We start from the raw sequence: 57,671 nt of genomic DNA on the forward strand, positions 1-57,671 counted from the left end.
TCATGAGCACATCTTCACGCATCGTTTCATACGGGACTGCCCGCCCAAGGTCAGGATGATGATCATGGCGGTTCACGCCGTTGAGGCGAATCGCTTTACCGTTAACGAAGAAGTTGTTTCCTCTTACTTCGATACGTCGGAAGCCCACGCGAATCGGGATGACTTCTGTCTTTTCGCCCGACTCCTGCTCAATCGCAAGCAGCAGATGATACAGGTTTGGCTCCTCCGCCGACCATTTTTTCGGCTCCTGCACCGGAAGCTCCAAGATTACGACCTTTTCTTGTCCGGCTGCCAGCTCGCCTGCCCCCCTGTCGGTCAGCGAAGCAATAAGCTTGTAGGATTGATCCAGCAGCTTTGCGGTCACGCTCACCCCGTCACAGACAGCAGCGGAACTGTTTTCTACATGGACACGTACGCGCAGCACACCATGGCGGAATTCTTCATCCAGATCAGTCACGACTGCCAAATCTCTCACGTGCAGCTTCGGTCTGGCAATCAGGGAAACATCCCGAAAAATCCCACTCAAGTACCACATATCCTGATCCTCGACATACGTACCGTCCGACCATTGGTACACTTGAACAGCCAAGCGATTCCTGCCTTCCTGCAACAGCTCCGTCACATCAAACTCAGATGGCAAGCGGCTTCCTTGACTATAGCCGACTTCCTTCCCGTTCAGCCACACATGAAAAGCGCTGTCGACCCCTTCAAATCGCAGGATCACCTGCTGATTTTTCCAGCCAGGCGCAACCGTAAACTCTCGCAAATAGCAGCCTGTCGGGTTATCTGACGGAACATGCGGCGGATCGACCGGAAACGGATAGTACAAGTCCGTGTAATGCGGTTTACCGTACCCTTGGAGCTGCCAATGCCCCGGTACCTGAATTCGAGCCCACTCCGTCGCATCATAATCGGCGGCAAAAAAGTTTTCTGGCACACGCAGTGGAGATTCTGCGTAAGCAAACTGCCAATGCCCATTTAACAATTGAAACCACGGTGTCGCGCCTCTTTCATATGTCAGTGCTCCCGATTCTTCCGGGTAAGACAAAAAGTAAGCCCGCGCCGCCAAGCGATTTCGCTCTAGCAACTGATGATTTGCCCAGTCATACCGTTGATGCATCGATGTACACTCCTCTTTTTACGATTTCACGGTTCCTTGTTCCCTGTTCGTTGCTTGCAGGGCCAAGGCGCCAGCACCGAGCATGCCTGCATCTGCACCGAGCTCGGCCAAGACGATCTTTGTCTGTTGATGTACGACTTCCATGGCGTGCCGTTGTACACTCGCTTGTACGGGGGCCAGCAATAGCTCCCCAGCTCGGCAAACGCCACCGCCAATCACTACGAGCTGCGGGTTGCACACGTTCACCAGTACAGACAAAGCCCAGCCAGTTACTTCACAAGCTTCGTTCCATGCGCAGGTCGCCACCGCATCACCTTGTTCCACGGCCGTAGCCACCTGCTCAGCCGTAATCTGCTCAATCTGTCCATCACACAGAGTAAACAGAGGAGAGGCCTTTGCTTGCCGCGGATTTGCATCGAGCTCCTTGTCCAAGCGTTCACGGGCCAATCTGGCAATACCTGTGGCAGATGCGACCGTCTCTACACAACCGAGCTTGCCGCAATTGCATGGAGCAGTCAGCCCTGGGTAACGCACATGGCCAATCTCTCCCGCAAAACCGTGACTGCCGCGAACGAGCTTGCCTTCGTTTACAATCCCTGCCCCCACCCCCGTACCAAGTGGCACGAAAACGAGGTGACTTACCTCCCGACCCGCACCGAATATGGCTTCTCCGAGCGCAGCCGTCCGTAAATCGTTTTCAAAAAAAAGCGGCAGCTCCACCAGCTTCGCAAGTGGTGTCCGCAAGTCTGCCTGATGCAATTGAAAGTTGGGCGAGTGAACTGATATCCCATTTTCCGCATCAAAAGGACCAGGAAATCCGATCCCTACTGACTCTATTGGAACGGGTGATTGATCCCGCAGTTCTTTAATCAAAGCAGCCATTCGCTCGATCAAGATGGGCAAGTTGTTATGAACTTTTGTCTCCTTGGCAGCCCGGAGGAGAATTCGCCCATTCTCGTCCATGACCGCCCCTTTCATTGTCGTACCACCGACATCGAGGCCAATTACATGGCGCATGCTGCTCCTCCCTTCTGAACCAGTTATTCTACTCGACTCGCTCCACATGCATCGGCTGACTCATCAACCGCTGCACATCGTCGGGCGCGATCATGCCCGCTCCAAACGACCGTGTATTCGCGGCCCCGCATGCCATCCCTAGCCAAATCGCATCTGGCCAAGCCAAGCCCCGCAGCTTTCCGACAAGGACACCCGCAAGCATGGAATCACCGCAGCCCACCGTATTTTTCAATTCGGTATCTGCTAATGAGATCGCGGAAATACGCCACATCTCCTGGCTATCGCCAAACCACGCGCCCTCCTCCCCCAACGAGAGAAGGACTCGTTGGGCACCGCGCTCACGCAGCTCGCGTATCGCTCTGCATCGGGCCTCGTCGCTATCCAGCGAAAATCCGAGAATCGCTTCTGCTTCCGGTCGATTGGGCTTGATGAGCGAAGGTGTTGCTTTTATTCCTTCCAGCAGGGCCTGACCGCTCGTATCGAGCACGCATGCGATTCCTTTCCCTGCGACACTTCGGATGAGCGCAGCGTAAGTTTGGGCTGGAACGCCACCTGGCAAGCTTCCGGAAAAAACCATGTACTGTGCCTGACCCGCCAACTCAATCAAACGCGTTTGCAAGCGACTGATCTCTTCTTCACTGGGCGATGGACCTTGCTCTAGCACTTCTGTCACCGTTTTTTCCTGTTCGTCGAGAAACGTGAGGCACAGTCGGGATTCTCCGCTCGTTTCGATAAAGGAGGACGCAATCCCCTCACGTTCGCAGCCTTCCACAATGAACCTCCCGTTGTGACCGGCGACAAAACCGCTAGCGACTACATCCTGACCCAATGCTTTTGCTACACGGGCCACATTTAGCCCTTTTCCGCCGGGCAAGCTCAGTACATCAGCCGTGCGATGCAGCTCTCCAGAACGAAAATGCGAGAGTCGATACGTCTTATCGATGGCCGCGTTCAGTGTTACCGTGACGAGCATGCTATCTCACCTGCACAGTAACGAGCGGCTGCCCCATTTTTTGTTTGAACAAATTGATCACTTCTACAGGGGTTGGATCGACACCGCGAATCAGAGCAGCGTACAGCGACACGAAGTCAGCCAAGTACACGATAGAAAACAACCGAGCCATTCGGGACACGCCGTGGGAGTGAACCACCCTTACCCCACCAGCACGCTCGCGCAAAATGTCGGCGCTTATCTCTACACGTTGGGTTGTCTTCTCGCTGTCCTCCAGATCGCGAATGAGTGTAAAATGAACACCCTTCAGCAGCGCAGACGGCGAATCCCACCCCACAGCCTCGTCGTGGTGAAGGCTCGGAATGGCGTTCCAAAATGCCATCAGCTTGCTGTTTTCCCCGAGCTGGTTTTTCCAACGCCATGCAGGAGCATCGAAAAACGGTAGTGTTCCGTACACGACAGGTATCAGCCCATCCATCTCGATGGCGATTTGCTTGGCTGCATTTTTCTCGATCGGAGAGTCCGTTCCGTAGATGTGCTTCCACTCCTCGAACAGGGCAATCGTCTCCTCTACCTCCGCACGCTTGTCGGAAATCAGCCCGAGCTTCGTCAGGATGGAGAGAATCGGCAAGAAAATGTAACCGAGTACGATCCGCGGCATCATTCCGCCCGGCACGAGCAAGCATGCATGATTGTGTTCGCGAGCCATCTCCAATACTTTTCCGCCCGCCGTAATGACAGCGATCTGTGCTCCTTTGGCGATCGCTGCTTCGTAGCCGCTGACGACTTCTTCTGTATTGCCGGAGTGGCTAACGACGATGACGAGCGTCTTCTCATCCACAAAAGCCGGGATGGTGTAGCCTTGATTTAACTGAAGCGGCACTTGCAGCTCGTCAAACAAATACGATTTGATCAAATTGACGCTCGCAGCCGAACCGCCACCCGTGCCAAGCACCACAATATTTTCAATTTTAACAGAAATATTAGATACATCTAAACTATCAGATAATTTAAGACCTGTTTTAAATTGTTCATCGTAGCTTTCCGTATCTTGCAGGGCAGAAATCGTGTCCAGCTCACGCAACGCTTTGGCATCATCGAGGTTTATACGCATGTAAAATCGTCCCTTCCTGTCTTTTTTCGTTAACGTACATTCGCTTTTCCAACACAACCGCACATCTCCATCTTGGCGAGAGCGACTTCTTTGACTGCTTGCTTGGCCTGCTTCATATAGGTGCGCGGGTCGTTTTCCTGCGGGTTGTTGTCAAATACGCCCTTGATCGCTTGTGAAAACGCGATACGCAGCTCTGTCGCTACGTTCATTTTTGCCATACCGAGCTGAACCGCCCGCTTCACCTGCTCCACGGGAATTCCCGAGCCGCCGTGCAACACAAGCGGTACAGAAACACGACGGGCAATCTCTTCAATGCGGGCAAAATCAATGCGCGGCTCCCCCTTGTAAATCCCGTGAGCCGTACCAATGGCCGGAGCCAACGTATCCACGCCGGTCAATTCGATAAATCTCTCGCACTCGATCGGGTCAGCCAGCGCAGCATCTGCATCATCGACGACGAGATCGTCCTCCACGCCCCCGACCTTGCCGAGCTCAGCCTCCACATTGACACCGCGCTCCCTAGCCAGCTCCACTACACGCCTCGTCATCGACGCATTTTCCGCGAAAGGATGCATCGACGCATCGATCATGACCGATGTGTAACCCGCTTCGATACATCGCATAATCAGTTCCTCTTCATGACAATGATCCAAATGCAGGGCAATCGGCACCTGGGCCTCTTCTGAGGCTACCCGGGCGATTGCTGCTACATACTCCGGTCCGAGATGCCGGACCGTTCCGACTGTGGTCTGTAAAATGAGCGGTGCGTTTGCTTCGCAAGCCGCCTCCACTACCGCTTGGAGCATTTCCATCGTGTGCACGTTGAATGCCCCCACACAATATCCTTGTTCTCTTGCTGTGCGCAGCATCTGTGTCGATGATACCAACGCCATATCGATCCCCCCGTTTCCTTTTTGATCTGGCAGTTTACCTGCTCACACCCTGCAAGCTCGCCAGCTCCAGGTTGATGCCCAGCTCCGCATACTTGCTGACAAGATGCTGTGCCGCCGCATCTGTAATAATCCGATCGACATCGGACACCCCGGCGAACTTCGCCAAATGCGTCTCTCCGAACTTGCTATGGTCGGCCAGCACGTAGACTTTTCTGGCGCGTTCCATCATGACCTGGTTGATTTGCGCTTCGGCCAGATTGAGCGTCGTCAGCCCATTTTCCGGATGAACCCCATCTGCCCCGATAAAGCATTTGAAGACAGAAAGTCCTCGCAAATTGTCCGCTGCGACAGAACCAACGAGCGCAAAGGATTTGTGGCGCATCTCTCCACCGATCAAGATGACGTGATGCTTGCCTTGACTGTTCAGCTCCATCGCGATGTTGACCGCATTGGTCACGACCGTCAGATCATTCAAGCCGCGCAGCAGCTTGGCGAGCTCCATCATCGTTGTCCCTGCCCCGAGAATAACCGTGTCCCCCGGCTGTATGTGCGATAGCGCCTGATGGGCAATCGCTTGCTTTTCTTCGCTTCTCTCTTCCAGCTTTTCCGTAAAACTGCGCTCCAATGGCAAGAAATTCGTAATCGTCGCTCCTCCGTGAATGCGGGTCAGCAGGCCATCGTTTTCGAGCTTGATCAAATCTTTTCGGATCGTTACTTCAGACACATCCAGCGCCAGACTCAATTGGCTGACGGTTACGCTCTGTTCTGCCTTCAATTGTTCGAGAATCTTGCTGTGCCGTTCGGCTGCCAGCATATGACTTCACTTCCTTACGATCATAAATGATATTGTTTCGTTTTATTTCTATTTCCCTTTCGTTTACTTTCACTTTGATCTTAGCATTGCGGAAAAACGAATGTCAAACAAGATATGAAATTTTCCGAAAATAAAACCAGCCTGCTCTGGTTCTCGACCAAAACAGACTGGTTGGTTGCCTATTTACCCGATATCCCGACTTTCCATCATGAAATCAATAAACTTCTTATGCGCCCGTGAGAGCCACTTGTTTTTATGGTAGGCAATTTGCGCATAGAACAACAGCTCTTCCTCGCACGCGATCATTTTCACTTTTTGCTCATTCAACAAGGCTTCGACGCTAATATACGGCATCAAGCTCACGCCTAGCCCGTTCGCTACACTCTGCTTGATCGCTTCCATACTGGAGAACTCCAGGTGGTGCATCGGCCTGATCTCCCTTTTTTCCAAGAATCGTTGAAAAAACCGCCGCAGAGCACAATGCTCTCCACTGAAAATCATGCATTCCTCGCCAGCATCCTCTATTTTTTCAAACGAATGATCGCGCCCTCCTATAAAAACCAGGTGCTCGGTCGAGAACGGCTCCACGACCAGATTCGGATCATTGAGCTTTGGCTCCAGCGTGATCACGATATCCAATAGACCTTCATGCAGCTTTTCCCGCAAGCGACTACAATCATCCATCACAAATGAAATATTTACGCCCGGGTAGCTCCCTCTGTACTTGGACAAAATGTCCCCCAACCGATAGATCGTAATCGTCTCCGAGGCTCCGATGCGCAGCTCGCCTTGCAGTGATTGCTCATTCGCCGATATATCCTTGATCTTCGCGTACGAAACCAGCAGCTCCTCGACATACGTGTACAGCTCACGGCCATAGGCGGTTAACTGAATTTTCTTTCCCAGTCGATCAAACAGAGGAACTCCCATGCCTTCCTCCAACTGCTGAATATGGGACGTAATCGTCGCCTGTGAATATTGCAGTGCTTGTGCGGCCTTCGTAAAGCTGTTGAAATCAACGACTGCCTTAAAGGTTTGAAATTGGCGAATCTCCATGCCGCTCCCCCTTGCCCGCATGTTTTATTATCAGAAATCCTGAAGATCATCTTCAGAACTTTCATTTTTACTAATAACTAATGATAGCATATCATTCTTGGTAAGTACCGGTACGGCTTGAACGATTCGAACAGAGGAGCTGATTTTCGATGAAAAAAGTGTGTTTGTTATTACCGAATGGCTTTGAAGCAGTAGAGGCTAGCGTATTTACAGACGTAATCGGCTGGAACAAGGAAGAGGGCGACGGGACAACGGAGCTGGTGACGGTGGGAACGCGCAAAGAGTTGAAATGCACATGGAATTTTACCGTAATCCCCGAAATGGTGATCGACGATGCGGATGTAAATGACTTCGATGCACTGGCACTGCCTGGCGGTTTTGAGCAGGCGGGCTTTTATGAAGATGCTTATCGCGAAGACGTTCTCGCTTTCATACGTGAATTTGAAAAGCAAGGCAAAGTGATCGCCTCCATCTGTGTCGGCGCACTACCGCTCGGGAAAAGCGGGATTTTGCAAGGACGGAAAGCAACGACCTACAACCTGAACAACCAGTTACGGCAAAAACAACTAGCTGCGATGGGTGCCAATGTCATCCCTGACCAATCCATCGTCATCGACAACAACATCATCACCTCATACAATCCATCGACCGCTTTTGATGTGGCATTTACTCTTCTAGAGTCGCTGACATCCCGCGAAAACACCGACAATGTGAAGCGCTTGATGGGGTTTCTTGTATAATAAAACCGGCATTTTGCCCAATGCTCTTGGGTAAATGCCGGTTTCTTTCTGCTATTTAACGAACAAGCTCGCCAGCGCTCACTGTGTCTAAATGAATGAGAATATCAAACGCTTGCCCAAGCGAAGTTGTTATCGTGTTTGGTTTGCTTGGGTCAGCAGAACCGAATCCGATTAAAAACGGCTGTTCTTCCTCTAACCATTTTTGGGTGAGACCTGTAGCATTCCGTAAATCAACAAAGTATTGATCCTTTGAGACTTGATCCAGAGTATGATTGAATGTTTTTGGATCATTCAATTGAATGGTAGCTGGAACAATTTTATTTTCAAGGTTAAACGCGTTATAATCGCCTTTCCCGAATGAAGTTCCAATCGTTACATATTCCTTTCCATAATGCTCCAGTAAATGCTGACCGGCGAGCTTCGGGTATACCTCTTGCAACATATTGTTCTTTGCGATGTGGCCATTGTGACCCCATACGATTGTTTTTCCCATCTGTTCATGAGCCCACTTCGCATTCTCAAACATCGCGATATCATGCTTCAAAAATAATTCAGATGGATTCTCCGAGTAGCCGAAATAAATGCCAGTAAATTGCTCAATGACCTTGGCGTGTTGCTTAATCCTTGCGAACTCCTTGGATTGGCCGTTCAGACTGCTTTTGTTTTGTTCCAATATTTCCGTGATTTCTTTCGCTTGCTCCTGATGTTTTTCCTGAATGGCCTGTGGCAAAGCTGAATAGGTTTCCAGGTCCTTCGTAACTTCGGCAAGTTCCTTCATTTTATTATTCACACGGGGTAGCAGGTCAGGCTTATATTTTTTTATATACTGTCTGATCTCATCGTATACATTTTCGCTGACATTTTGTACATCCATTCCGACCACCCGCAGTTTCTCTTCGTTCTCGGGATCGGCATTGTACTCACGCATCCATTCCAGCATGTCTACGATTTCTTTTGTTTGAAATATAGGCATTAGGAATTTACTCGGATTCCCTTCTCCTGTGAGAACGTAATGATCAAGTTTCAATGCGTTGCCCCAGTTTTCTTCTAATACAAGGGTGGTAAAGCCCATTTCCATGACGAGAAATTCAACAAACCGGTGTTTCATCGTATAAATTTCACGACTTCCATGATTTGCCTCACCTAAACCTACGATTGAAGCAGAACCGATCATTTGGCGCAGCGGTTCAATATCTTTAAGATCAGTCCCAGGCTCAGCGCTATTCAATTGGAAAGAGTTCAGCTCTAACCATTCTTTTGGACTTAGATTTTCTGCCTTCTTCCCTTGTTGTTCGCTGTCCATCTCGGTTAATGGAGCTGTATTCGTGCATCCTGTTATGAGTAGTAGACCACAAATCGATACCGCGACGATGCTACTTCTGTAAAAGTTCATTTCTCTTTCCTCCTAAAAACTTCGTTGGCGCAAAGTATGGCACGGGCACTGCCTGTACAACAAGTAGCGTTTTGTCATAAGTTTGAGACGCCCTGTTACCAACAGTTTCTCCCTACCCCATATGACAATTTGTCATCAAAAAAAGCACCGGATCTTGAAGATCGGTACTTTTGAAATAGCATTTCCAATGTCATATGCTGCAATCGGGGATAAGAATAAGCCATCCATCACACCCTACCTTCTAAAGGAGTGGTGAATCATGGATAATAAAAAGCGTTCCTCTGAGCACGATCCAACGATTGCGCCAAGTATGTACGGTCATGATCCATTAGAAGAAAAAGCGACAGAAGAAGAAGTGGAAAAAGGGGATTACACAAAGGTAACGCGGCTGTTCCTGGATCGAACGCCGGAAGAGTAAAGACGGGATTTCTCCCGTCTTTTTGTCATCTATAGAATACTCTCGGTTCGCGCCAGCTCAATTGCTTCTTCCCGGTTGCTGACACCGAGCTTCGAGTAAAGAGTGGAACAGTAATTCCGTACCGTTCCCTCCGATAAATATAGTTTGGTGGCAATCGATTTGTAGCGAAGCCCATCCGATAAAAGCTGTAAAATCTCTCTTTCCCGTTTCGTCAATCCATACGGATCATTCGGGCTGTACTTCTCTAACTGCTCACGTTGGCGCTTCATCTCTTCGAATACGCGCGTGGCGATCGACTGATCAAGCCACGTTCCCCCGCTATTGATAAGCTTCATCGCTTCCATCATCTCTTTTGGACGAGTAGACTTCAGCATATATCCTTCCGCCCCGTGCTCCAATGCTGTTGCCGCCTGTACCGAATCCTCAAACGTTGTCATGACCACAACCTTCATGTTCGGCCAGCGTTTTTTCATTTGAAGGAAGGTCTCCAGTCCATTCATCCCTTGCATGTGCACATCCATTAGCACGATATCCGGCTGATGTCGCTCACACTGTTCTAATGCTTCATGCCCATCACTCGCTGTACCCACAACGATAAAGTTGTCCTGCTGGCTTAAAATTTGCTGTAAGCTGTCGGCAATCATCACCTGATCATCAACAATAAGCAGGCGGATACTTCCCTGTCCAGCTTCTGCCTGTATGGGAACATTACAAATGACAACGGTTCCTTGCCCTGATTGTGAATGAACGGACAGCGTACCTTGCTGTTGCTCAAGCCGTTCTTTTATTCCCTTTAGTTCTAAGCCGAATTCGATAGACTCTAGTCCGTTTCCATTATCTTCAATTTGTAAACGGAGTTGCTGACTTTCGAAATACAGATCAACAGCTATCACGCTTGCTTGGCCGTGACGAACCGTATTTGTAAGCAATTCTTGCAGGCAACGATATAAAGAAATGCTCATTTTTTGCATAACGAGCGTCTCACTGCCGATCACACGGAAGTTGACCGTTACACCTGTTGACTTCATAAATTCTTCCGTCAGTTCCAGGAGCGACTCACTTAACGACTGGTTGAACCGGGCATGAGCATGAGAGAGCTGATGCAAATGCTTTCTGATATCATCCAGGCTGCCCTGTGCTATGGAGACAAGTTTATCGATTCGTTCGATCTGTGAATCAGCAACCGAGGACCGGAGCGACTCAACACCAACAATCAGAGAGGTTAACGAATGGCCAATCGTGTCATGCAATTCATGTGACAACCGATTACGTTCCTCGATCAGTGTCAGCTCCTCGATTTGCTTAATATGCTGCTCCAATAATTGCTTCTGTTCTTGAATGATACGACCTTGCTTATGAGACTCAATTAATATGCTAAATGCCATCCCAATCGCAAAACCAAAGCTGCAACTAAACATGAACTCGTACGGGAGACGATTGGTAATCAACCCGTTTAAAGCCGGAAAAATAATCCCACTAGAGATTCCCGTCCACATATACGTTCTGCGACTACTGGCCACACCAATAATGATTACTAGTAGAACGAAAGGCCAAGTCCATCCTGGTGCTACAAAGGCCACAAATAGATAAAAAAAGCCTGTCATTACGACTTCGACTGCCAGATACCAATTTTTTTTTCTATATTGAACGATCAATGGAATGGCATAAACCAAAAGGGCAATTAGGATGATGACTCCGAACGGAACGGCTATCATTGCCGGATACATAACATCTGCGATGACGATGATACCTAGCCAAATCGTTCGCAAGGCAAAAATCACCCAATTGTACCAGAACCATTTTTTTATGTTGAATAACATTTTTCATGTACTCCTGCTCATTTGAATGGTAAGGAATTTCCCGAATGTTTCTGACTCATCATGCCTCACCAATTCCTGATCCGTCAAGCAAAATGCGCCGTGTCATATAGCCTTTATGACATTTTATCATGCCGCAAATATGATCAGTTAGCACGATGTCATACATAGATCGAACGGTATTGTCACTATGTGATTTTACAGCCCTGAGAATAAGGTGGATGTGTAAAGACGACACATATCAACTTACAGGAGCGATGAGAAATGAAACCATTCCCTATGCAAAAAGGAGCGTCCCTTACGTTATCTGCCTTATTGATAGGAACGCTGATACTTCCTACTTACGGTTGTGCGGAAGCAGGTGTGGACCTGACAATCACGCAACAACAGAAAACGGATCATGCCAAAATAAAAGAAGCGATTGATAAAGCTGCTGCCAGCGAAAACATTCCAGGTGTCCTCTTTGCAGTAAAGAAGGGAAATGATTTCTGGTCGTATGCTTCCGGCGAAGCGAATATAGAAAGTAAGAAACCGATGGAAGCTGACTTTTCATTTCGAATCGGGAGTATAACGAAATCGTTCGTCGGTGTAGTGACCCTGCAACTAGCTGAGGAAAAGAAGCTAAGCCTCGATGACTCGGTAGAAAAATGGCTCCCAGGTGTCGTCCAAGGAAACGGATATGACGGTAACAAAATTACGATTCGTCAGTTATTAAATCATTCGAGTGGAGTGGCAGACTACTTAGATGATGAACTCAAGGAAAGTATAATCCAGAACTCCACTCAAACGTTTACAGCAGAACAACTCATTTCTCGCGCATTAAAGCATACACCGACTAACGGTGGCTATTCGAATACGAATACAGTGCTGATGAAACTCGTTATCCAAAAGGTCACAGGAGAAACGGTTGCCGAACAAATCAAGAAACGAGTGATTGAGCCGCTTCAACTAACAGAAACGTTTTTCCCGGATCACTCACAATCCATTCCGAAAAACAGTCCGAATGGATACTTTAACAATGCCGGTACATTAATGGATATAACTGACCTTAACCCTTCGTTTGCAGACGCAGCAGGGGCTATGATCTCGACTACGAAAGATTTAACAACGTTCTTTAGCGCTTTATTGGGCGGAAAATTGTTAACACCTGAGATGCAGAAAGAAATGTTAACCACTGTTTCTAATCCATACGGGAAATTCGGACTCGGTATTCAGGAAGTAACATTGCCGGATGGCACTACCATATGGGGTCATCAAGGCGGCATTCCTGGATTCACCAACTTCGCAGGTGGAACAAAAGACGGCGAGCACGTGATCGCGATGAGTATCAATGCATTAGGAGATACTGTTTCTCATATGGAGAACATCCAGATGACTGAATTCTCGGGACAAGCCAAGCAACCATCCACCCCGGATCAAGCAGCTCAAAAACATGGGGAAGAAATGAAGGACTTCATTGATCAGAAAGCAAAAGTCGAGGGAGTCCCTGGAATCATTGCTGCTGGGTTAAGAGACGGAGAATACTGGTCTTATGCAGCGGGTGTAGCCAACCTCGATCATAAAAATCCGATGGAACCAGACTTTACTTTCCGTATTGGCAGTGTCACAAAGGCGTTTGTTGCTACCCTTGTCTTACAGTTGGCTCAGGAGAAAAAGCTGAATTTGGATGACTCGGTAGAAAAATGGCTCCCAGGTGTGGTAAAGGGCAATGGGTATGACGGCAACAAAATCACGATTCGTATGTTATTGAACCAAACGAGCGGGATTGCAAGCTATACGAGTACAGAAATGCGGTACGCTACCTCATTCCCTCAATATACCGTTAATGACCTTGTACGTATGGGACTGGCTAAGCCGCCAGTATTTCAACCAGGGGCAGGCTGGGACTATTCGAATACAAATACCGTACTAGCTGGTCTTGTTATTCAAAAGGTGACAGGAGAAACGTACGATGTGCAGATGAAGAAACGGATCCTCGACCCGCTTCAGATGACAAATACATCCTTTAGTGGTAGTAATCCAAAAATCCCGGGCCAGCATGCCACAGGCTATAGCCTGAATCGGGAAGGGAAACTGTTTGATTTCACAGAGTATAATCCTTCATTCGCGAATGCTGCGGGGGAACTGATCTCGACAGGGAAAGATTTGACCACCTTTTTTAGTGCCCTTTTGAGTGGGAAACTATTAAGTGACGAGATGATGAAGCAGATGACAACAGGTGTGGACTCACCTATTGGCAAATATGGACTGGGAATTTTTGGGGTGACGCTGCCGAACGGAAAGACCTATTGGGGTCATGGAGGCGGCATTCATGGGTTTGAAACGTTAGCGGGTGGTCCCTTAGGCGGGAAGGATATTTTGGTGACGAACATCAATGCGGTCGGTCCAGAACCTGTCGTCGCTAATCAAGCCATGTTCGAAAAGGAATTTAGCCGTTAAGTTAAAATGGAAAAATGATAGAAGGCTTTTGACTTGGGAACTCCAAGAGCAATAAGCCTTTTTCCTTTTTGTCTTTCTTCCATAAATTTATTTATAGATACACCAATAAAACATAATTTGTTTTATCGATAACTCGACCTTAGAATAGCAACTGTACCCCAATCAAAAAATACAGGAGGCAATATAGATGGCAAAACAAATCTTGATGGTAGTCACCAATCATACAGACATGCAGGAAGGCAAAAAGACAGGAATCTGGCTGTCCGAGTTTGCGGAGGCTTATCTGGCCTTCGAAAACAAGGGCTATGAAATCACCGTAGCAAGTCCATTGGGTGGGCGTGGTCCGATTGACCCCGGCAGCGTAGACGACCAAACCGCGCAAGAAATCTTGGACGCCGCCAAGCATCTGGAAAACACCAAAAAGCTGGATGATGTAACAGCAAATGGCTTCGAGGCCATTTTCCTCCCAGGCGGTCATGGCACGATGTTTGACCTGCCAGATAACCAAAAGCTCCAGCAATTACTGCGAGATTTTTATGAAGCAGGAAAAATCGTAGCCGCCGTTTGCCACGGTCCTGCTGGTCTCGTGGGTGCGACCTTGTCAAATGGTCAGCCGCTTGTCGCAGGCAAGCGCGTGAATGCTTTCACAGACAGAGAAGAAGCAGCGACAGGCTTGGGGTCCTACCTGCCTTTCCTTCTGGAGAGCAAAATCCGTGATCTCGGTGCCATTTTTGTGGCAGCACCAAACTGGAGCACCCATGTAGAAGTCGACGGCAACCTGATTACTGGGCAAAATCCCCAATCTACACTCGCTGTCACAGAAGCAGTAATAAGCAAATTAGGTGAATAATACACGTGAGGCTGATAGACGAAACACATATCAGCCTTTTCTTTCAACGAAAGGAGGGCTACTCACTACCGTGGCAACAGAAAATATGGCCCGTCACTATGAACAGGCACAGGCTACTCGCAAAGGATCGACTCTCGCCTTGTACGCTCTGACACTCGGGGCATTTGCGATCGGGATGACAGAGTTTATCATTATGGGGCTACTCTCTGAAGTGGCCACCAGTCTGAATGTTTCCATACCGCTGGCTGGATTCCTTATCACCGGATATGCATTGGGTGTCGCTATCGGCGCTCCCATCATTACGCTTGCTACCCACAGAATGCCGCGCAAAGCACTTTTGCTGTTTCTTATGATTCTATTTATCGCGGGAAATGCGCTAGCCGCTCTCGCACCGAACTATACAGTTTTGATGCTGGCTCGCATCTTGGCTGCTCTTACCCACGGATCGTTCTTCGGTGTGGGTTCGGTCATTGCCGCTGAGCTGGTTCCCAAGGAAAAACGCGCGGGTGCCATCGCGATCATGTTTACCGGACTGACACTGGCCAATATTTTGGGTGTACCGATTGGAACATTTCTGGGGCAAGCGTATGGGTGGCGCTCTACCTTCTGGGCGATCACGATGATTGGGATCATTGCGTTGATCGGAATTGTTATGCTCGTCCCGAAGGTTGCTAATGCAGCATCCAGTCTGCGTCAGGAGCTCGGCGTACTCAAACGCCCGGCCGTCCATATCGCGCTTTTAATGACCGTTTTCGGATTTGGTGGCGTATTTACTGCGTTTACGTATATTTCGCCAATCCTGGTGGATATCACAGGCTTTTCACCCAGCTCTGTTTCGTACATCCTCGTCTTGTTCGGCGTAGGGATTACGATCGGGAATATTTACGGAGGAAAATTGGCAGACCGCAAGCTGTTTCCTTCCTTGCTCGGGATACTTGTCGCACTGGCGCTCGTTCTCGCCGTGTTCAGCTTAACCGATCAAAATAAGCTCCTCACCTTAATAACGGTATTCCTTTTGGGGATTGCCGCATTTGGTACAGTTCCTGGCTTGCAGCTCCACATGCTGAACACAGCCAAGGAAGCTCCTACGCTCGCCTCGACACTGAACATCGCAGCCTTCAACTTGGGAAATGCGCTTGGTGCCTATATCGGGGGCGTTGTTATCGATCTTAACTTTGCTGGCGGTCTTTCTGCCGTGCCTTGGGTCGCTTCGCTCGTGACGGTCATCGGAATTTTGTTTACGATATGGGGAGCACAGCACCAGAAACGTCTCAGTTAAGAAAGGATAGCCAACATGGTGGACTTTGAATGGTACCGTAGCTTTATCAGCATCTATAAGCATAGTTCCGTATCGGAAGCTGCCAGAACGAGAATGATGACCCAACCAGCGATGAGCCAGCATCTAGCCTCTCTGGAAGCAGAGGTGGGAGAGCCATTATTTACACGAGCTCCCCGCAAAATGATTCCTACCGAAAGAGGCAAAGCTCTCTACACACAGGTGGTTCCGCTCATCGAAGCTTTGGAAGAAACCACGCAAACCCTCAAAACGAGCGCGGCTACATCTTTACCCGTGATTCGGATCGGGTCGGCGCATGAGTTTTTCCGTGAGAAATTAGCTCCCCATATCGGAAGCTTCCAAATGCGCGTCATCGCCTATCTCGGTGTCGCTTCCAAGATACTCGAATTCCTGCTGGAGGAAAAAGTAGACCTTATCGTCATGTCGCAAAAGCTTACCGCGCCCGGCGTCGAATATATTCCGTACATGCAAGAGGAATTTGCTTTGGTGGCACCTCCCGAATACAGTGAACCAACGTTTGACGACAAAGAGTCTTTTGAATCGTGGCTATGCTCCCAGCCGTGGATCAGCTATGATTTGGATTTACCGATTATCCGCCGTTTTTGGCGTGAGCATTTCCAGAAGCGCCCACAAACGCATCCGACACACGTCGTACCGGATTTGCACAGTGTGCTGAAGGCCATCGAGCACGGCGCTGGCATCAGCCTGTTGCCCACGTTCATGCTGGATGACCATTTGTCCAGAAACAAAGTAAAGATTATGTACCCGTCCTATACAGTTCATAACGATCTTTATCTGGCGTATCAGGTGAAAAACCGGAATCTGCCTCATCTGAAGACATTGATTGAAACGTTGAAAAAGACGGTTTAACCTATACTTTTGTCCAGGCTAAGAAAGGGCTGTCATCCTATAATGGATAACAGCCTTCTTTTCATTTCTTATTTCTAAAAACAAAACCCTTGCCTTTTTATCAATTGAGTAGTAAAGTGATAATAAGCTCAGCGAAGGGAGGCAAACTAACATGCGTAACAACACCATAGGCTCGTTAATCTGGTTACGCTTGATGCGGTTTACCACCCAAAGCAACCAGCTTTCAAATGAGTTTCTCAAACGTTTCGATTTAACAACAGCTCAATTCGATGTCCTGATGCAAATAAGCGTCTATCAGCCTCTCACCCAGTCGGAGTTAGCTGAGAAGGTAACCGTTACACAAGGTGGTATTTCTCGGATGCTCGTCAGACTTGAAAAAGAGGGCTACATTGTACGCAAGCAGGATTGGAAAACCAAAACGATCAGCTTAACCGAAAAAGGGGAAGCCGTACTGGAACAAGCCTTTCCTGAACAACTAGCGTTTCAGTCTTCATTCTTTGATGAGGTACTAAGTGAAGAAGAACAAAAAATGCTTTACACTCTAATGACACGCGTTCATAAAAATAGCCAAAAAAAAGAATTACCGCCTGTGTAATTTTTTTTACACCATCACTTGATTAGTCAAGTTAAACAAGGAGTGACTACCATGTACACCATTCCAGGCCATCACCATGTATCTATGTTAACCAAACATGCTCCATCAAATAATCACTTTTATCAAAACGTATTGGGACTGCGCAGAGTGAAAAAAACCGTTAACCAAGACGATCCGTCGATGTATCACTTGTTTTATGGAGATTTGACAGGCAGTGCCGGAACAGAGTTGTCATTTTTTGAAATGCCGATGGTAGGAAAAACCGTACGCGGCACAAACGCGATCACTCGAATCGGACTGCTCGTTCCATCACAGGAGAGCTTGACCTTTTGGAAAAAGCGCTTTGAACAATTGAATGTTCACCATGGCGAGATTACCAAGTACGCTGGCCGCGACGCCTTGCATTTCGAAGACTCGGAAGGCCTGCGAATGATCCTGATCAATAACAACGGCGAAGAAATTCCGTCGAATTGGAGTGCATGGGGCGAATCCGTGATCGAAGAAAAGCATCGCATCTTGGGAATTGGCACGGTTGAGATTACCGTCCGCTCCTTGGACAAAATAGCCAGTCTGTTAACAGACACATTCGGCTACACAGAAGTATCACGCTCGGAGCAAGAAGCCATTTATCAATCCATCCCTGGGAAATCCTTTGGTGAAATTGTCATCAAGCAGGAAGAGGGAACCCCTGAAAAACCAGGTCGAGGAAGTGTTCATCACTTGGCGATTCGTGTGAACAACGATGAGGAGCTGCAATACTGGGATGACGCCGTTCGAAAACGCGGTTTCCGCTCAACGGGGATTGTGGATCGATTCTACTTCAAAAGCTTGTATTTCCGTGAGTCAAACGGGATTTTGTTCGAAATTGCAACAGACGGTCCTGGCTTCACAGCAGATTCAACCGTCGAGGAGCTCGGAAAAGCTTTGGACTTACCTCCATTCCTCGAGGAACGCCGGGCAGAAATTGAAGCGAAACTGACACCTATAGACTAAAAGGAGTGAATCAACATGGAACAATATCGTATCGACACTAAAAAGGGACTTGAATTCGGCTTGTATTCGATTGGTGACCATGTCCCGAATCCACACACCGGCTCCAAGATTTCTTCTGAACAGCGCATCAAGGAATTAATCGAGGCAAGTAAGCTGGCAGATGAAGCAGGACTTGATGTATTCGCTGTCGGCGAAAGCCACCAGACGTATTTTACGACACAGGCGCATACCGTCATTCTGGGTGCAATCGCACAAGCTACGAAAAACATTAAAATCGCCAGCTCCGCCACTGTATTAAGCACATCTGATCCGGTCCGCGTGTATGAGGATTTTGCTACCTTGGATCTGATCTCCAATGGTCGGGCAGAAATTGTTGCCGGACGCGGTTCCCGAGTAGGAGCGTATAGCCTCCTCGGCTACGATGTGCGCGACTATGAGGAATTGTTTGAAGAGAAAATGGACCTTCTTCTCAAGCTAAATAACGAGGATCGCGTTACGTGGGAAGGGCAGTTCCGTGCACCGCTAGAAAATGCTACGATCCTGCCTCAGCCTTTACATGGACGTCTTCCTATCTGGCGTGCAGTAGGGGGACCACCTGCAAGCGCGATTAAAGCTGGTCAAGCTGGCGTGCCTATGATGCTGACCACACTCGGAGGTCCAGCCATCAACTTCAAAGGCTCCGTCGATGCTTACCGGGAGGCTGCTAAGCAAAATGGTTTTGACCCAGCGACCTTGCCAGTAGCGACAACGAGTTTGTTTTATACAGCCGACAAAACTTCGGATGCGCTACGTGAGTTCTATCCGCATCTAAACGGTGGGTTTATCGCATTGCGTGGCGGTGGCTATCCAAAGCAACAGTTTGCACAGTCTGTCGATTATCGTGATGCATTAATGATAGGCAGCCCTGACGTCATCATCGAAAAAATGCTTTATCAATACGAAATGTACGGACAACAACGCTTCATGGCGCAAATCGACTTTGGCGGCGTTCCTTTTGATAAAATCGCGAAAAACATTGAACTGATTGCAACGAAAATCTTGCCAGAAGTGAAAAAGCATACAACCAAATCGTAACAAAAAAGGAGTGGCACCTATGAAAATCGTCGGAATTGCAGGCTCTAACGTAGGCACGAAAACAAGAACAGCAATGGATTTGACACTCAAAAAAGCAAGGGAAAAATACCCCGATGCAGAAATTACACTGCTTGACCTGGCCGAGTACAATCTCGTCTTCAGTGACGGTCGGAATTACACGGATTACGAAGGCGACACCAAGTTCGTGACCGAAACCATCATAGGAGCCGATGCCCTTATCATTGGAACACCTACATTCCAAGCATCCATCCCCGCGACATTGAAGAACATTTTTGACCTGTTGCCCGTCAATGCATTCCGGGATAAAGTGGTCAGCGTATTGGTCACAGCAGGAACATCCAAGCACTATCTCATGGCGGAACAACAGTTGAAGCCGATCCTGTCTTATATGAAGGCACATATCGTACCCACCTATGTCTTTATCGAAGAGAAGGACTTCAACCGCAAAGAAATCATCAATGATGATATTCACTTCCGTCTGGAGCGTCTCGTCGAGGATACCGTACTGCTCGTCGATGCCTATACACGGATTCGGGAGCAAAAAGACGCGGAGTACGATTTTTAATCGAATGGCATTATCTCAAATTAAAGAAACTTGATTCAGAGACATCATCCCAAAGAGTTAGGAGGTGATTGTCATGTAGCAGACACCTGAAGGCCTATACATGACACCATCTAATTCAAAAACAAAAATTTTAGGAGGAATTATCCATGACAACGAAAAACCACAATGTAATTGATGTAAACGATGCTGCTCTGTTGTTGATCGACCACCAAAGCGGTTTGTTCCAAACAGTAGGGGACATGGATGTGCCAACACTCCGCCGAAACGTGATTGCCCTTGCTAAAGTGGCAAAGCTGCTGAATATCCCGACACTCACAACTGACTCTGTACCAACTGGCCCGAATGGCCCATTGATCCCAGAAATCGCCGAAATCCTGCCAAATAACGTGTATGTACCGCGTAATGGTGAGATCAATGCTTGGGATAACCCTAATTTTGTAAAAGCAGTTGAAGCCACTGGAAAGAAAACCTTGATTATTGCAGGTACACTCACTAGCGTTTGCATGGCGTTCCCTACCTTGTCTGCACTGGCAGAAGGCTACAAAGTCTTCACTGTTATTGACGCATCCGGTAACTGGAGCAAAATGGCGACAGATATTACACTGGCTCGCGTCGTGCAAGCAGGAGCAGTTCCTATTGATACACTCGCTGTCATGTCCGAATTGCAAAAAACATGGAACCGCCCAGATGCCCAAGAGTTCGCAGAAATCTATGCGGAAGTAATGCCAAACTACGGCCTGCTGATCGAAAGCTTCCAAAGAGCGTTTAAAGAAGGCCAGGCAGCTAAGTAACCTGCCGTCCAACAACCATCATAATTAAAAGACGCGGATCTTCTTCTCACAAGGAAAGAAGGTCTGCGTCTTTTTTATTTTCCCATGAGGACTTTTCCAATCTCCAGTAACAAAGAGAAAACCATGTTACAATTATTGTAAGAAATACGCAAAGCAAAGAAAGCGAGTTGATCTTATGAAAAAGAAAGTCGTCCTGGCCGGCGGCACTGGCTTTATCGGCAAGTATCTGGCAGACAAATTCAATCAACTTGGCTATGAAGTAAGGATCATCGCGAGAACTTCTCCTCATATAACGTGGGACAATCACGCAAAAATCGTGGAAGCTTTGGAAAATTCCGAGCTGCTCATCAACCTGGCGGGCAAATCCGTCAACTGTCGTTACCATGACAAGAACAAGGAAGAAATCCTGAAATCTCGGACAGAGACCACTTACATACTCGGCAATGCTGTTTTGGCTTGCGAAAATCCGCCTTCGCTCTGGCTCAATTCCAGCACAGCCACCATCTATAGGCATGCGGAGGATCGTCCCATGACGGAAGCAGGCGGGGAGATTGGAACAGGCTTTTCCGTCGATGTCGCCAAGCAATGGGAATCTGCCTTCTTTTCCTTTGATTTGCCGCATACGAGACAAGTAGCCTTACGCATGGCAATCGTGCTGGGTGAAAACGGCGGGGTTATCGATCCATACAAAAATCTCGTTCGCTTTGGACTCGGGGGTGTACAAGGTTCTGGCAACCAGCGCTTTAGCTGGATTCATGTCGAAGATATCTTTCAGATCATTCTCTTTTTGAAGGAGAGAACTGATTTAAGCGGCGTATTCAATTGTTCTTCTCCATATCCCGTCACAAACCGTGAATTCATGCAGCATTTTCGCAGCGTGATGAATCGGAGCTTCGGACTACCTTCTCCCAAATGGATGCTGGAGATGGGGGCCATGATGATCGGAACAGAAACAGAGCTGGTGCTGAAAAGCCGCTGGGTCATTCCAGAAAGGCTTGAGCGTGAAGGGTACCAGTTTCGTTTTGCCCATATTGATAAGACGTTGCAGGATATCTTGAAATGACCGAAAAACCTTCCAGGAACTATATTCTCCATGCAAAAAGCAAGCAATTTTACTGGGAAGGCGATGGGCAGCTTTCCATTAAAACATTCCGTAATGGAAGGGCACATTACAAGACGAGTAAAGGCTTTTTTGCTGTGGAAGAGGGCAGGTATCTCTTGCTAAACGAAGGGGAGTATACCATTTCCATCGAGGAAGCTGAGGATGTGGAATCGTTTTGTATTTTCTTCAAGCATGGTTTTGGCGAGGAGATCTTAAGCACGCTCGTGGATTCAACAGACCGCCTTCTCAGTGATCCTTATAAGGAAACGGCTCCGATCGGTTTTTTTGAAAAAACCTATCATATGAGCCATACACTGGCTTTTCAGTTAGCGACTTTGAAAGAGCGCCTCACCTTTCTTGAGCGGGACTCCATCGGTTATGAAGAGCAATTTCACCAGATTATGCGAACCATATTGCTCGGACATCTCGATGTCAGAAAAGAAATAGATGCTTTGCACGCGCTTCGACAATCGACACGAGAAGAACTATATCGAAGAATCAGTACCGCCCATGATTATATACGAGCTTTTTATGATCAACCTATCCGGCTCGATGAGATCGCACAGATTGCTTGTCTATCTCCCAACCATTTGTTGCGAGTGTACGCCCAAGTGTATGGCAAAACGCCCCACCAGCATATTTCTAAATACCGGATACAACGAGCCAAACAGCTATTAGCCAAGCTGGATTTCAGTATGACAGACATCGCCTTTGAGCTTGGATTCAATAACCCCGTTTCCTTTAGCAAAATGTTTAAGCAGCATGTCGGCATTTCACCCCTGTCATTCAGAAAAAAAGTGATTTTGGATAAGAAATAATCATTTGATTTGTTTATGCTGATGAGGAGACGCGAACTGAAGGGGGACTTTATCATGAAAACGAACCTAATTCAAAAAGTAGGGCAAATCGGCATCCCTGTCAAAAACCTAGAAAAAGCCGTCCATTTTTACAAAGAGCAGCTCGGGCTCCCTCTTTTGTTTCAGACAGGCAATATGGCGTTCTTTGAATGTGACGGACTTCGCCTTATGCTGAGCCTACCGGAAAAAGAGCAATTTGCACACGCCAGCTCCGTCATTTACTTTCAAGTGGATGACATTCAAGCCGCTTTTGAAGAATTAAAAAATAGGGACGTCACGTTTATCGACGAGCCACATCTCGTAGCCAAAATGGGGCAAACGGAAACATGGATGACCTTCTTCAAGGACACAGAAGGGAATACACATGCCTTCGTGAGTGAAGTACAAGGAGAGACCGTTTGATTCTGAACGGTCTCTCTTTTATCTTCCCAAAAAATCTCACTCCCCAACATACTGAAAAGCACTTATGCTAATATCCCCTTTGGTCCGTTTCGTGACCATTCTAGTCAAGAATGCGAGCAGATTTTTCTGATCAGTGAAACTAACGTTGAATGCATTGTCGATATTGCCATATCCGTGTGAATCGAAAACGATAAATGAATGATTAATCTTCACTACCGCAATCGTATAACTGCCGATGACAATCGCATATCCAATTTTAGGAGCATCAGAGTTTGCGAGGATATTTTCAAAGAAAGTAGCAAATTCCGTTGCCTTCAGAGTCCGATTTTCGAGAAAAGCGATTTCAATCTGATCTCTGATCTGTACGTGATGCGCTTCGTATGGATTCAAGTAGCTTCCTTTGTGTAGCATGCCTTCGCTTCCTCTGATTGTTTCTTTGTACAACTCTGCACCGCTGTTCAGTACTTGATCGATTTCCTTAGTGGATAGCATCCGACCTTCCCTCATGATCGTGGTAATCGCCATGAGTGAATGAGCGGAGCAAGCTGAGCTTTCCCCCACTCGTTTAAATTGATTGCGCGTTCCTTCAACACGGACTGGTGGCTGAACTTCTAAATCCATGGCTACTTCCTTCTCTTCCGGCACCGATTTACTCTCGAATAAAAACTCGTCTTCCAATTGAAGCTCCTGGTCCATATCCCCTGTAACGTGGACAAATGGCTTATCTGCGGCAACATAAGGGGACCCTGATTTTTTGAGCTGTTCTATTTGTTCGTTCACTTCTTTTAAATCCTTCTCATACTGCTTCCAAAGCGCATGTTTTATCTTCCACTTTTGCTCGTAATCCGAAACCCTGGAACGATACGTCTCGATATCACTCTTTTTTTGGGTTTTTTCAGCTTCCTTCAGTTTGTTCTTGTTAATTTGAATATGTCTGGCGTAAGCAGCAGTATTTTTGCGGGCCAATGGCATTGCTTCTTCGAGAAACTTTTTTCGCTGGATGATTTTAATTTGCTGCATGACTGGCTCATTCGCTGTACCGTCGGCATTCCATCTCTTGTCCCCATCAGGGTTTAGTACCCTCATTTCAGAGATCGGGTGTTCATTAAATCGCAATGCGACAGGATACTTCCCTTCCGGCCGGAATGTTTTGCCGATCAGTTCCTTAAGAAAATGAACACGTTCCTCACCTGTTTTGTTATGGAATGCTTCAAGAAGGTGATCACGGTAACCGCTTCTTTCAAAATACCGAAGCTCATGTATAAGCGAGAGCGCAATGCCCTCCCGAATCTCTGGCCCGTAAAATACGTAATCCATAAAATTGGTCTCTCTGTCCAAATCCTCGTGTCGCTCTGAACCTTTTGCCTTTAGGTTCGTCTTGGAGAAGGTTGTTTTAGGTTTTTCCCCGGTCTGTGGAATATATCCGTACTTATAAATTTGCTTGTATTGGTTTGTATTGTCTTTTCGCGGTATCTCTGCTTGCCGAATGAGTGCACCCTCGTGGTCATAGTAGCTAATCATTGTTTTAGAGGATAGGGGCTTGAGCTGGTCGAACATCGATACCCAGCCATCATACTCAATAAGTGACATATCACCGGAAATTTGCGTTCCGCCGTAACGTGTTTCAATTTTTTCGTCGCCGACGTCTACACGGAAAAAAACAAATCCATGATTACCTAACTTTTCCACATTCCCTGGCGTACTGAATTCCGATTTCCAATTGGGATTTTTCTTCGAGTACTCGGCAAAGGAGTCCAAGCTGCCGTGCTATGGGATGAAAGTTGGGTGTGGCGTGCTTAACGGTAAAGGGTAGCCCGTATACGGCCAAGAACAGCTCCTTCTCGTCTGCCATTAAACAGCCCACCCCTCTATTGAAATACGACTCCAGGTCTTCAGGCTTCGCTTCAAAATACCTCTGTGCATTGTCGATGAGTTGCTCGTGCAGCTTGTGGATATTGCGCTCCGAAAGCAGCTTGATTGGATTGGCTTTGTCCTTATCTTTCTTTTTGGGGTGGGTAAAGTACGGATCATGTGGATAGAGGTAATGCTTTTTCTTTTTCTTAGCATATTTCTCGAGCTGTTCGGCTACTTCGTCAGGATCATCACTTACTTTGCTCAAAGCGTCCCGCAATAAGAGCTCATACTCCTCCCATTTCTCCTTCGTATCGATGTTAAACCCGCGTGAACGGGGATTAGGAATCCCAAGCTCGTGCTCCAAATACGGCTCGACAACCGTATAATCCATCCATGTAAAACTGTTAAACGTTTCCACTAAGTCGTCATACGCTCGCAAGGCCTTCATTTTTATCAACGTTTTCCGACGGTATGCCGCCAACTCGTCTTTGAGCTTCGCCGATTTCCACTTGGCACCTTTCCTAATGCTGGCGTAGGCATGGTGCTTTTTCCAAACTTTGATGATGGTTTGCCCTGCCTTTGCCTTCTCACTCATTTCCTTGTCATGGGGTTCGTCCAGCGGCGGTGAGATATCGTCGTCCTTCATAGCTTCCAGTGTTTGTTCTGCCTGCATGAACACAAAAGAGGCTTTTAGTAACATCGGATTATAATCATCGATAATCCCATACATTCCCTGATAGTTCCGGTAGTTTTTCGCATCCTTTAGCTTGGAAGAGCCATTCAGAGTAGTCAAAATAAAGGTACGCAGCTCAGATGCTTTTTTCAGATACGATTGCAACTCTTCTTTATTCAGACCGCCATGGATGAGTGTATGAATGTATTCATTTAACAGCAAAATTTCTTGAATAAACTCATCGAAATGAATCTTCTCCTCGTCCTCCGCTCCGGACATACCTACCGATTGAAGCTTGCCCGTCGTTATGTTGGTAGCTTCCTCATTCGAATCGTCGATGCTTTCTGTAGCATTTTGATTCTCTAAACCGATATCGTCCTGTTGTTCATTCTGCTTAACCTTCTTTTTGGACTGGCCGGACTCTTCTTCCATTTTCTTGGAATCAGAGCTTTTTGTATCAGTATGCTTCCTTTTTTCTCTGGAACCTTTTTCCTTGCCCTCACGCATGAGTTGCAGGACAGCCTGGTTGCCGTATACGCTTTGCAATTGTAGAATCGATCGTTGACTGGATCTAGACTGTTTGGACAATAAGGGTATGATTGAGGAAGCATTGATTTTACCTGTCTCCTCATGTTGATTCGCATGGGGGTGTTGGTTGTTTACTGGAGTCGATTGCCGCGTGAACATGAACTTCCTCCTGACCACGAGTGAATTCTCACTTGCTGTCTACTCATGTTGCTCCTGTCTACAAATAATGGCTTCCTTGTCTTACCCTTTCACTGTGGCAATCGGCGCCACTTCGGCTACAATCTCAGCCATCCCATGATCCACATGCGACTGAATCACCGGGGTAATATCCTTGTACGCATACGGTGCCTCTTTTTTCAGCTCTTCTTCCCATTTCTTCAAAATATCGCTCCGTCCCCGCAGGTCGGCCCGCTTCGGGTCAATCGGATTGATCACACGGAAGTTGGCAAGAAACTCCCGAAACCTGGCATCGTCCACTTTCACAGCATCGCCGCGAGAAAGTGCACGACCAGCTCCATGGCTTGCGCTAAACAAGCTATCCCGATTACCCAGCCCTGCCAAAATAAAGCTGTGCGAGCCCATAGAACCGGGGATAAACACAGGTTCACCCGTATACTGAAACGGCGTGCCCATCATTTGCTCGGCCGATTTCGCTGTACACGATCCTTTTCGATGCAAAAATCCGCCCACCTGCTCCAACTGCTCCTCCCACAAATAATTATGAGGCGCATCGTACAACAGCCGGTGTTCAAAATCGCCCAACACATCGGAAATCGATTTGTACATCATCAGACCGAGCATCAATCGATTGGCAAATGCAAAGTTCGCCGCATTGTGCAGGAGACTCCAAAACATTCTCCACTGCGATTCGAAACGCTCCGAAAGAGGCAGTGGATACATCCCGTTATCCGGGTGCTTCAAGGAGGCCGGGTACATCTTTTTCAGCATCTCTTTGATCCATGCACCGCTGTTATAACCAATGGATACGGAGCCGGTATGAATCATGAGGACGACTTGCCCTTCCTTCAGCCCCCACTGACTGGCGATTGAGCCCTGATGCACTTTTCGGACCACCTGAATCTCAAAAAAGTGATTCCCACCGCCAAGTGAGCCGATTTGTGCATCCCGGGAAAGCTCGGCAGGACCGAGGAAATCATCGAGGCCAATCGTCGATTCCGCGATAAAGGAGCCCATTTTATTGACATGGCTCAAATCGAGCTCCTGCTGCTTCTCGTTGTAATAACGCCAAATCCCCTCGCCATTCGCTTCCTTGTGGCTGTCCAGTATGCCGATCAGGCCTTCCTTGAACATTTTTTCGCGCATCTGCCGCGTCATGGGAATATTGCGGCCCCCTTCGAAAAAAACATGGCGCACATTCCGCTCAATCGCATCCAGATTTGTGCGAATCTGCTCCTCGCGCAAATCCGTGACATACAGACGCATCCCGCAGTTAATATCGTTGCCAATCGCTTGCGGCAGCACAAACCCACGCGTAAACAGCGTCGTGCCTACAGGAATACCGCTTCCTTTGTGAAAGTCGGGTGTAATGGCTACCTCTAAAACCTCAGCATCTGGATCGTCAAAATAATCGGGGGAATGCTTTTGCAGCGTTGCAATGGTTTCATTCACCTCTAAAAGTCGATGAAGCTCCTCTACCGCATTGTTTTCTATTTTTACTTCGGGATTGATGAAATATTTAATCGGAGTGTTGCTCAATGTAAAACCACCTTTATCCGTTTTTAGGAACATATGTTCTTTATTTCTAAATAGAAAAAGCCGCTTTCATGCTCATTTCTTCCTTCCTGGATGAAAAAATGCAGCATGGTATCGCAGCCTTTACGCTTGAAACTATTGTGTTATCACAGGAGCATTATCCGCAGTCTATGGGAAACGGAGCTGGCTCACCCTTAAACAACGCAATTGCGTAAAAGGCATACCTATGGAGTTGGATCTTTTGCTTGGTTACGTATGCGAACATGTTTAAATCCCCCTCCTTTCGTTTCTTGCTCACGATCTTATCATTGGATAAATTTTACTGTCAAGCCCCCGAATTATCGAGGGCCCGCGTGATCTTTCCCTTTTACATCGAATCTAATTCGCCTTCCATAAACTTGATCAGGTACACTTCCGGCTGCTCAAGGAACTCTGTAAAACTGCACAAGTCCGCATACTCCTTATGCTCCTCATCATAGCAGCCGATGCTACCTTTTTTCTTCGGATTCCACACAAGGTGCAGATGGGAGTAGTTGTCGATTTCAGCAGACAAACGCAGCAGCTTTTGCCGACCGATTTTCATTTCAATCGTATCGGTCAATGTGAAAAAGTCGATGTACCCAATGTCATACTCATTTTCCGCCAGCTCAAGACGCAGCTCTTCTCCGGTAAGGAAGCCAATCAGTTCTTCGGTCAGTTTATATTTTTGCAGCTCGTACTTCCTGTTCTCCACATCATGCAGCTCGGCAGGTTCCAGCGATTTCAAATACGCAGCCAACTCCGCATTTTTATTACTGACCGCGATGGTATAAGGCCGCTCGCCACCCCTTTCCGCTACCATAACGTCCGCACCGCGTTCAACCAAATACTTGACCATGGCGGCATTCCCCATGCGCGTGGCAACTGTTAATGGAGTCGCTTGATACGGATACACCATATCCGGTTTGTTATAATTGATGTCCACCCCATGATCGAGTAAATAAGCCGTGGTCGCAAGGTCATGATCCGACACGGCTTTACGCAATACATCGCCGCCATGCAGTCTTATATCCAGTCCCAGCTCTTGAATGAGCGGGATGTTCTTTTTGTTGCCATAGTAAGCCTGCGAATAAGCGCCTGAGCGCACCTGATTGAGCATGTCCAGCTTGGCGCCTTGCGCTGCAACATAACGAACGATCTCTTCCTTGCAATAACGTACGGCCATCAAAAAAGCGGGATTATTTTTCACATTCAAATTGACACCGTGCTCAACCAGCAGCTTAACAACCTCTAGCTTCTCCGATACAAGTGCCAGATCCAACGGGCTTATCGTCGTATATTTACTAAGCACGAAGCTCTCTTCTATATTCCAACCTGCTGCAATAGCATCTTGCAAAGCAGGAACATTTCCTTGATAAATATGCATCGCGATCTCTGGCAGCTCTTCGAACGCTCCGATATCTTTCAACTTGATCATTGATTACCCTCTCCTCGCTTATGTCTTATGAAAAATATAGAAAATAAATTGGCAAAAAACAACAAATTCCTACGTTATTCTCCTTTTTTTGATTGTAAATACAGATAATTATGTCTATTTTTGCCGAATCTGCTCGATAAAAAGTTTTTTCCCAATAAAAGGAGTAATTTTACGAGAAGAGAAATACTTATGCAAATCGTCTTATACATAATTTTTTAAGGAGAGTGGACTGATGAAGAAGATGCGTACTCTCGCTTCTCTTACGCTTGCAGCATCACTCATGCTGAGTGGCCTTCCTTACAATGCACTGGCAGCGGCGGAGTTTAGCGAACGAGATTGGGAGAAAGTAAACGAATATACCAACGCGGAAGTAGAGATTGGCTCCGAAATCTCGAAAATCTCCCCTCTGCTGAACACCAGTTCCAGCAAAAACGTCAGTGTCATTATTGAGCTGCAAAGTGAGCCTTCGATCACAGCAAAACACAGTGAAGGTTCAGAATCTTCCGTTAGATCATTACGAGCAAAAGTAGAGGAGGAGCAAGAATCCTTCCTTGATGAGGCAAAAGACAACAAGGTCAAACTGAAGGTTAAGCGCAAGTTTGAGCATGTATTCAACGGGATGGAAGTAACCGTGTCAGCCGACGAGTTGGAAGAGCTGGCTGAACTGCCACAGGTGAAGCGCATTTATCAAAATACGTATTATGAGCTTCCCGAAATTGATGCCGTCAGCGAGAAAGCATCGTCCACCAAATGGGATCAAGCCCCTCTCCAACAAATTGGCGTTCTCGATATGTGGAAGGATGGTCTGACAGGGAAAGGATTGAAGGTCGGCGTCATCGATACGGGTGTCGATTACAAGCACCCTGATCTCAAGGATGCCTATAAAGGCGGATATGACTCCTTCGACAATGACAAAGACCCTTATGAAGAAGCGCCAATTCCTGTGGAAGATGACCGCGATGGAAAAGGATATGAGGGCTCCAGCCATGGAACTCACGTCTCCGGCACCATCGTAGGACGGGCCAAAAACAGGACTTCAGATGTGCAGGTAAAAGGGGTTGCCTACGGTGCAGACCTCTACGTCTACCGCGTATTGGGCCGAGGCGGCGGTAGCTCCGCTCAGGTCATCGACGGTATCGAAAAAGCCGTGAAAGACGGCATGGACGTCATTAACCTGTCGCTTGGCGCCGCTATGGAGAAGAACTCTGACTCCCCAGATGCCATCGCTGTGAATAACGCGGTACTGTCTGGTGTGATCACGGTTGTCTCGGGCGGGAACTCCGCCGACGATGAACGCGGCAGACATTATTACACCGCGGGATCACCTTCTGGAGCGAGGCTGCCGATCACAGTTGCAGCGGTAGACTCTCCTACCGTGCAATATGACAGCTCAGCTACCTCGTCCTTCGGAGCCAATTACGAATTCCCTGTGATGGCATGGCAGGTCAGAAAGGATAACTTCTCCTCCATCATCGGAACCAAACCGCTGCCAGTCGTCTATGCCAACCTTGGCTCTCGCAGCGATTTTGAAAAGGCAAATGTAAAAGGCAAAGTCGCTCTCGTTTCTCGTGGTACCCTTGGCTTCACGGAAAAAATCGAAAACGCCCGAAAAGCTGGTGCTGTCGCTATCGTGGTCTTTAACGGTAACGACGTCGACGGGGATGGCGTAGCTGACCTGGATATCGCCGATCGTGAGGGCTATGTCAACACGATCCTGGGTGACCAGATCGAAGCGATCCCTACCTTTGATATGAAGGGTCTGGAAGGCCGGACACTGGCGAAAGAGTTGCTGGCTGACCCTGAGAAAGCGAAAACATTGACGTTTACGTTCTCCGGAAACTACCCAAGCACAAATGATCCTGGCGACCGCATTGCCGGATTTAGCTCACGTGGTCCAATCATGGGTGACGATTACAGCATCAAGCCGAATCTGGCTGCGCCAGGTGTGGCCGTTCTGTCCAGCTATCCATCTTGGAGCAAGCTGATCCCTGACGCCAAGTACGACAAGGCGTACGCTCGTCTAAACGGTACAAGTATGGCGGCTCCACACGTTTCCGGTCTCGCCCTGCTGTTGAAACAGGCACATCCAGATTGGACGCCTGCCGATATCAAGGCAGCACTCGCGAACACGTCAAAACCGCTGTATAGCCCAGACGGCACACTATACGATGTGTACTCCCAAGGTGCAGGCCGCGTAAACGGCTACGCCGCATCGAAAACACCTGCTGTTCTGACAACGGTAGAGCAGCTCACCATTTTGGGCGAAGATTTTGAGCCGAAGACCATTCCGTATTATGCGGACAACGTTTCCTTTGGCTTGCTGAAGGCTGGCAGCAATACTGTCACGAAAACGCTCCAACTGAAAAACCTGTCCAAGAAAGAAGTTTCTTATGAGGCAGAAGTGATCATGCATCCGTCGGTCACGACAGATCCGTACAAGCCAGGCTCCAAAACGCCAGATGTCGATGACATCGATGTGGAAATCTCCGACGATTCCATCTCCGCTAAAAAAGGCGATGCGACCACATTTGAGCTCAACCTGTCCGTTGACTCCGATGCAAAAGACGGCGTGTATGAAGGGGAAGTCCTGCTGAAAGCGAAAGGCAACCCTGACCTGCGCCTGCCGTTTGCTGTACACGTGGGAGACAAGCGTGAGGATACCAACTTCGGTTTCGATAACCTGAAGCTGTCCGATACGACAATCACGCCTGATGGCGATGGCAAGGAAGATTCGTTCACACTCGAAGCCGAGCTGCAAGCTAAAGACGTGAACCAGATCTCTGTTGAAGCATGGGACATGGACGATAAATACGTCGGTACGCTTGCATCCGTGTTCAACAATTACGCGCTGATTGCACCTGGCCCTATCACCTTCTCTAATCTCGATGGTACTTACTACGATGGTAGCCAAGTAGCGAAGAAGCTCGATCCAGGCAAATACAAGCTGAAGCTTGTCGGTCGAAGCGTTGACCAAAGCAAGCCGAAGGGCGAACAGATTGTAAAAGAATACGAAGCTTGGAAATCCTTCATGATTAAGGCATCGAACAAAAACGCGGTCTTGTCCAAGGTAGTTGAGGAAGCCGTAGAGCAATTCGAGATTGAGATTGCGAATACCACAGAGCTGGATCAGCCAGTGCTTGCCCTGCCGGAAGAAAGCGATGGTGTGACTTATCAGGTGACAAAGAGCTCTGATGAGGCGCTTATCGATGACGAGGGCATTTTGAAGGAGCTGCCTGCCGAAGGGGAAGAGACCGTTACGCTGTATGTGACGATTACTTCTAAGGAAGATCAGTCGGTGACGGAGACTGTAAAGGTGAAAGTGACGTTGGAAGCGGAAGTAGAGTAGTTTGGTATGACGCCTCATAGATAAAGGAAGGCTCCGCCATGGTGTGTGGCGGGGCCTTCTTCCTTCATCTCCCCCACTTCTACTCTGCGAAATCAAAAAGAACCTTCAATCCAAAAACGGATCAAAGGTTCCAAAAGATTGCTATTAACTAATTAACTATAAGCCAGTTCTTTTTCAACGAGACCAAGCGCCTCGTCTGTCGAACGTTGAATCTCTTGAAGAAGCTCTTGGTTTTGCAAGAGTGACACGCCATAAGAAGGAATCATTTCTTTGATTTTCGGTTCCCACTCTGCCATACGTTGTGGGAAGCATTTTTCTAATACCTCAAGCATAACCTGAACGGCTGTAGAAGCACCTGGAGATGCGCCGAGCAATGCAGCTACGGAGCCATCAGCAGCACTAACCACTTCTGTACCAAATTGAAGGGTACCTTTTCCTGCTGGTGTATCCTTGATAACTTGCACGCGTTGACCGGCTACCACGATATCCCACTCTTCGCTTTTCGCATTCGGAATGAACTCCCGTAGTTCTTCCATGCGCTTTTCATGCGATAACATAACTTGCTCGATCAAGTATTTGGTCAATGCCATTTCTTTTACGCCTGCTGCCAACATCGTGATGACGTTGTTCGGTTTTACGGAAGTGATCAAATCCATATTGGAACCTGTTTTTAAGAACTTTGGCGAGAATCCCGCAAAAGGTCCAAACAGCAAGGATTTTTTGTTGTCGATGTATCTGGTATCCAGATGCGGTACCGACATTGGAGGAGCGCCGACCTTTGCTTTACCGTACACTTTTGCATGGTGCCGCTCTACCACTTCCTGATTTTTACAAACCATGAACAATCCGCTTACCGGGAAACCGCCAATATGTTTGGACTCTGGAATACCGGTTTTTTGGAGCAAGTGCAAGCTTCCGCCGCCACCGCCGATAAAGACGAATTTGGCAATATGGTCTTCGATGTTACCAGTAGCCATATTGTACACTTTCAATTTCCACATGCCGTCGCTCGTACGTTTGATATCCTCAACAGCATGGTTGTAGTTAATCGCGACGTCTTTCGTCTTCAGGTAATCAAACAACATACGTGTCAAAGCACCAAAATTGACATCCGTACCAGAGTCGATTTTGGTTGCAGCTATTGGTTCATTCGATGCGCGGCCTTCCATGATGAGCGGAATCCATTCCTTCAGTTTTTCAGGGTCATCGGAGTATTCCATCCCTTGAAAGAGAGGATTGTTTGCCAGCGCCTCAAAACGTTTTTTCAAAAAGCTTACATTCTTTTCGCCTTGCACCATACTCATATGAGGTATTGGCATGATAAAGTCTTGCGGATTCTGGATGAGATTGTTTTTTACAAGGTAAGCCCAGAATTGTCTGGACAGCTGAAAATGTTCATTGATTTTAATGGCTTTGCTAATATCTATAGACCCGTCAGCTTTCTCGGATGTATAGTTCAGCTCACAGAGTGCCGCGTGGCCAGTACCCGCATTATTCCATTCGTTAGAGCTTTCTTCGCCTGCTTTTGCGAGTTTCTCAAAAACCTTGATTTCCAACTCCGGTGCCAATTCTTTCAGTAATGCTCCCAGAGTTGCGCTCATGACCCCTGCACCAATCAAAATAACGTCTGTTTTTTGCTGTATGGAGCTCATATTACCCTTCCTTATCTACTGTTTTTGTAAAAAAGAAGTAGTAGCTCCTTGCCCCGTTGCAAGACGCTACGAAAACATCTTACCTTTCACAACTATAACTATATCATAGAAATTATTTATTGATTCAATTATCTATTATAATTAGAGGATTAATAACTATTTAATGTTGGTAAAAAAGGGAGGATTCCGCAAACAGTGCCTGAAAAACACGGAAAAACCAAGGCCTTACCTTCGTTTCTTACAGGGGTTTAGGATTTGGTTTGTTGTTACCAGTGAGGCGCTTACCCTATAAATTTCGCTGTACCAATGGAAAAATTAGTAAAATCCCATATCTAAGGAGAGCTGGAGATGAACTCTTTGACCCACCTGACCATCAACATTCCGTGGCAGCGTTTGACGACAGCCTATGGCAGAGGGACAGACATTCCGCGGCTTATACAGTCCAGGCAATATGAGGAATTGGCCAATCTAATCGAGCACCAAAGCACCTTGTGGCAGACGACGCCGTGGGTGCTGCTGATACTCTTGCAGGAGCTTGCCAAACAGAAACCAGAGCAGGTCTCTTCGCAGGAAATGGAGTTGTACTTGGCTGTCGCTTCCGCTATAAACGTGGACGAAATGAATTCACAAAATGCGGTTGAGACCATGAACGAGCTATTGGACGCAAAGTATTTATGGCCAGAGGACGAGGAAGACGATGAAGTATGGTGGGAAGAAGAGGAGCCGCGGGGCTATGAGCAGGAAGCCTTTTCCAGCTATTTTTCTTTCAGTTATTTGCTGCTAAAGGATGCCATTCCCGTTTTCACCGCGATTATGGAGGGGAACGATAAGCTCGCTCCCGCTATTCAAGAGCTGCTGCATATGCTCCAGGCAGATGGAGATAGTGCTGTTGTCGAATAAGTGTCGGAGTCTCTTTGATCGTACCCACCCACTTCTCCTTATGATGGGGTGGGTATTCCCAACTGCTGTACGTAATATTGATGTGCCACTTCAGCAATACGATCCTGGTCTTCCCAAAAGCTCTGATCAAGCTTATCTAGCCGTTCTGCCTCTTCCTCGGTAAGAAACTGTGGAATATCCCAGAGTTGGGTGAGGCGATTGTCTTCCGATAAATGCTCGATGCAGGCATAGCCGGACTGGATGATCTCGAGTGCATGGACTGCCCCAATGGCTTGTAAGGCCCGTACCGCGTAGATATATGCCTCTTCTCCCCAGTTGCAAAAAAACTGCAAAAACCCGCCGTTATATACATCCGCTTCCAACAGCCATAAGGCAGCAATCTCTTGTTCCTGTGGGGTCAGTGTGTTCCAGCCGGAAGCATTCTTTTTCTGCACAAAGGCTGCGGCAAAATCGAACCATACGTCATGGATATCCAACTTACTCAACTTGTACGCCCCCTCAATGTTTAACCCCTTCAAAATCATCAGTGCACAAACAATACGAAATACATTAATCTTATATGAATACATAATCGTTTGGTAGATGGTGGTAGCTTTGCGTCGCTGGCATCTACGAAAAAGAATCGTTTAGGAGGCTACAATGGACCAGGCACTTATCGAACAATTGAATCGGTGGCATGAAGAAGACGAACACCAGCTCATTGTGGACCTACTGCTAACCGTTCCCGAGGAGGAACGAGACTATGAGGCAGTCAGCCGACTGGGCAGAGCTTATAACAACTTGGGGCTTTATGATGAGGCGCTCGACCAATTGAAGAAAATTGCTGAAGCAGGTCAACAAGACCCAGTCTGGCATTTTCGGGTAGGTTTTGCTCACTATCATTTGAAAAGATATGAAGAGGCGGCACAGGCATTCCGTACTTCTGACAAGTTAGAAACCGGTAATCAGAATACCGAATCATGGCTAAGATGGAGTTTGCAAAAAGCGGAGAAACAGCAAAGACAAGAGCTTCGGATGGCTGCCAAAAGGGCAGCGGCTGTTGAGGGTTCAGCATCGGAGGAAGTCCCTTTTTCGAATATGTCATTGGAAGACTTTTGGGACGACAGCGAGTACGCGAAAAAGGCCTATCTTTCCGAGCCACCCACGGATGAACTGATCGCCTCGATCGAGGAAGAGCTGGGATACAAGCTCCCTGCCTCCTATCTTGCACTAATGAAGCAGCAGAATGGCGGCATTCCGAAAAACACATGCTTTCCAACAGAAGACCCTACCTCCTGGGCTGAGGATCATATTGCCATTACGGGCATTCTAGGCATTGGCCGAGAGAAAAGCTATTCGCTCTGTGGGGATCTCGGCAGTCAATTTATGATTGAAGACTGGGGGTATCCCGACATTGGAGTCGTCATCTGCGATTGTCCTTCTGCTGGACATGACGTTGTGATGCTGGATTACCGTGCTTGCGGGAGAGACGGCGAACCTGAAGTCATCCACGTCGATCAGGAAAGCGATTATGAAATTACTTTCCTGGCTGAAAATTTCGAGGCGTTTATCAGGGGCTTGGTGAGCGAAGAAGAATACGATACCTCCGAAGAGGACAAGGAAGCGGCTCTTTACAAAGTAGCCCACGGGAAGTTTTCTTCCTTGCTAGAGGAGCTATGCACGCCCGTATCAGAAGTGGAACAAATCGATCAGAAAATACGCAGCATTTGTACACGGATTGTAGAGGAAAAAGGCTATTTTTCTTTTCATGCGGATGTACTCTCGTATCTGATGTACGATGTGCAGTTTTGGCTATACACAAAGTCATATCCCGATACCACTCAAGAACAGTACCTAGCTGTCTATGAGAAAATGATCGCCTTTGGCGGAGAATTCGGGCAAGGCGGGTACGCCCCGGGATGGATTAGCGAATGGCTGGACCATCGCAAGAAGGAAGGTCGGATCATACAGGAAGATGGACACATCCGGTTTACAGAGCAGTTCGCAGCGGAAGTGATTCAACAACTGCGAGAAGCCTAAAAAGCATGGAAGCAACAAAGAGCCCACATTTTCGCGGGCTCTTCTTTTATTTCATTTGACTACTATGCCTCACTACTCATGAAAATCGAGTCCCGATCTGACTTCTTTCACATACCCTGCCCGAATGACGAAATCTCCGAAGTGTTCGCCCTCCTCACGTTCCTTCGCATACCGATTTAAGATTGGTCGCAGTTCATTCAGTATTTCTGCTTCCCCGATGTTTTCGCGATACAGCTTGTTCAATCGATTACCGGAGAAACCGCCGCCCAAATACATGTTGTATTTACCGACAGCCTTCCCAATAAAAGAGATTTCCGCCAGTGCAGGTCTTGCGCATCCATTTGGGCATCCTGTCATGCGAATCACGATCTCCTCATCGCGCAAACCCGCCTCATCCAAGATCAGCTCGATCTCATCCAACAGTGTAGGCAAATAACGCTCTGCCTCAGCCATCGCGAGTCCGCAAGTCGGCAACGAAACACAAGCCATGGAGTTCCTCCGCAGTGCAGAATAGGTCGCTCCATCGGTGAGCCCGTATGCTTGAATGATCTGTTCAATTTCCGGCTTCTTTTCGCTGGTGACATTTCCAATGAGGAGATTCTGATTCGGCGTCAGGCGGAAATCCCCTGTATGCACCTTGGCAATCTCCCGCAGACCGGACTTCAGCAGGTAGTTGTCCTCGTCTTTTACACGTCCATTCTGAATGAAAAGGGTAAAATGCCAGTTATCGTCACTCCCTTTCACCCAGCCGTAGCGGTCGCCATTATGCTCGAAGTGATAGGCGCGTGCCTGCTCCAGCTCCCATCCCAGTCGTTGCTCCAGTTCATGGATAAACCATTCGATACCGCGGTCGTCGATCGTATATTTGAACCGAGCATGCTTCCGAACCGCGCGATCTCCGTAGTCTCTCTGAATCATGACCGTTTTCTCAGCGACATCCAATACTTGCTCTGGTGTGACGAACCCGATCACCCGCGCCACCTGCGGATATGTTTTGGGGTCGCCGTGGGTCATTCCCATCCCGCCCCCGACCGCAACGTTGAAGCCCAGCAGTCGACCTTCCTCATGAATGGCGATAAAGCCCAAATCCTGAGAAAAAACGTCAACATCGTTGGCAGGCGGTACGGCGATGCCGATCTTAAACTTGCGCGGTAAATAGACAGGCCCATAGATCGGTTCTTGCTCTACCCCATCCCGACTGTCGACAACCTTTTCTTCATCCAGCCAGATTTCATGATAGGCGCGGGTCCGAGGGTCGAGATGATTGCTTATTTTTTTGGCCCATTCGTAAACCTCTTGATGAACTTCCGACTCGTACGGATTCGGATTGCACATGACGTTGCGGTTGACGTCCCCACAAGCAGCCAGTGTACTTAACAAGGCTTCGTTTACCTCTTGAATCACTTGCTTCATATTCCACTTAATCACACCATGCAGTTGGAAAGACTGACGAGTTGTCAGGCGAATCGTTCCATTGGCAAACTGCTGGGCGATATCGTCCATCATGAGCCATTGCTCTGGTGTGACAACGCCGCCAGCGGCACGCACACGCACCATGAATTGATAGGCTGGCTCCAGCTTCTGTTTGCTCCGTTCATTGCGAAGATCCCGGTCATCCTGCATGTAGCTGCCATGAAATTTCATCAAGCGGTTATCATCCTCAGGGATGGACCCAGAAATCCTGTCTTCCAGCGTTTCCGTCAGACTTCCCCGCAAGTAATCGCTTTTGCGTTTAATGTCCTCTACATCACTGTGAGGAGCACTGTTTGGCGAAAGCAAATGATTTTCTGACATGGTTTCGATCTCCCCTCTCATTCTTTCTCAACACTCAGTAGACATCTCGCTGATATCGTTTTTCCTGCTGCATCCGTTTCAAATACGCAACCGCTTCCTCTGAATCAAGTCCACCCTCTTGTTGGAGAATGGTGACCAGGGCTGCGTGAACATCATGCGCCATCTTCTTCTCGTCTCCGCATACGTATACGTGAGCCCCAGCCTGTAGCCATTGGTACAACTCCTTGCTCTTCTCAAGCATCCGGTGCTGAACATATACTTTTTCGCTTGTATCTCGAGAGAACGCGACATCCATATGCGTCAGTACACCCTGTTTGAGCCAACGCTGCCATTCGAGCTGATACAGAAAGTCCGTGGAGAAATGCTGATCGCCAAAGAAAAGCCATGTCTTGCCGGTCGCCCCAAGCTCCTCCCGTTCTCCCAGGAAGGCGCGGAATGGAGCGACGCCCGTGCCGGGACCAATCATGATCAACGGAATGTCCGGGTTAGCCGGGAGCTTAAAGTTGGGGTTATGCTGCACAAATACTGGCAGGGTATCACCCGTTTCCAAACGATCCGCGATATAGTTCGAACAAACGCCGTACCGCTCACGCCCATGAGCCTGATAGTGAACATTGCGAATTGTCAGATGAACTTCGTCCGGGTAGGACTTCAAACTGCTTGAGATCGAATAGAGACGCGGCGGCAGCTTTCTAAGGATGGAGACAAATTCTTTGGCAGGTACACCCTTCAAATCGTAGTCCTCTACCAGGTCCAGCAAATCCCGATTCCGGACATAATCACGAAGCTCTTGCTCCCGTCCTTCCGTAAGCAATTCCTGCAACCCGTTTCCTGATGATAGCTTTACTGCTTGTTCCAAGAGAGGCTTGGTGAGAACCGTGATTTCAAAATGACTGGACAAGGCCTCTTCCAACGTGCGCTCTTCCCCGTTTTTATGAATGGGAACGAGCTCTTCCGGCTTCCAGCCCATCGCGTCAATCAGCTCACGGACAAGGTCAGGATGATTTTTAGGGTAGACCCCCAAACAGTCACCCGGTTCATACTCGAGATTGGAACCCTCAAGGGAGATTTCCAGGTGGCGGGTTTCTTTATCTGCTCCCCGTCCGTTCAGATTCAAGTTCTCCAAGACCACAGCCTGAAACGGATTCGACCGTGAATATTCGGTCTGTGTCCCAGTCCCGATCACTGCGCTTGCAGCAGCAACCTGGGTTACCGACGTTTCACTGAGAGAGGCCAAGACCTGATTCATCCATTCAGAGGCTTGCTCCTCGTAATCCACATCGCAATCGACTCGAGGAGTAAGACGCTTGCCACCGAGCTCTTCTAACCGCTTATCGAACTCTTTGCCAGTTTGGCAGAACAATTCATAGGAGGTATCGCCCAATGCCAGCACGGAAAAACGCAGGCCCACCAATTGCGGCGCTCTTTTGCTGTGCAGGAATTCATGGAAAGAAAGGGCATTGTCCGGTGGTTCACCATCCCCGTGTGTGCTTACCACAACAAGCAGGTTTTCAACCTTTTTCAACGCATTCGTCTTGAAGTCGCTCATGGAGGAAAGCGTTACGTGGAAACCGTGCTCCTGAAGCTTTCCGGTCAAAACCTTCGCCAACTTTTGGCTGTTCCCGGATTGAGATCCGAAAAGCACTGTCACCTCTTTGGAAATGACTGGACCATTCGCAGTTGAAGCGGCTTGAAACCCAGCGGCCATCGGTGCTTCCACTTTGTGAAGAGCTGCAAGAAACCCGCTCAGCCAAACCTTTTGCACCTCCGAAAGCGTAGGCAGCAACCGATTTAGGAGCTCTACTTGTTCCTGACTGAAAGGACTGTCTGTTACCTTAAGTACCAACGATATACACCTCACACGAGAAAAAATTAATTCCGAGTAATCTTATATGATTATTCACTTTAAGCTACCACAGTGAGTAGAACCCGAGCAATTGGAATTCGTTATTGTCATCATAAGTTTTACTAATCATTGGAAAACAACAAACCCCGGTCCTAAGATAAGGAACCGGGGTGTTTTTCACTCAATTTCTTGCTATTCAACTTGTTACGTACATGAAAAGTTATCTTTGTCCCTGTACCTAGCGTACTTTCGATATGCAGACCTGTTCCGAAGTGCCGTTTTAATCGCTGATCTGTATTAATCAATCCTACTCCTGAACTGCTATCAGCTTTTCTTTCTAAAAGTCGTTGTACTTGATCTTTGTCCATTCCGACCCCATCATCTTCAACGGTTATTTCAGCATGCGTTTTCTGGACGGAAATCCGAATCTTAATTTCTCCCCCACGAATACGGTTCATCACACCATGTATGATCGCATTTTCTACGAGAGGCTGGATCGTGAGAAAGGGAATCTTTATATCCTCACAGTCATCTATCTCCCAAACAACTTGTAGCCTTTCTTCAAACCGAACCTTTTCAATATATAGGTAAGAGCGCACCAGACTTAGCTCCGTTTCGATCGGAACAAGCCCGTCCATATCTTCAAATTTGAATTTATTCCTCAAAAAATTGCTGAACTCATACAGTAAATCACGCATCTTGTCCAAATTGATGTCACTTAAAGCCGTTACAGCGCTCAACGCATTAAATAAAAAATGAGGCTGGATTTGCGCTTGCAGCCATGCAGCTTCTAATCGCAGTTGCTCCCGGACGGATTGTTTAATCGTAGTTAGCGCCTTAATCCGTGATTTAATTTCCATTCCTTCCACTGGTTTGGTCACGTAATCGTTTGCTCCCGCTAAAAAACCACTTTGAATATCATTTGGTTGGCTTCTTGCGGTAAGAAGCAAAACAGGGAGTTCCGTGAATGTAAATCGCTCACGAATCATTCGTGTTAGCTCATATCCGGACATCTGCGGCATCATAATATCGGAGATGACGAGATCCCATTCCTTTGTATCCAGTAGGGCCAACGCCTCTTTTCCACTCGTCACCATTGTTACATCATATTCGTCTGGAGGTAGTATGGCTTCCAGCACCTGAAGGTTAACTGGGTCATCATCCACAATTAATAGGCGCGGATGATCGCGATTCACTTCTAATAAAGTTGTTAGTTTCGTAGCTGAATGAATCTCCACTTTTTCCTGAATCGGCATAGGTTGTACGACTATCGGTTCGAATGAGCGAGAAACAGCCACCTCTTCCTCCGCTTCCATCTGTGCCAGCTTTAACGAAAAGGTAAATGTTGAGCCCTCCCCTAAAACAGAGGATACATCCAACGTCCCTCCATGAAGCTCAACCAGTTGCTTGCTTATTCGTAGACCTAACCCAAAGCCACCTTCAATCATGGTCTCACTCGTGCTGGCTTGCTCATAAGGACGGAATAGGCGCTTTTGCATGTCTTCATCCATTCCAATCCCTGTATCATGAATCACAATAAAAGCTCTTCCGTCCTTGGCAAAAGATTGAATCGAAATAATCCCTTCACTCGTATATTTCACAGCATTGTGAAGTAAGTTGAAAACGATTTGAATTACCCGATTCTCATCCGCGTGTACGGGAGGAAAATCTTCAGGGATTTGATTTACGATTTTTACAGGCTTTACTTCTGTGTTAAATTGCAGCATATCAAGTACCCCGGTCACGATGGGCTGAATCCATATGACTTTTTTCTGTAGGCGCGGGTTGCCTTCCTGTAAACTCATTACATCGATCAAATCATTTAATATCAATGTCAGCCGTCGCCCTACAGATAAAACCGTTTCAAGCTCTTTGATACTCCTTTCCTGCAACAAATGTCGTTCCCTGTTTAAAACGGATTGTGACATGTTCAGAATGCTATGTAGCGGATTTTTAAATTCATGTGAAGTGTTGGCCAGAAATTGATCCTTATGGTCATTCATTCTTTGCAAGGTTGCAGCGATTTCTTTTGTGTTGGCATGCATGATGAAATAGCCCTTAAACCATACAGTGGCTAAGCAACCCATCGAAATAATCAGATCAAACGGATAGTAGACAAGACTCAACCCACTCTCCCGCCAAATTAACGACCAAATAAAATGGTGAAGCAACGCAAGAAAAGAAAAAAGCAGTAAAAGATTGCTCATGATGTCTTTGATCAATTTTTTAAAGATGGAAATCAACGTGATCACTGCAGCAATACCGCCCAATCCAAAATAAACGGGAAAGAGCATCGTCACCTGATCAGGGTCTAAAAACAACGTAATGCCAGCAGTCCCAAAATTCATCACCCTGTATACAGGATACATCCTGCTCCAAAAAGGGAGTTCGCGATGATTCATACACTCCAACAAAGCGTAGGCGCCAATAACGAGAGCAATATTCGCTAACCGAAAATCCCAATCAATGCCGATATAAAATAATTGGTGGAACAACTTCTCATCGTTGCTTAACACGCTAGTAAGCGCTATGCATAATGTCAGCAAAGAAAAATACAGCAGATTCTTTTTCTTATCTCCTAGTAAAAATAAAATAAACGCATAAGCAGAATGTATAAGAAATATCATGGCTGCCAAAAGCTGCGTAGAAACGGAGACTTTTATTTCCTTTGCAATGGCTTCTTCTGAACCAAATTTAATGGATCGAACAATGCCGCTGCTTCGACCATCCACATAATTTGCCGCCTGAATGACGATATCGATTACGCCATTTTCGTCCGCCGTAAAGGTTGAAGAATAAGGCAGATTCTTCGCAATATATTCATCCTCCGATTCCCCCACCCGCCCCGATTTCGCAAGCAAACGGCCGTTTACGTATAATTCCGATGCCGTGCGCACGCTGGGTACACGAATACTATAATTCAGGTCCTTTTCCGGATTTACATACAGACGCAAGCGATAAGAACCAAATCCATAGGGAGTTGACTTGTCTGCATGCAAAGCTTCATTCCATCTTCCCGGAACCTGAATAAGCGCTGGCTCCTTCTCTTCTATTCCTTGTTGCCGTCTGCCATCCATCAACCATTGAGAGGGATAAAACTCCCACTCTCCATCGAGCAAGAGAGTGTCGCCATCTTCTGCATTCCAATCACGCAAATCGAATTGCCCATTTTTAATATCCGCTTGTTGATCACGAAACGATTCCATCCACAAAATGCGTGCACCGGACAAGATGATTACTACTAAGCCTAGTAATAGTAGGACATGGCCCTTTTTCATTTGACTCTCCTAGTCATTTTCTTCTTAGACATCCAAATAGAATCTGTCCATAATTTACCACATAGAATAGGGCAGAGAAATACAGTTGTCATGAAAAAAGCTACGGTTATCTGAGGAATACCGTAGCTTATCAAATGGAGTTCTATGAAGTTTTTCTATTTAATAGAGACCTGTTCCGGTTCATAAGCCCCGTCTCGACTCTATGTAGTGGCTATCAGGAACTCTTCTCCGCTTGGCAGCGAAAGACCATCGGTGCGTCCGGTGAAGTAGCGCTGGTTAAGTTCTGCCGAGGATACATGCTGGACTTCTCGGAAACCAGCCTCGCGGGCCAGTGCCAACATCTCCGGCGGTGTGAAGAAGCTGATAAAAGGCGTGCCGCTTGCTCGTGCTCCCTTTTCCGCCTCTTCAACCTCAGGACGCTCCTTGGTTTCTGTGAAGTTAAAGGGGAGCAGGAACGTCATAGCCAGCGTGGAGCCTGGAGCAAGCGTCGCTGCTTGGCGCAACGTAGCCACAATCGCATCCTTGGTGAGGTACTGGGTGACGCCAGTGGATGCTACCACAGCCGGTCGTCTGGCGTCAAAGCCAGCGGTCTTTAGTTGCTCCCACCAAGATCCGCCTGCCTCGAAGTCAACGGGTACGAATCGCAGCCACTCGGGGATGTCAAAGCCCAGCTCGCTCAAGCGTTGCTTCTTCCAGCCCTGTGTGCCTGGCTGGTCGACCTCGAAGACCCGCATTCGAGAAGCGATCTCTGGTCTGCGCTGAGCAAAGGTGTCGAGGCCAGCGCCGAGGATAACGTACTGGGTGACGCCTTGCCCGAGCTGTTCGGTGACCAAATCTTCAATAAAGCGAGCACGAGCCACAATAGATGCTCGAAATCCGCTGGTGCTCTTGGGGTCCATGTCAGGGCGTTGGCGCCATCCGTCTTCCGGGTCCGCCAGTCGCAGACCGATCTCGTCTTCTAACACATGCGGCGGTGAATCGACCTGTAAGTGCAAGGCCCGCCACAACGCGACCCGCAACGCCGTGTGGTCTGGCTCCGTCATTTGCTTATCATGCATGGCTGCTCTCTCTCCTATCGATTCGTTTGATTTTAATATGCTCCGATTTAATAGGACAATCCTGACAAGTAGCCATTCAATACTTCCAGACCACTCTCCTCCAATGACTTGCCGCCACCTAGTCTCAGCTTCATGAACTTATCGGCAAAAAGATTTAAAAAGGAGTACGCCGCAGCATGCTCCTTTTGTTGATTTGCATATGATTTTACTCACTACTTCCCCGGCACATGCCTTGTAGAAGGACGGGTACAAAAATAACGGCTGAAACGAAGTTATCTCGTGAACAGAATAGCCCTCACAAAATGTGTTACACTACTATAAGCAACCACTTATATGAACATCTCGAACAACTTCCTGGGGGCATACGATGAAACCATTGATATCGGCGATTCCCGGTGGGATCATAACCATCCTTATCTTTTATCTGGATTACTTTCCATTTAATCTTGTCGAAAAATTCCTCATGTTTGCAGCTTTCGTCATTGTACCTCTAGTGATTTTACTTTTGCGCTATGACGAAAAGAATAAACAGCAACGGGTTCTTTATGCTGCTATAAAGCTGCTTCAATTTCCCGCAGCGTTTCTCGCCTTAGCCTCTGTAATGGGCAGCAAAACATGGGGACTGGGAAGCACAGCCATACCAGGGACCCTCTCGCTCGGGTGGCTACTGTTCACATTCTTGCTCTGCCTCTATGGCCTGACCGTTATTGTGAATCGCAAGGGAAGGACAGAGGAAATCGCGATTGGCGCGGGGCTCGTTTACTTTTTTATCGGGGGCATTTGGTTCACTCTCTATCAGTATCAATTTGACCTCTTCCAGGCTAAACCCGCGACGCATGCCCTGAGTTCAGTACACTTTCATTTTTCATCAGCAATTGTTCCGATTTTTATCGGTCTATTGGGACGGATCATGACGAAGAAAAGCTGGTATCCTTGGGTCGTTGCCATTGATATTATCGGCCCCATTCTGATTGCTATCGGGATTATTTTCTCGAAGCCGATTGAGTACATTGGCGTTACCTTGTTCGCCTGTAATATTGCGATTTACACTACTTATCTGCTTGCTTACTTAAGGAGAGGCTCATTGCAGAATAAGCCGAGCTTCTTTTTAGTCCTTTCCTGCATGGGCTTTTACACCATTGTCGTCGTTTCCATTTGCTATCCGATATTGAAAAGCATGTTTTCTTTAACCATACACGATTTCATTCCGATTTACGGATCGCTGCATGCGTTTGGATTTGTTTTGTGTGGGCTGATTGGATGGGTGTATATGATAGATTCTCTTAAGGAAAAACGCTAGCTTGCGAGTTTACAACAAAGAGCAACATGAGTGATTACCACTACGTGTTGCTCTTTGTTTCTGAATTACACTTCGCATCCTTTTGATAGAAGCCATTGTTTCATAACAGCAAATGTTTGTTCAGCATCTTCTTCGTACATGACGGCAACCTCTTGCCTGTTGGCATAATTAAACCTTACATAGCCGCCTAGCTGCTGGTAAAACAGCTTGCAAAGATATTCGTTCTCAAGCACCAAATCAGGGAGAAAGGCTTCTTGGCACATGCCAGCCAGCTCCGGCAACGATATTCCATCCTGCACCGGGGGCAAGCGCAAAAAGAGGTGACTCCGCGTCTCCGACCACGGCTCATAATAAACCGCTCCCTCTTGGTCACTTCCGTATACTTGGCGATAGATTTCGTCCAGCACTCTAGCATACATCTCTTCGTCTTCCTGCTCCTGCCCTTGTAGCGATAGCGCCTTCAATCGCTCAGCATGCCTCGGCAGCCAAAGCAGTTGAGCGGTCTGTAGATGCACGGCCAGAAAATCACCGTCCACCGTAGTGCCTATCGCGACACACTGACCGATCTGCTGCTGCGTAATCGGGCTGTCTGCGTCATGCTCCCATAAATCGTACTCGGCAAAAGGCTGAAGCACCTCCGTATCAGGCAAATTGACATTCATCCATCCTCTGTAAGTCCCCTCACCGAATTGCTGTAAAAATCGGAAGTATCCCGGTGGAAAAAAAGCAGCTTCCTCCTTCGATAGCGCTTGGTTTTGGCCATCGGACAACCGCTTTGGCTGCGATACTATGTACATGAATGCCTCCTCCTGTATCCTACAAATCGAGACTTCCTCATCTGCGCTTCGTCCATCAACCGTTCCAAAAACTCCGCAAAAGACGAAGCATACGTGTCATACATGGGCTTCACCCTCTCTCCTCACACTCGATTCATTCCGGGAGCAAGCAGCCTTTTCAGGAGCCGCTCCATTGTTGATAACCCAACTTTACTAACGATTCTTGTATTTCTTGGTCTACTTTTGTTTTGGTAGTCACAAATTCCACTGTAGATAAAGCACTTGGAAGTTTTTGATGGATAAAGGTATCAAAATCGATGGCGGTTTTTAAAATGCGGAGCTTGCGCAGCGAAGGCAATTGCTCCATTCCCGTCAAACGAGCCAAGCCTTTACAATTCCAAATGGATAGCTCCTCCAACGCCTTCATCTCCCGATCAAAGCTGACTTCACGCAGTTGAATTTGATCTTCAATCACAAGACGCGTTAGTGCTCGGAAGTTCGCAATATTGGACAAGTCATGAAAACCGCGGACTCTGGAAATCTCCAGGTCGTCGATTTCATTCTCCTCAATTTCCTGAATATGCTCTCGCCTTCCAAGCAAAATGCGAAGGTGCTTCAGCTTTTTCAGTCGGTTAACAAAATGTAACGGTAATTTGCTGATCGAATGCAGCGCGAGATAATTCAAATCCTTTAGATCGCCTACCGCATCCAGGTCTTTCACCTTACCCCCGACATGCAATTGTTCCAGATGAGAGAACTCTTTCAAATATTGCAGGTTGAGAATTTTTTTCTCAGAGAGAATCGATAAATCTCTGAGAGAGCGCAGCGTATCTATTCCCAAAATGTCCGAATTCTCCAACTCGTATATACCCAGGTGTAAACTATGCAAATGTTTCAGCGTGGCCAATACTTCCGTGTTATGCGCATGGGCAAGACTATTGAGATGCAGCATCTTGACATGGGGAATCCGCAGGAGAGTACGCCCATCGAACGAGAGAGAATAGTGCCCGTAGAAACGCACTCCGAAGTTTTCATCCAAACGCGCGCATAGCTCATCGACTTCCTCCAAAATGGAGCCATAAAACTCCGGGTGAGAGAACTGGACGATCACTTGGTTGCCTTCGCGTAAGTCCTGCTCGATCTGAACCCGGTCCAACGCAACAGGATTATTGATCAGAATCTTTCTCATCCATATTTTTCGCACGCGTACATCCTCCTATGGCAAGCCCTTCGGTGATCAAACAAAGTAATGATCCTCAAACGAAATAACACCGTCCGTAAATGAAAATTGGTTGGCTTGGAACCTCTTTAACATTTCAATGAAAAACTCCTCAAATGAGTCTGCAATCACCTCTTGATAACCCATACCAGAGTGATATTTAAAAATTTGTCCTGATATGCCGTTCATACTAAGAGGTTTATTTCTTCCGCTGTAGCAGGGGGATTAACTGTAGAAAAAATCGGGTGTGACATCGTTTGGATATGTTGTAAGATGTTGTCCCAGACGTCCTTAGCCATTTCTGGTTCACCACCACTTTTCATCATCTTTATTGAAAACAAGGAGGCGTGCCTATACAGCTCAGCTCATGTAGCTTCAAAATTCATATTTCTCGAACCGTTCTCTGAGAGATTCTTCGTGTGGTATCCACTCTGCATCACTCCATAAAGACATTCTTACGAGTTCCGACAGCTTATCAACGGCTTGATAAGGACTGGTCATGCTGATGAAGTCGTCAAAATCCTCGTTACGGATATCTAACGCTTCTCGCAGGTAGTCATCATGAAGACGATCTTCTTTGAGTCCATATTCATCCCTTGTCCACTGTTCACAAAAGATTCTTTCGGCTTGAATGGCTCCATTCCCGAAAACCGACAACTCGAATATTTCCTCATTCATATATCCGACCGTCATCACTGGTTCCTTGGTAAGCTGGGACAATGTTTTGCCGATTTTCTTCACTGTGCCCCATACAAAATAATCGTGGAGCACGCTAATCCAGTTCTCGTTGCTTTTGCTTACGTACATGTCCACTTTGATCGCTTGAGCCTTATCTTCTGACTGGCCTAGTACTTCGGGGTGCGCTTCGGTTAGCTCTCTTAATGTTGCGATAGTCTTTTCAAGATTTTTTGACTTGATATGCAAATTTGCGAATGATCTTCCCACGAGTTGGCCTCCTCAAATCGCTTCTCATGCATGGTTGTTATTTCCATTATAGTATGGGTCTTTCCTGGGCCTACCTACTTTTTGCCTGAATTTTTGAAATGATCTTTGGGCAGGAGAGAGATAAATTCGACCGTTTAGTATTACTTCTTGTCTTGTCCCTTCACTTCGCTTCCTAAATTAAATAAGGGTGTCCCTCAGTCATTTCAAGACTTTTGGGACACCCTCTTTCGAATTATTCGACAATCCCAAACGTAACGAGTTCAGGGACCGCATTTCCCACCTCGCTGAAATCCTTCTACGAACCTAGGGTATCAGCACAAAGTATGAATTGCTGCGTTAAGTAACGCTATCGACATCCTTAAACAATCTCTCAATTGTTTCCAATTGTTTCTTTACTATTTCCTGATCGTCATTCTTAACATGCTTTGCAATTGTTGAAATCGACTCCAATGTTAACTGGCTTACTGTTAGTATATCATTATTCTGAATTAATACTTCTCTGATAAAGGTATTGGAGTAACTTGTCGGGGTGTATGGTTTACCAGTAATTTTTTTACTCAATGAACTTACCTTCTCGCTAACATAATTCTCGTCATGTTTAAATACCTTTTGATAGGGATTGATAATAGCTAGCGACTCAAAGTATTCACTTACAATTTTCACAAGTTCTTGGTTCAATGGAACACATCGCGTTCTTTCTCCAATTTCAAAGAATAATGAAGTATATAAGTTGCCCCGGCTAAAGTTATAATGCGTAAGATTGGCAATATACTTTCGACTCAATCCAGTAAATAGGAACAATGCTAGCAGAAATCTATCTTCAAGCTCACCCGTACCAAATATAAATTTCTTGATTATTTTAACGTCTTGATCGGCAATGTAACGTTTGGGCTTGAGTTCTATGATTGGTTTATTGACACCTTTCATAACATCAACTGGCAACCTATCAGTTAAATAGGCAAACTTAAAGAATCCTGAAAATGCATTATAATAATTAAGTTTTTCTGCGCTCGAGAACTCTAATTCATCTAAAAAGGTATTAATATCGTAGAAATTTATAGTATTAAGTGGTCGAAATAAATTATGCTCTTTTGACATGTATTCATCAAAAAACTTAAATAATCTTGATTGATAGAATACCTTTGAGTCATCATTTGGAATTGTCTCCAAGTAGTTGAATATAATTGGTTGAACTTCATTGAGATACTTATACATACTTTTCCTCCTTTACGCCAATTTCACATAGCGTCTTGTTCATGAAGTTCGTAAATTGGTATTGAAAATAAGTCAGTCATATGGCGGATTGATTGTGGAGACTCCAAATTACACCCCAGATTTATTAAGCTATTTCCCCAGTCCCTAACAATCCTGACTCTTTCCTAAGATCATCCTAGGAAAGTTATCTTTTCGAGCTACTGCCCTCTAACCAAAACCCCTTAATTTCCCCAAATATCGGCTATTATGGTCTGAAACCTCTCGTTATACAAATCTCTACGAACGACTTACTTCACCGACCCTAAGAGGTTATCGTCAAGCTTTGTCGGCTTACCAAAGAACCATACCATGCGACGCTACTAATATACATTTTGTTAATTTTCCCATAATTAATTTTTCACTAATGTATACTTAAACTTAAGCTCATCCATATTTTGCTTAGATAATTGTTGTAGTGTCGCAATTAATACTGATTTAGCCATAAAGATAACATCAGTGGATTCTTTTTCAAATTTCTCGAAATCGTCACTTGCATCAAAGTGATGGTATTTACCAGGGAAATTCAAACCTCCATGTATAAACTTTGATCTATAATCGTACATACTTTTGAATAATTTCTTATACTCACTCTGGGCACCTAGAAAAACTTGGGATTTCTCCAGTAATTGTTCTTTAATTCCGTTATTACTCGAACAATAAAGTGCTTCTAAGGCTATCATTGTAAAAAATAAATCCATTCCTTGATTAGATTGGCCACTAGAACCAAATAGATATGTTAGTGCTGAAAGTGCCCTCTCAACTGGTGTGCCACCCACCCCATCTAGAAAACCATTTTTTTTTGTAACCCAATTCCAAACAGTGTTGATTTCTAAGTTTTCAAGAACTGGCCATTTTGTATTTTTTGTAAATAAAAGCACTTCATAGAAATCGCTAATCATCATCTCTGTTCTATCATATAGTTGATCCTCTATGAAAATCAGCCCTTGATCAACCTGAACATACCCAACCCGGGCAATATTTATACTAATTATGAAGTCATAAATGCGTTTAATAAAATAGTCAACTGAAACTTTACTCCATAAATGAATGGAAGGGACATTCCACTCATCGATTTCCTCAATCGGTTTATCAATAATCTGCAAATCAGTATATGCTGAGATAAAAATTCTTTTTCGAACAGAGGATGTATGCAACAAACTTGTTCTCCTATCATTTTCATTCAGCATCTTAAACTTTACTTTAACTTCATTTGTCTCCAATTGCTCAGCATCCAATGGAAATAAAAAAGTTGTAGATACAAGTTCATCAATAACTTGATTAATGATTTCATCGAACTCCTTGTCAAATGGAATTGACAAAAAAATTGGTAGTATAACTTCAACTTTTTGATTTATAGATATCATAAAAGTTATCATCCACCCCCATGGCTTTTAAAATGCTTACAGTAGTCTCACCTAACGTTTTATTAAAGAAGTCCGTAACATAATTCACATTCGTAAGTACTTTCGAGTTCTTACTTCTCCTTATAGTACCATGTAATATAGAAAATATTATCGTACTCGATCATACGATCACCTAAAAATTCCTATATAGGGTGGAAATAACCACTAATATATCTTCTTTAATCTCTCTTTCAAGGCTGAAGCTAATAGAAGTGGAGTTCAATGAAAAGGTGAAACTTTAGTCTTTTGTCTAGCCCATTCCACCAAACAGTGGTGGGGCTTCAACACAATTGATCATAGAAACTTTCCGTAACTTATGATAGAGTTCAGGATCGTTTTGGGCTTCGGTAACGAAAAGTGCCTCAACAATTGGCGGCTAAAAATACAAAGCTTGAAGTCGAAATTTTAAAAGAAAGAATACAAAAAAAGCTGTCGTGTTTTCCATCACTTGTGCACGGTATGTTGAACTACTGGGGGATGCGAAGCGAGGTAATTTCCGCCGTTATCACACGGAAACCTTATCAGGTTACATTTTATGGCGGATACTGTATATATTCATAGCCAATATGAAAGACAGTATAGGAGGATCTGCATGCATAAAGTGATCAAAATCAGATATACGCTCTTTTACGGTGAACTGCCTGAAGCAAACAGTTACGGGTACATGGAGTTAAATCAGGATGGCAATATGATCGCGTCTACACATAGATACGTTGAGAAATTGGCATGTATGGCGGACATGAATTTGTTAGGATACGGACACTTGGCCAATTTGATGACGAAGACCGATATAATTTTTATTCCCTGTTAGAAAGTGATGGTGTAGGTTAATCTACACGATAGGCTGTCGATTCCGGTGCTAGGCACTGTTTGCAAAAACTGAGGCACATCCCATTGTCCTTCAAAGTAATTCCCATTAGTATATTATGGAGGGGGGTAGGGTTTCGTTGAAAACAGCGAGTGAGATACTTTCGATAATCAGTCATGACCGTTTTTTAGAGAATGTCTTCAATAAAGATGTTGATTGGGACGCTGAATTAGACGCTAGGGATACTGTTGAATTTGATACGGCATGGAGTTCTAGTTACAAAAAAGTTGATAAAATTGCGCCCTCTGAAAATACCGTGATCAGAGAAATTAGGGAATTTGTGTTCAAGCAAACTTTTCGAATAACCCAGAATTCAGAGCTGGCAGGGTATGCGTCGGACGACTTGGGTCTGATTTCCAAGGCGTTTGAAAACAAGATCAATATGGAATTTATCAATAACCTGTGGGATTCCTACCTGCAAGGGAATTTCCCGAATTACAGTATATGTGAATGAATCTTCATACATAGGGGTCATGAACGTAGTCGAAAAAGACCGGAGAAGCATATAAAATATGCACTCCGGTCTTCTTTGATTAGGAAAGAGAGTTCCCTTTACTTTTTGGTTGCTGCTTCAATATCTTTGTACGCCCAATGGGTTGGAGGTACATCCGGCCAGCTTTGTCCTATTACTGAACTTAACTGCGAATGGTTCAGCAAACGATTGATGATAGTGACCGTTTCTGCTCGAGTCAATGTATTTTGGGGATGGAATGTACCATCTGGATAACCGGACATGTAGCCTTCTTTACTTACTGCCGCGATAATCTGAGTTGCCCAGTGATCTGCTGGTACATCGTAGAAGTTGTTCGGCATGCTGTCTCCATTTAACCCCAGATGTTTGTATACAATGGTCGCCATTTCCGCGCGCGTGATTCCGCCTCCCGGATTGAACGTGCCATTCGAATAACCATTCATCAGCCCTGCTGCATTCGCTCTTTTAATCGCATCTGCCGCCCAATGTTGGTCGGCTACGTCCATAAACATTCCACTTGCGGATGTAGTCTTAACCATTCCTGTGTTTACCAGGATCATGGCCATTTCTGCACGGGTCACTTGGCGATTTGGATCGAAGTTTCCGGTTGGGTAGCCGTTCATGTAGCCTGTTTGGTCGTTTTCTTCTTTCACAGGCTCACTTGGCTTCGGTTCTACATTACCGGAGTTGCCTCCAGTAAAGAACGGGTTTTGAACTTGATTAGTGCCGTCCCGGTCTTTTTTCCGTTCTTTTTCCCGGTCTCTGTCTCGTTTATCGACAGATTCTAAACCTCTTCTTGCTTTTTTAAGCTCAGCAAGTGCTTCGTCTACCTCGTCCTGGGTTGCATCAGGATCTTCCAGTACGTCATTTGCTCGCTTCAATGCTTTTTCGAGTTTTCTCCAACTGGAAGATGTATAGTCATCTTCATCCAAGTCTTCATCGTCGATTTCATCTACTCTTGCTTGCAGCTTTGATTTGTCGACTGTAGGTGTTGGCGTTGGCTCGTCTGGTTTTTTCAAACCTTCTCTGGCCTTTTTCAATGCCGAATACGCTTTATCTACTTCTTCTTGGGTTGCATTTGGATCAGCCAGTATTGCATCCGCTTTTCTCAAAGCTTTTTGCAGCTCTTCCCAGCTCTCGCTTGTGTAGTCTTCACCCTCAAGATTCTCGGATTGGATTTCGTCCGCTTTTGCTTGCAGTTTTGATTTGTCGACAGTAGGTGTAGGCGTTGGTACGCTTGGTTTTTTCAAACCTTTTCTGGCCTTTGTCAATGCCGAGAGCGCTTCGTCTACTTCATCTTGGGTTGCATTTGGGTCAGCCAGAACCGCATCCGCTTTTTGCAATGCCTTTTGCAGTTCTTCCCAGCTCTCGCTTGTGTAATCGTCTGCCTTCAGATTCTCGGATTTAATTTCGTCCGCTTTTGCTTGCAGCTTCGATTTGTCGACTGTAGGCGTAGGCTCGCTTTGTTTTTTCAAACCTTCTCTGGCCTTTGTTAATACCGAGAGCGCTTCGTCTACTTCTTCTTGGGTTGCATTTGGATCAACCAGAACCGCTTCCGCTTTTTGCAATGCCTTTTGAAGTTCTTCCCAGCTTTCGGTTGTGTAATCGTCTGCCTTCAGATTCTCGGATTTAATTTCGTCCGCCTTTGCTTGCAGCTTCGACTTGTCGACTGTAGGCGTTGGCACGCCTGGTTTTTTCAGACCTTCTCTGGCTTTTGTTAATACCGAGAGCGCTTCGTCTACTTCTTGTTGGGTTGCGTTTGGATCAACCAGAACCGCATCCGCTTTTTGCAATGCCTTTTGCAGTTCTTCCCAGCTTTCCGGTGTGTAATCTTCTGCCTTCAGGTTTTCGTTCTTAATTTGCTCCTCTTTGGCTTGCAGCTTCGATTTGTCGACTGTAGGCGTAGGCACACCTGGGTTTTTCAAACCTTCTCTGGCTTTTGTCAATGCCAAGAGCGCTTCGTCTACTTCTTGTTGGGTTGCGTTTGGATCAGCCAGAACCGCATCCGCTTTTTGCAATGCCTTTTGCAGTTCTTCCCAGCTTTCCGGTGTGTAATCTTCTGCCTTCAGGTTTTCGTTCTTAATTTGCTCCTCTTTGGCTTGCAGCTTCGATTTATCAACGACAGGTTGGGTTGGTGTTGTATCTACAGTAATAGACTTTGTCGCTTTAGCTGTCTTGCCGTCCACTGTCGTCGCTGTTACCTCAACGGTGTATTCACCATTTTTTAAATCTTGGGTTGGTGTAAACGTCCAGTTGCCTTCTGCATCAACTGTTACTGCTGGAGTATCTACTACATTGCCATCTTTGTCTTTAATCTCAACGGTCACCTTAGATCCCGCTGTTGACGTTCCTTTGAACTCTGGTTTCGTTACAGTGACTCGATCGGTACTTGGTTCAGTAATCGTAAGTGTCGCCCCAGAATCTACATTTTTGTTAAATGGATCTACTGGAGCACCGTTTGTACCTTTTAAGTTCCCCAAGCCATCATAGGAAATGTTTACTGCTTTATTGGAAACATCCGTACCTGCTGGCAAGGTGATCACTAGCTTTGTAGCATCGTTTTCGTCAACTTTGAAAGTTAGACCACCGTTTTCTACAGGTGTACCATCAACTGTAATGGTAAATCCAGTTAAATCGGTTAACTCTACTCCGCGATCAAACGTCACCGTTATTTTATTGCTATCCGCTACTGTTTCCTCAATTGTAGCAGATGTTGGTACGGGGACAATTGTGGCAATCGTAAAATAATTGCCATTAGCAAATTCAGCACTATTCAGTGTTACTTTGCCATCTGTTAGTGGATGGAATGCATCGTTCTGATCGAATTGCTCATCTCCACTAACAACCAGATACAAAGGCCATTCAGAAGCACCTGCTACTTTATCTACTTGCAGCGTAATGTCTGTATCTTGCCAATTCGTTTTCTCTACTTTATAGGTGCGTCCAACACGTTTTAGACTTTCTGTATCTTTTGTTACTGGAGTCACGAATGTAACGTCTCCACCATTATCGCTAAAAACAAAGAATGATTTATCTTCTGCAATCGTCGAGGTATTCTGGGCATTCGTCTCTTGGATCGCATTTCCTATTGCAAGCGTGACATTGGCACCGTCAACCTGAGATTTCGATTGCTTTTGATACAAAGCACCTACTTCATCACGACCGATCCCTGTGATGCGGTTGCCGTAGCCAGTGTTGTTGCTAGCTGCCCACATCGTTGAGCCATCGCTAGCGACATAATCAATCGGAGCATTATTTTCATCTTTCAATGTCAATCCGTATTTTAAAGCAAGGTAACTGTTGACTTTGTTTCGGTCTTCATCAGTCAATTTACGGTTATAAAGAATCGTTTCAGACATCTTCCCGTAAAAGCGACTGTTATGACCTGCACCAAAATAATAAGGTTTACTTCCGCTTGTTATCGGAGATGCAAAGTTGGGAGTATTGCTATTTGTCGTCTGTAATACTTTCCCATTTAGCGAAAGCGCCCAATCATTTGGTGCACTCCAGATGTTTAACATCGCTCCATTTTTTAATTGGTAATCACCGACGTCTACGCTCAAGCTACCTTCGTCTCTACCGAAATATGAACTTATGGATTTTCCATTATTAGCTCCATAAACAACTGCAGCTGTATGTTTTCCTCCAAACTCCCATGGGAAACCGATATATTTGTCACTTGCTTGGACAGAGAATGTTTCCCTAGCCGTAGTAGCATTATTATTAAAATCCATGGAAGAACGAGTATAATACCCTTTATTTGAGTCAATTTGGATTCCGCTGTTAAAATTCAGAGCATTAGGCACATTGTCATTGGTACTAGCACCGCTAGGCATCCATGCTCCGCGATCTGCCAAGTCTGTTAATTGGTCGATTTGGTTTCCCGAAAGCACAGCACTGCGTTCTACATCAACCCAAGAGAGTAAGCCTTCACTCACCCCGCCTGGCCCTTGCGTAGGTACGCCTGGTTTTTTCAAATCTTCTCTGGCCTTTGTCAATGCCAAGAGCGCTTCGTCTACTTCTTGTTGGGTTGCATTTGGGTCAGCCAGAACGGCTTCCGCTTTTTGCAATGCGTTTTGCAGTTCTCCCCAGCTTTCGCTTGTGTAGTCGTCTGCCTTCAGGCTCTC

44 protein-coding genes and 1 pseudogene (2 of these 45 only partly in view) are annotated in these 57,671 nt (G+C 46.5%); 20 read left to right on the plus strand and 25 right to left on the minus strand.

The window, feature by feature from the left end; all coding sequences use genetic code 11:
• From ebgA to ASG16_RS05550, 7 genes are all read right to left on the minus strand, one after another.
• Positions 1 to 1,120, minus strand: the 5' end (the start) of a protein-coding gene (gene ebgA / locus ASG16_RS05520) for a beta-galactosidase subunit alpha (protein ID WP_056488941.1). Its footprint begins 1,985 nt before the window's first position; 1,120 of the gene's 3,105 nt are visible here — the first part of the coding sequence; its start codon is at positions 1,118 to 1,120; the stop codon falls past the left edge of the window.
• Positions 1,121 to 1,138: 18 nt separating this feature from the next.
• Complete coding sequence (locus tag ASG16_RS05525; RefSeq protein ID WP_056488939.1) at positions 1,139 to 2,137, minus strand: ROK family protein; 999 nt, start codon at positions 2,135 to 2,137, stop codon at positions 1,139 to 1,141.
• Between the two features lie 28 nt (positions 2,138 to 2,165).
• Positions 2,166 to 3,110, minus strand: a complete 945-nt coding sequence (locus ASG16_RS05530) for a 1-phosphofructokinase family hexose kinase (RefSeq protein WP_056488937.1) — start codon at positions 3,108 to 3,110, stop codon at positions 2,166 to 2,168.
• A gap of 1 nt (position 3,111) precedes the next feature.
• On the minus strand, positions 3,112 to 4,203 hold the full coding sequence (locus ASG16_RS05535; protein ID WP_056488935.1) for a bifunctional phosphoglucose/phosphomannose isomerase: 1,092 nt from the start codon (positions 4,201 to 4,203) through the stop codon (positions 3,112 to 3,114).
• A 29-nt stretch (positions 4,204 to 4,232) separates the two neighbouring features.
• A complete protein-coding gene (locus tag ASG16_RS05540; protein ID WP_056488934.1) occupies positions 4,233 to 5,096 on the minus strand; it encodes a class II fructose-bisphosphate aldolase in 864 nt (287 codons plus the stop codon).
• Positions 5,097 to 5,130: 34 nt separating this feature from the next.
• Complete coding sequence (locus tag ASG16_RS05545; RefSeq protein ID WP_056488933.1) at positions 5,131 to 5,910, minus strand: DeoR/GlpR family DNA-binding transcription regulator; 780 nt, start codon at positions 5,908 to 5,910, stop codon at positions 5,131 to 5,133.
• 183 nt (positions 5,911 to 6,093) lie between these two features.
• Complete coding sequence (locus ASG16_RS05550) at positions 6,094 to 6,966, minus strand: LysR family transcriptional regulator (RefSeq protein WP_056488932.1); 873 nt, start codon at positions 6,964 to 6,966, stop codon at positions 6,094 to 6,096.
• Positions 6,967 to 7,115: 149 nt separating this feature from the next.
• Here ASG16_RS05550 and ASG16_RS05555 point away from each other — a divergent pair, with 149 nt between their 5' ends.
• Positions 7,116 to 7,706 (plus strand): DJ-1/PfpI family protein, encoded by a 591-nt coding sequence (locus tag ASG16_RS05555; protein WP_056488930.1) that lies wholly within the window; start codon positions 7,116 to 7,118, stop codon positions 7,704 to 7,706.
• 55 nt (positions 7,707 to 7,761) lie between these two features.
• Here the strand turns inward: ASG16_RS05555 and ASG16_RS05560 are convergent, their stop codons facing one another.
• On the minus strand, positions 7,762 to 9,099 hold the full coding sequence (locus ASG16_RS05560) for an erythromycin esterase family protein (RefSeq protein ID WP_056488928.1): 1,338 nt from the start codon (positions 9,097 to 9,099) through the stop codon (positions 7,762 to 7,764).
• A gap of 259 nt (positions 9,100 to 9,358) precedes the next feature.
• Here ASG16_RS05560 and ASG16_RS30825 point away from each other — a divergent pair, with 259 nt between their 5' ends.
• Positions 9,359 to 9,517, plus strand: coding sequence for a hypothetical protein (locus ASG16_RS30825; protein WP_007720288.1), 159 nt, complete (start codon positions 9,359 to 9,361; stop codon positions 9,515 to 9,517).
• Positions 9,518 to 9,546: 29 nt separating this feature from the next.
• Here ASG16_RS30825 and ASG16_RS05565 read toward each other — a convergent pair whose 3' ends face one another.
• Positions 9,547 to 11,337, minus strand: coding sequence for a helix-turn-helix transcriptional regulator (locus tag ASG16_RS05565; protein ID WP_056488926.1), 1,791 nt, complete (start codon positions 11,335 to 11,337; stop codon positions 9,547 to 9,549).
• A gap of 261 nt (positions 11,338 to 11,598) precedes the next feature.
• Here ASG16_RS05565 and ASG16_RS05570 point away from each other — a divergent pair, with 261 nt between their 5' ends.
• The 12 genes from ASG16_RS05570 to ASG16_RS05625 all read left to right on the plus strand — a co-directional run bounded on the left by ASG16_RS05570 (position 11,599) and on the right by ASG16_RS05625 (position 23,190).
• A complete protein-coding gene (locus ASG16_RS05570; RefSeq protein ID WP_056488925.1) occupies positions 11,599 to 13,773 on the plus strand; it encodes a serine hydrolase domain-containing protein in 2,175 nt (724 codons plus the stop codon).
• A gap of 187 nt (positions 13,774 to 13,960) precedes the next feature.
• The gene (locus tag ASG16_RS05575; protein ID WP_056488923.1) at positions 13,961 to 14,623 is read left to right on the plus strand and encodes a type 1 glutamine amidotransferase domain-containing protein; all 663 of its coding nucleotides are present in this window, start codon (positions 13,961 to 13,963) and stop codon (positions 14,621 to 14,623) included.
• Between the two features lie 70 nt (positions 14,624 to 14,693).
• A complete protein-coding gene (locus tag ASG16_RS05580; RefSeq protein ID WP_056488921.1) occupies positions 14,694 to 15,902 on the plus strand; it encodes an MFS transporter in 1,209 nt (402 codons plus the stop codon).
• Positions 15,903 to 15,917: 15 nt separating this feature from the next.
• Positions 15,918 to 16,790, plus strand: coding sequence for a LysR family transcriptional regulator (locus ASG16_RS05585; RefSeq protein WP_056488919.1), 873 nt, complete (start codon positions 15,918 to 15,920; stop codon positions 16,788 to 16,790).
• Between the two features lie 151 nt (positions 16,791 to 16,941).
• The gene (locus tag ASG16_RS05590) at positions 16,942 to 17,385 is read left to right on the plus strand and encodes a MarR family winged helix-turn-helix transcriptional regulator (RefSeq protein WP_048035405.1); all 444 of its coding nucleotides are present in this window, start codon (positions 16,942 to 16,944) and stop codon (positions 17,383 to 17,385) included.
• Between the two features lie 51 nt (positions 17,386 to 17,436).
• Positions 17,437 to 18,378: a ring-cleaving dioxygenase gene (locus tag ASG16_RS05595; RefSeq protein WP_056488917.1), complete on the plus strand. Its 942-nt coding sequence runs from the start codon at positions 17,437 to 17,439 to the stop codon at positions 18,376 to 18,378.
• A gap of 15 nt (positions 18,379 to 18,393) precedes the next feature.
• The gene (locus ASG16_RS05600) at positions 18,394 to 19,452 is read left to right on the plus strand and encodes an LLM class flavin-dependent oxidoreductase (RefSeq protein ID WP_056488915.1); all 1,059 of its coding nucleotides are present in this window, start codon (positions 18,394 to 18,396) and stop codon (positions 19,450 to 19,452) included.
• A 19-nt stretch (positions 19,453 to 19,471) separates the two neighbouring features.
• On the plus strand, positions 19,472 to 20,038 hold the full coding sequence (locus ASG16_RS05605) for an NADPH-dependent FMN reductase (protein ID WP_056488913.1): 567 nt from the start codon (positions 19,472 to 19,474) through the stop codon (positions 20,036 to 20,038).
• Between the two features lie 146 nt (positions 20,039 to 20,184).
• The gene (locus ASG16_RS05610) at positions 20,185 to 20,829 is read left to right on the plus strand and encodes a hydrolase (protein WP_048035409.1); all 645 of its coding nucleotides are present in this window, start codon (positions 20,185 to 20,187) and stop codon (positions 20,827 to 20,829) included.
• Between the two features lie 175 nt (positions 20,830 to 21,004).
• The gene (locus tag ASG16_RS05615) at positions 21,005 to 21,892 is read left to right on the plus strand and encodes a TIGR01777 family oxidoreductase (protein ID WP_056488911.1); all 888 of its coding nucleotides are present in this window, start codon (positions 21,005 to 21,007) and stop codon (positions 21,890 to 21,892) included.
• Positions 21,889 to 22,749, plus strand: a complete 861-nt coding sequence (locus tag ASG16_RS05620) for an AraC family transcriptional regulator (protein WP_056488909.1) — start codon at positions 21,889 to 21,891, stop codon at positions 22,747 to 22,749. Before ASG16_RS05615 ends, ASG16_RS05620 begins: the two co-directional genes overlap by 4 nt.
• Before the next feature lie 54 nt (positions 22,750 to 22,803).
• On the plus strand, positions 22,804 to 23,190 hold the full coding sequence (locus ASG16_RS05625) for a VOC family protein (protein ID WP_056488907.1): 387 nt from the start codon (positions 22,804 to 22,806) through the stop codon (positions 23,188 to 23,190).
• Between the two features lie 36 nt (positions 23,191 to 23,226).
• On the opposite strand, the gene ASG16_RS05630 is transcribed toward ASG16_RS05625, so the two are convergent.
• From ASG16_RS05630 to ASG16_RS05645, 4 genes are all read right to left on the minus strand, one after another.
• Entirely contained in the window at positions 23,227 to 24,879 is a 1,653-nt protein-coding gene (locus ASG16_RS05630; RefSeq protein WP_056488906.1) for a hypothetical protein, read from the minus strand.
• Positions 24,863 to 26,404: a hypothetical protein gene (locus ASG16_RS05635; RefSeq protein ID WP_056488904.1), complete on the minus strand. Its 1,542-nt coding sequence runs from the start codon at positions 26,402 to 26,404 to the stop codon at positions 24,863 to 24,865. Before ASG16_RS05635 ends, ASG16_RS05630 begins: the two co-directional genes overlap by 17 nt.
• A gap of 81 nt (positions 26,405 to 26,485) precedes the next feature.
• Complete coding sequence (locus tag ASG16_RS05640) at positions 26,486 to 27,961, minus strand: RtcB family protein (protein WP_056488902.1); 1,476 nt, start codon at positions 27,959 to 27,961, stop codon at positions 26,486 to 26,488.
• A gap of 364 nt (positions 27,962 to 28,325) precedes the next feature.
• The gene (locus ASG16_RS05645; protein WP_056488900.1) at positions 28,326 to 29,414 is read right to left on the minus strand and encodes an ankyrin repeat domain-containing protein; all 1,089 of its coding nucleotides are present in this window, start codon (positions 29,412 to 29,414) and stop codon (positions 28,326 to 28,328) included.
• Between the two features lie 232 nt (positions 29,415 to 29,646).
• Here ASG16_RS05645 and ASG16_RS05650 point away from each other — a divergent pair, with 232 nt between their 5' ends.
• The gene (locus ASG16_RS05650; protein WP_056488898.1) at positions 29,647 to 32,760 is read left to right on the plus strand and encodes a S8 family serine peptidase; all 3,114 of its coding nucleotides are present in this window, start codon (positions 29,647 to 29,649) and stop codon (positions 32,758 to 32,760) included.
• A gap of 152 nt (positions 32,761 to 32,912) precedes the next feature.
• Here ASG16_RS05650 and ASG16_RS05655 read toward each other — a convergent pair whose 3' ends face one another.
• Complete coding sequence (locus tag ASG16_RS05655; RefSeq protein ID WP_056488896.1) at positions 32,913 to 34,412, minus strand: malate:quinone oxidoreductase; 1,500 nt, start codon at positions 34,410 to 34,412, stop codon at positions 32,913 to 32,915.
• 348 nt (positions 34,413 to 34,760) lie between these two features.
• Between ASG16_RS05655 and ASG16_RS05660 the strand changes: the two genes are divergently transcribed.
• On the plus strand, positions 34,761 to 35,312 hold the full coding sequence (locus ASG16_RS05660) for a hypothetical protein (RefSeq protein ID WP_056488894.1): 552 nt from the start codon (positions 34,761 to 34,763) through the stop codon (positions 35,310 to 35,312).
• A gap of 38 nt (positions 35,313 to 35,350) precedes the next feature.
• On the opposite strand, the gene ASG16_RS05665 is transcribed toward ASG16_RS05660, so the two are convergent.
• The gene (locus ASG16_RS05665; protein ID WP_056488892.1) at positions 35,351 to 35,797 is read right to left on the minus strand and encodes a DMP19 family protein; all 447 of its coding nucleotides are present in this window, start codon (positions 35,795 to 35,797) and stop codon (positions 35,351 to 35,353) included.
• A gap of 154 nt (positions 35,798 to 35,951) precedes the next feature.
• On the opposite strand from ASG16_RS05665, the gene ASG16_RS05670 reads away from it, so the two are divergent.
• A complete protein-coding gene (locus ASG16_RS05670) occupies positions 35,952 to 37,331 on the plus strand; it encodes an SMI1/KNR4 family protein (RefSeq protein ID WP_056488890.1) in 1,380 nt (459 codons plus the stop codon).
• Positions 37,332 to 37,403: 72 nt separating this feature from the next.
• Here the strand turns inward: ASG16_RS05670 and cysI are convergent, their stop codons facing one another.
• From cysI to ASG16_RS05690, 4 genes are all read right to left on the minus strand, one after another.
• Positions 37,404 to 39,125: an assimilatory sulfite reductase (NADPH) hemoprotein subunit gene (cysI, locus tag ASG16_RS05675; RefSeq protein WP_056488888.1), complete on the minus strand. Its 1,722-nt coding sequence runs from the start codon at positions 39,123 to 39,125 to the stop codon at positions 37,404 to 37,406.
• Positions 39,126 to 39,159: 34 nt separating this feature from the next.
• Positions 39,160 to 40,971, minus strand: a complete 1,812-nt coding sequence (locus tag ASG16_RS05680; protein WP_056488887.1) for an assimilatory sulfite reductase (NADPH) flavoprotein subunit — start codon at positions 40,969 to 40,971, stop codon at positions 39,160 to 39,162.
• 152 nt (positions 40,972 to 41,123) lie between these two features.
• On the minus strand, positions 41,124 to 44,249 hold the full coding sequence (locus ASG16_RS05685) for a hybrid sensor histidine kinase/response regulator (RefSeq protein WP_056488886.1): 3,126 nt from the start codon (positions 44,247 to 44,249) through the stop codon (positions 41,124 to 41,126).
• Between the two features lie 200 nt (positions 44,250 to 44,449).
• Complete coding sequence (locus ASG16_RS05690) at positions 44,450 to 45,307, minus strand: class I SAM-dependent methyltransferase (RefSeq protein WP_056488885.1); 858 nt, start codon at positions 45,305 to 45,307, stop codon at positions 44,450 to 44,452.
• Positions 45,308 to 45,674: 367 nt separating this feature from the next.
• Between ASG16_RS05690 and ASG16_RS05695 the strand changes: the two genes are divergently transcribed.
• Positions 45,675 to 46,607: a YndJ family transporter gene (locus ASG16_RS05695; RefSeq protein ID WP_056488884.1), complete on the plus strand. Its 933-nt coding sequence runs from the start codon at positions 45,675 to 45,677 to the stop codon at positions 46,605 to 46,607.
• Between the two features lie 65 nt (positions 46,608 to 46,672).
• Here the strand turns inward: ASG16_RS05695 and ASG16_RS05700 are convergent, their stop codons facing one another.
• From ASG16_RS05700 to ASG16_RS05720, 5 genes are all read right to left on the minus strand, one after another.
• Complete coding sequence (locus tag ASG16_RS05700; protein WP_056488883.1) at positions 46,673 to 47,404, minus strand: hypothetical protein; 732 nt, start codon at positions 47,402 to 47,404, stop codon at positions 46,673 to 46,675.
• Positions 47,405 to 47,561: 157 nt separating this feature from the next.
• Positions 47,562 to 48,587, minus strand: coding sequence for a leucine-rich repeat domain-containing protein (locus ASG16_RS05705; protein WP_056488881.1), 1,026 nt, complete (start codon positions 48,585 to 48,587; stop codon positions 47,562 to 47,564).
• A 390-nt stretch (positions 48,588 to 48,977) separates the two neighbouring features.
• Positions 48,978 to 49,547: a hypothetical protein gene (locus tag ASG16_RS05710; protein WP_056488879.1), complete on the minus strand. Its 570-nt coding sequence runs from the start codon at positions 49,545 to 49,547 to the stop codon at positions 48,978 to 48,980.
• A gap of 336 nt (positions 49,548 to 49,883) precedes the next feature.
• Entirely contained in the window at positions 49,884 to 50,762 is an 879-nt protein-coding gene (locus ASG16_RS05715) for a site-specific integrase (protein ID WP_056488878.1), read from the minus strand.
• Between the two features lie 389 nt (positions 50,763 to 51,151).
• On the minus strand, positions 51,152 to 52,165 hold the full coding sequence (locus ASG16_RS05720; protein ID WP_056488876.1) for a HEPN domain-containing protein: 1,014 nt from the start codon (positions 52,163 to 52,165) through the stop codon (positions 51,152 to 51,154).
• A gap of 631 nt (positions 52,166 to 52,796) precedes the next feature.
• On the opposite strand from ASG16_RS05720, the pseudogene ASG16_RS05725 reads away from it, so the two are divergent.
• Together ASG16_RS05725 and ASG16_RS05730 are read left to right on the plus strand one after the other, a co-directional pair.
• Positions 52,797 to 53,035 (plus strand): annotated as a pseudogene (locus ASG16_RS05725) (hypothetical protein).
• 116 nt (positions 53,036 to 53,151) lie between these two features.
• Positions 53,152 to 53,526, plus strand: a complete 375-nt coding sequence (locus ASG16_RS05730; protein ID WP_056488874.1) for an immunity protein PIM1 family protein — start codon at positions 53,152 to 53,154, stop codon at positions 53,524 to 53,526.
• 98 nt (positions 53,527 to 53,624) lie between these two features.
• On the opposite strand, the gene ASG16_RS05735 is transcribed toward ASG16_RS05730, so the two are convergent.
• Positions 53,625 to 57,671, minus strand: partial view of a DUF8202 domain-containing protein gene (locus ASG16_RS05735; protein ID WP_111914377.1) — the 3' portion only. 1,323 nt of this gene lie beyond the right edge of the window; the window shows 4,047 of its 5,370 coding nt (coding positions 1,324–5,370); the start codon falls outside the window, past its right edge; the stop codon is at positions 53,625 to 53,627.

This window comes from Brevibacillus sp. Leaf182 (assembly GCF_001423865.2).
Classification (GTDB): domain Bacteria; phylum Bacillota; class Bacilli; order Brevibacillales; family Brevibacillaceae; genus Brevibacillus; species Brevibacillus brevis_C.

Coding starts and splice junctions, on each gene's coding strand:
- ASG16_RS05525 (WP_056488939.1), bottom strand. CDS start 2,137: ATGCGCCATGTAATTGGCCTCGATGTCGGTGGTACGACAATGAAAGGG.
- ASG16_RS05530 (WP_056488937.1), bottom strand. CDS start 3,110: ATGCTCGTCACGGTAACACTGAACGCGGCCATCGATAAGACGTATCGA.
- ASG16_RS05535 (WP_056488935.1), bottom strand. CDS start 4,203: ATGCGTATAAACCTCGATGATGCCAAAGCGTTGCGTGAGCTGGACACG.
- ASG16_RS05540 (WP_056488934.1), bottom strand. CDS start 5,096: ATGGCGTTGGTATCATCGACACAGATGCTGCGCACAGCAAGAGAACAA.
- ASG16_RS05545 (WP_056488933.1), bottom strand. CDS start 5,910: ATGCTGGCAGCCGAACGGCACAGCAAGATTCTCGAACAATTGAAGGCA.
- ASG16_RS05550 (WP_056488932.1), bottom strand. CDS start 6,966: ATGGAGATTCGCCAATTTCAAACCTTTAAGGCAGTCGTTGATTTCAAC.
- ASG16_RS05555 (WP_056488930.1), top strand. CDS start 7,116: ATGAAAAAAGTGTGTTTGTTATTACCGAATGGCTTTGAAGCAGTAGAG.
- ASG16_RS05560 (WP_056488928.1), bottom strand. CDS start 9,099: ATGAACTTTTACAGAAGTAGCATCGTCGCGGTATCGATTTGTGGTCTA.
- ASG16_RS30825 (WP_007720288.1), top strand. CDS start 9,359: ATGGATAATAAAAAGCGTTCCTCTGAGCACGATCCAACGATTGCGCCA.
- ASG16_RS05565 (WP_056488926.1), bottom strand. CDS start 11,337: ATGTTATTCAACATAAAAAAATGGTTCTGGTACAATTGGGTGATTTTT.
- ASG16_RS05570 (WP_056488925.1), top strand. CDS start 11,599: ATGAAACCATTCCCTATGCAAAAAGGAGCGTCCCTTACGTTATCTGCC.
- ASG16_RS05575 (WP_056488923.1), top strand. CDS start 13,961: ATGGCAAAACAAATCTTGATGGTAGTCACCAATCATACAGACATGCAG.
- ASG16_RS05585 (WP_056488919.1), top strand. CDS start 15,918: ATGGTGGACTTTGAATGGTACCGTAGCTTTATCAGCATCTATAAGCAT.
- ASG16_RS05590 (WP_048035405.1), top strand. CDS start 16,942: ATGCGTAACAACACCATAGGCTCGTTAATCTGGTTACGCTTGATGCGG.
- ASG16_RS05595 (WP_056488917.1), top strand. CDS start 17,437: ATGTACACCATTCCAGGCCATCACCATGTATCTATGTTAACCAAACAT.
- ASG16_RS05600 (WP_056488915.1), top strand. CDS start 18,394: ATGGAACAATATCGTATCGACACTAAAAAGGGACTTGAATTCGGCTTG.
- ASG16_RS05605 (WP_056488913.1), top strand. CDS start 19,472: ATGAAAATCGTCGGAATTGCAGGCTCTAACGTAGGCACGAAAACAAGA.
- ASG16_RS05610 (WP_048035409.1), top strand. CDS start 20,185: ATGACAACGAAAAACCACAATGTAATTGATGTAAACGATGCTGCTCTG.
- ASG16_RS05615 (WP_056488911.1), top strand. CDS start 21,005: ATGAAAAAGAAAGTCGTCCTGGCCGGCGGCACTGGCTTTATCGGCAAG.
- ASG16_RS05620 (WP_056488909.1), top strand. CDS start 21,889: ATGACCGAAAAACCTTCCAGGAACTATATTCTCCATGCAAAAAGCAAG.
- ASG16_RS05625 (WP_056488907.1), top strand. CDS start 22,804: ATGAAAACGAACCTAATTCAAAAAGTAGGGCAAATCGGCATCCCTGTC.
- ASG16_RS05635 (WP_056488904.1), bottom strand. CDS start 26,404: ATGTTCACGCGGCAATCGACTCCAGTAAACAACCAACACCCCCATGCG.
- ASG16_RS05645 (WP_056488900.1), bottom strand. CDS start 29,414: ATGATCAAGTTGAAAGATATCGGAGCGTTCGAAGAGCTGCCAGAGATC.
- ASG16_RS05650 (WP_056488898.1), top strand. CDS start 29,647: ATGAAGAAGATGCGTACTCTCGCTTCTCTTACGCTTGCAGCATCACTC.
- ASG16_RS05655 (WP_056488896.1), bottom strand. CDS start 34,412: ATGAGCTCCATACAGCAAAAAACAGACGTTATTTTGATTGGTGCAGGG.
- ASG16_RS05660 (WP_056488894.1), top strand. CDS start 34,761: ATGAACTCTTTGACCCACCTGACCATCAACATTCCGTGGCAGCGTTTG.
- ASG16_RS05670 (WP_056488890.1), top strand. CDS start 35,952: ATGGACCAGGCACTTATCGAACAATTGAATCGGTGGCATGAAGAAGAC.
- cysI (WP_056488888.1), bottom strand. CDS start 39,125: ATGTCAGAAAATCATTTGCTTTCGCCAAACAGTGCTCCTCACAGTGAT.
- ASG16_RS05685 (WP_056488886.1), bottom strand. CDS start 44,249: ATGAAAAAGGGCCATGTCCTACTATTACTAGGCTTAGTAGTAATCATC.
- ASG16_RS05690 (WP_056488885.1), bottom strand. CDS start 45,307: ATGCATGATAAGCAAATGACGGAGCCAGACCACACGGCGTTGCGGGTC.
- ASG16_RS05695 (WP_056488884.1), top strand. CDS start 45,675: ATGAAACCATTGATATCGGCGATTCCCGGTGGGATCATAACCATCCTT.
- ASG16_RS05700 (WP_056488883.1), bottom strand. CDS start 47,404: ATGTACATAGTATCGCAGCCAAAGCGGTTGTCCGATGGCCAAAACCAA.
- ASG16_RS05715 (WP_056488878.1), bottom strand. CDS start 50,762: ATGTATAAGTATCTCAATGAAGTTCAACCAATTATATTCAACTACTTG.
- ASG16_RS05720 (WP_056488876.1), bottom strand. CDS start 52,165: ATGATATCTATAAATCAAAAAGTTGAAGTTATACTACCAATTTTTTTG.